The organism is Streptomyces sp. TLI_146, assembly GCF_002846415.1.
Classification (GTDB): domain Bacteria; phylum Actinomycetota; class Actinomycetes; order Streptomycetales; family Streptomycetaceae; genus Streptomyces.
Map to the genome: position 1 here is coordinate 4,334,185 of NZ_PJMX01000001.1, position 55,398 is coordinate 4,389,582.

The 55,398-nt window shown below is 72.3% G+C and carries 54 protein-coding genes (2 of these 54 cut by a window edge); 25 read left to right on the forward strand and 29 right to left on the reverse strand.

Going from position 1 to position 55,398, the window contains the following annotated elements:
- Window positions 1–484 carry the start of an acyl-CoA dehydrogenase family protein gene (locus BX283_RS19345; protein ID WP_101388824.1) on the reverse strand. The gene continues 650 nt to the left of window position 1, outside the view, so 484 of the gene's 1,134 nt are visible here — the first part of the coding sequence; the start codon lies at window positions 482–484; its stop codon lies beyond the left edge, outside the window.
- Window positions 485–626: 142 nt separating this feature from the next.
- Between BX283_RS19345 and BX283_RS19350 the strand changes: the two genes are divergently transcribed.
- The gene (locus BX283_RS19350; RefSeq protein ID WP_101392459.1) at window positions 627–2,135 is read left to right on the forward strand and encodes a class I adenylate-forming enzyme family protein; all 1,509 of its coding nucleotides are present in this window, start codon (window positions 627–629) and stop codon (window positions 2,133–2,135) included.
- A gap of 269 nt (window positions 2,136–2,404) precedes the next feature.
- Here the strand turns inward: BX283_RS19350 and BX283_RS19355 are convergent, their stop codons facing one another.
- Window positions 2,405–2,779 (reverse strand): STAS domain-containing protein, encoded by a 375-nt coding sequence (locus tag BX283_RS19355; RefSeq protein WP_101388825.1) that lies wholly within the window; start codon window positions 2,777–2,779, stop codon window positions 2,405–2,407.
- Window positions 2,780–3,019: 240 nt separating this feature from the next.
- Between BX283_RS19355 and BX283_RS19360 the strand changes: the two genes are divergently transcribed.
- The 3 genes from BX283_RS19360 (at window position 3,020) to BX283_RS19370 (ending at window position 6,462) form a co-directional block, all read left to right on the forward strand.
- A complete protein-coding gene (locus tag BX283_RS19360; RefSeq protein WP_101388826.1) occupies window positions 3,020–3,601 on the forward strand; it encodes a sigma-70 family RNA polymerase sigma factor in 582 nt (193 codons plus the stop codon).
- A complete protein-coding gene (locus BX283_RS19365; RefSeq protein ID WP_101388827.1) occupies window positions 3,598–4,827 on the forward strand; it encodes a zf-HC2 domain-containing protein in 1,230 nt (409 codons plus the stop codon). The genes BX283_RS19360 and BX283_RS19365 overlap by 4 nt, the downstream gene beginning before the upstream one ends.
- A 330-nt stretch (window positions 4,828–5,157) precedes the next feature.
- The gene (locus tag BX283_RS19370; protein ID WP_101388828.1) at window positions 5,158–6,462 is read left to right on the forward strand and encodes a hypothetical protein; all 1,305 of its coding nucleotides are present in this window, start codon (window positions 5,158–5,160) and stop codon (window positions 6,460–6,462) included.
- A 46-nt stretch (window positions 6,463–6,508) separates the two neighbouring features.
- Here the strand turns inward: BX283_RS19370 and BX283_RS19375 are convergent, their stop codons facing one another.
- Complete coding sequence (locus tag BX283_RS19375) at window positions 6,509–7,846, reverse strand: ABC transporter substrate-binding protein (protein ID WP_101388829.1); 1,338 nt, start codon at window positions 7,844–7,846, stop codon at window positions 6,509–6,511.
- A gap of 182 nt (window positions 7,847–8,028) precedes the next feature.
- On the opposite strand from BX283_RS19375, the gene BX283_RS19380 reads away from it, so the two are divergent.
- Window positions 8,029–8,466: a hypothetical protein gene (locus BX283_RS19380; RefSeq protein ID WP_257583140.1), complete on the forward strand. Its 438-nt coding sequence runs from the start codon at window positions 8,029–8,031 to the stop codon at window positions 8,464–8,466.
- A 57-nt stretch (window positions 8,467–8,523) separates the two neighbouring features.
- Window positions 8,524–9,375: a formyltetrahydrofolate deformylase gene (gene purU / locus BX283_RS19385; protein WP_101388831.1), complete on the forward strand. Its 852-nt coding sequence runs from the start codon at window positions 8,524–8,526 to the stop codon at window positions 9,373–9,375.
- A 233-nt stretch (window positions 9,376–9,608) separates the two neighbouring features.
- Here the strand turns inward: purU and BX283_RS19390 are convergent, their stop codons facing one another.
- Entirely contained in the window at window positions 9,609–10,991 is a 1,383-nt protein-coding gene (locus BX283_RS19390) for a transcriptional regulator (RefSeq protein ID WP_101388832.1), read from the reverse strand.
- A 329-nt stretch (window positions 10,992–11,320) separates the two neighbouring features.
- On the opposite strand from BX283_RS19390, the gene BX283_RS19395 reads away from it, so the two are divergent.
- The 4 genes from BX283_RS19395 (at window position 11,321) to BX283_RS19410 (ending at window position 15,774) form a co-directional block, all read left to right on the forward strand.
- A complete protein-coding gene (locus tag BX283_RS19395; protein ID WP_101388833.1) occupies window positions 11,321–12,019 on the forward strand; it encodes a bifunctional DNA primase/polymerase in 699 nt (232 codons plus the stop codon).
- A 53-nt stretch (window positions 12,020–12,072) separates the two neighbouring features.
- Entirely contained in the window at window positions 12,073–12,930 is an 858-nt protein-coding gene (locus BX283_RS19400; protein WP_101388834.1) for an ABC transporter ATP-binding protein, read from the forward strand.
- Window positions 12,927–14,552 carry a transporter gene (locus BX283_RS19405; protein WP_101388835.1) on the forward strand — a complete coding sequence of 542 codons (1,626 nt, stop codon included), beginning with the start codon at window positions 12,927–12,929 and terminating at the stop codon, window positions 14,550–14,552. The genes BX283_RS19400 and BX283_RS19405 overlap by 4 nt, the downstream gene beginning before the upstream one ends.
- A 373-nt stretch (window positions 14,553–14,925) precedes the next feature.
- Complete coding sequence (locus BX283_RS19410) at window positions 14,926–15,774, forward strand: polysaccharide deacetylase family protein (RefSeq protein ID WP_180357199.1); 849 nt, start codon at window positions 14,926–14,928, stop codon at window positions 15,772–15,774.
- A 29-nt stretch (window positions 15,775–15,803) separates the two neighbouring features.
- Here BX283_RS19410 and BX283_RS19415 read toward each other — a convergent pair whose 3' ends face one another.
- Window positions 15,804–16,685, reverse strand: a complete 882-nt coding sequence (locus tag BX283_RS19415; RefSeq protein ID WP_101388836.1) for an alpha/beta fold hydrolase — start codon at window positions 16,683–16,685, stop codon at window positions 15,804–15,806.
- Window positions 16,686–17,266: 581 nt separating this feature from the next.
- Window positions 17,267–17,959, reverse strand: a complete 693-nt coding sequence (locus BX283_RS19420; protein WP_101388837.1) for a metal-dependent transcriptional regulator — start codon at window positions 17,957–17,959, stop codon at window positions 17,267–17,269.
- 214 nt (window positions 17,960–18,173) lie between these two features.
- Here BX283_RS19420 and BX283_RS19425 point away from each other — a divergent pair, with 214 nt between their 5' ends.
- Complete coding sequence (locus BX283_RS19425) at window positions 18,174–18,929, forward strand: SIS domain-containing protein (RefSeq protein ID WP_101388838.1); 756 nt, start codon at window positions 18,174–18,176, stop codon at window positions 18,927–18,929.
- Window positions 18,930–19,174: 245 nt separating this feature from the next.
- On the opposite strand, the gene BX283_RS19430 is transcribed toward BX283_RS19425, so the two are convergent.
- A complete protein-coding gene (locus BX283_RS19430) occupies window positions 19,175–20,548 on the reverse strand; it encodes a PAS domain-containing protein (RefSeq protein ID WP_101388839.1) in 1,374 nt (457 codons plus the stop codon).
- 173 nt (window positions 20,549–20,721) lie between these two features.
- The gene (locus tag BX283_RS19435; protein ID WP_257583144.1) at window positions 20,722–21,246 is read right to left on the reverse strand and encodes a GNAT family N-acetyltransferase; all 525 of its coding nucleotides are present in this window, start codon (window positions 21,244–21,246) and stop codon (window positions 20,722–20,724) included.
- On the opposite strand from BX283_RS19435, the gene BX283_RS19440 reads away from it, so the two are divergent.
- Window positions 21,245–21,619, forward strand: a complete 375-nt coding sequence (locus BX283_RS19440) for a VOC family protein (RefSeq protein WP_101388841.1) — start codon at window positions 21,245–21,247, stop codon at window positions 21,617–21,619. The two genes, BX283_RS19435 and BX283_RS19440, sit on opposite strands and share 2 nt — an antisense overlap.
- Window positions 21,620–21,895: 276 nt before the next feature.
- Here BX283_RS19440 and pdxH read toward each other — a convergent pair whose 3' ends face one another.
- The gene (gene pdxH / locus BX283_RS19445; RefSeq protein WP_180357467.1) at window positions 21,896–22,522 is read right to left on the reverse strand and encodes a pyridoxamine 5'-phosphate oxidase; all 627 of its coding nucleotides are present in this window, start codon (window positions 22,520–22,522) and stop codon (window positions 21,896–21,898) included.
- Between the two features lie 316 nt (window positions 22,523–22,838).
- Between pdxH and BX283_RS19450 the strand changes: the two genes are divergently transcribed.
- Both BX283_RS19450 and BX283_RS19455 read left to right on the forward strand, forming a co-directional pair.
- Complete coding sequence (locus BX283_RS19450) at window positions 22,839–23,939, forward strand: citrate synthase 2 (RefSeq protein WP_067162695.1); 1,101 nt, start codon at window positions 22,839–22,841, stop codon at window positions 23,937–23,939.
- Between the two features lie 182 nt (window positions 23,940–24,121).
- Window positions 24,122–24,382, forward strand: coding sequence for a hypothetical protein (locus BX283_RS19455; RefSeq protein WP_101388842.1), 261 nt, complete (start codon window positions 24,122–24,124; stop codon window positions 24,380–24,382).
- Window positions 24,383–24,499: 117 nt separating this feature from the next.
- On the opposite strand, the gene BX283_RS19460 is transcribed toward BX283_RS19455, so the two are convergent.
- From BX283_RS19460 to BX283_RS19495, 8 genes are read right to left on the reverse strand one after another with little or no spacing between them, the layout of a single operon-like run.
- Window positions 24,500–25,108 (reverse strand): TetR/AcrR family transcriptional regulator, encoded by a 609-nt coding sequence (locus BX283_RS19460; protein ID WP_101388843.1) that lies wholly within the window; start codon window positions 25,106–25,108, stop codon window positions 24,500–24,502.
- Entirely contained in the window at window positions 25,096–25,830 is a 735-nt protein-coding gene (locus BX283_RS19465; RefSeq protein ID WP_101388844.1) for an enoyl-CoA hydratase family protein, read from the reverse strand. Before BX283_RS19465 ends, BX283_RS19460 begins: the two co-directional genes overlap by 13 nt.
- Complete coding sequence (locus BX283_RS19470; RefSeq protein WP_101388845.1) at window positions 25,827–27,437, reverse strand: 4-coumarate--CoA ligase family protein; 1,611 nt, start codon at window positions 27,435–27,437, stop codon at window positions 25,827–25,829. Before BX283_RS19470 ends, BX283_RS19465 begins: the two co-directional genes overlap by 4 nt.
- Window positions 27,438–27,457: 20 nt before the next feature.
- Window positions 27,458–28,639, reverse strand: coding sequence for an acyl-CoA dehydrogenase family protein (locus tag BX283_RS19475; RefSeq protein WP_101388846.1), 1,182 nt, complete (start codon window positions 28,637–28,639; stop codon window positions 27,458–27,460).
- Complete coding sequence (locus tag BX283_RS19480; protein WP_101388847.1) at window positions 28,636–30,543, reverse strand: biotin carboxylase N-terminal domain-containing protein; 1,908 nt, start codon at window positions 30,541–30,543, stop codon at window positions 28,636–28,638. The genes BX283_RS19475 and BX283_RS19480 overlap by 4 nt, the downstream gene beginning before the upstream one ends.
- A 7-nt stretch (window positions 30,544–30,550) precedes the next feature.
- Window positions 30,551–32,152, reverse strand: a complete 1,602-nt coding sequence (locus BX283_RS19485) for an acyl-CoA carboxylase subunit beta (protein WP_101388848.1) — start codon at window positions 32,150–32,152, stop codon at window positions 30,551–30,553.
- Window positions 32,149–33,831 (reverse strand): acyclic terpene utilization AtuA family protein, encoded by a 1,683-nt coding sequence (locus BX283_RS19490; protein WP_101388849.1) that lies wholly within the window; start codon window positions 33,829–33,831, stop codon window positions 32,149–32,151. Before BX283_RS19490 ends, BX283_RS19485 begins: the two co-directional genes overlap by 4 nt.
- The gene (locus BX283_RS19495; RefSeq protein WP_101388850.1) at window positions 33,831–34,619 is read right to left on the reverse strand and encodes a TIGR03084 family metal-binding protein; all 789 of its coding nucleotides are present in this window, start codon (window positions 34,617–34,619) and stop codon (window positions 33,831–33,833) included. The genes BX283_RS19490 and BX283_RS19495 overlap by 1 nt, the downstream gene beginning before the upstream one ends.
- 430 nt (window positions 34,620–35,049) lie before the next feature.
- Here BX283_RS19495 and BX283_RS19505 point away from each other — a divergent pair, with 430 nt between their 5' ends.
- The 3 genes from BX283_RS19505 (at window position 35,050) to BX283_RS19515 (ending at window position 36,836) form a co-directional block, all read left to right on the forward strand.
- Window positions 35,050–35,574 (forward strand): DUF6879 family protein, encoded by a 525-nt coding sequence (locus tag BX283_RS19505; protein WP_101388851.1) that lies wholly within the window; start codon window positions 35,050–35,052, stop codon window positions 35,572–35,574.
- 16 nt (window positions 35,575–35,590) lie between these two features.
- Complete coding sequence (locus BX283_RS19510; RefSeq protein WP_101388852.1) at window positions 35,591–36,439, forward strand: helix-turn-helix transcriptional regulator; 849 nt, start codon at window positions 35,591–35,593, stop codon at window positions 36,437–36,439.
- A gap of 61 nt (window positions 36,440–36,500) precedes the next feature.
- Window positions 36,501–36,836 carry a hypothetical protein gene (locus tag BX283_RS19515; protein ID WP_101388853.1) on the forward strand — a complete coding sequence of 112 codons (336 nt, stop codon included), beginning with the start codon at window positions 36,501–36,503 and terminating at the stop codon, window positions 36,834–36,836.
- Here the strand turns inward: BX283_RS19515 and BX283_RS19520 are convergent.
- Complete coding sequence (locus tag BX283_RS19520; protein WP_101388854.1) at window positions 36,784–37,737, reverse strand: DMT family transporter; 954 nt, start codon at window positions 37,735–37,737, stop codon at window positions 36,784–36,786. The genes BX283_RS19515 and BX283_RS19520 overlap by 53 nt on opposite strands.
- A gap of 135 nt (window positions 37,738–37,872) precedes the next feature.
- A complete protein-coding gene (locus BX283_RS19525) occupies window positions 37,873–40,728 on the reverse strand; it encodes an FAD-binding and (Fe-S)-binding domain-containing protein (RefSeq protein ID WP_373979202.1) in 2,856 nt (951 codons plus the stop codon).
- Between the two features lie 110 nt (window positions 40,729–40,838).
- Here BX283_RS19525 and serC point away from each other — a divergent pair, with 110 nt between their 5' ends.
- A complete protein-coding gene (serC, locus tag BX283_RS19530; protein WP_101388856.1) occupies window positions 40,839–41,957 on the forward strand; it encodes a phosphoserine transaminase in 1,119 nt (372 codons plus the stop codon).
- 267 nt (window positions 41,958–42,224) lie between these two features.
- Here the strand turns inward: serC and BX283_RS19535 are convergent, their stop codons facing one another.
- The gene (locus BX283_RS19535) at window positions 42,225–43,211 is read right to left on the reverse strand and encodes a hypothetical protein (protein WP_101388857.1); all 987 of its coding nucleotides are present in this window, start codon (window positions 43,209–43,211) and stop codon (window positions 42,225–42,227) included.
- Between the two features lie 68 nt (window positions 43,212–43,279).
- Here BX283_RS19535 and BX283_RS19540 point away from each other — a divergent pair, with 68 nt between their 5' ends.
- On the forward strand, window positions 43,280–43,960 hold the full coding sequence (locus BX283_RS19540) for a GDSL-type esterase/lipase family protein (protein ID WP_101392463.1): 681 nt from the start codon (window positions 43,280–43,282) through the stop codon (window positions 43,958–43,960).
- Between the two features lie 10 nt (window positions 43,961–43,970).
- Here BX283_RS19540 and BX283_RS19545 read toward each other — a convergent pair whose 3' ends face one another.
- From BX283_RS19545 to BX283_RS19560, 4 genes are all read right to left on the reverse strand, one after another.
- Window positions 43,971–44,969, reverse strand: a complete 999-nt coding sequence (locus tag BX283_RS19545; RefSeq protein WP_101388858.1) for an aldo/keto reductase — start codon at window positions 44,967–44,969, stop codon at window positions 43,971–43,973.
- 59 nt (window positions 44,970–45,028) lie between these two features.
- Window positions 45,029–46,039, reverse strand: a complete 1,011-nt coding sequence (locus tag BX283_RS19550; RefSeq protein ID WP_101388859.1) for an aldo/keto reductase — start codon at window positions 46,037–46,039, stop codon at window positions 45,029–45,031.
- 55 nt (window positions 46,040–46,094) lie between these two features.
- Complete coding sequence (locus BX283_RS19555) at window positions 46,095–46,694, reverse strand: Uma2 family endonuclease (protein ID WP_101388860.1); 600 nt, start codon at window positions 46,692–46,694, stop codon at window positions 46,095–46,097.
- Window positions 46,695–46,798: 104 nt separating this feature from the next.
- Window positions 46,799–47,323, reverse strand: a complete 525-nt coding sequence (locus tag BX283_RS19560; protein ID WP_218976521.1) for a MarR family transcriptional regulator — start codon at window positions 47,321–47,323, stop codon at window positions 46,799–46,801.
- An 84-nt stretch (window positions 47,324–47,407) separates the two neighbouring features.
- Between BX283_RS19560 and BX283_RS19565 the strand changes: the two genes are divergently transcribed.
- Window positions 47,408–47,866, forward strand: a complete 459-nt coding sequence (locus BX283_RS19565; protein ID WP_101392465.1) for a carboxymuconolactone decarboxylase family protein — start codon at window positions 47,408–47,410, stop codon at window positions 47,864–47,866.
- Window positions 47,867–47,875: 9 nt separating this feature from the next.
- On the opposite strand, the gene BX283_RS40670 is transcribed toward BX283_RS19565, so the two are convergent.
- Window positions 47,876–48,019, reverse strand: coding sequence for a hypothetical protein (locus BX283_RS40670; protein ID WP_180357200.1), 144 nt, complete (start codon window positions 48,017–48,019; stop codon window positions 47,876–47,878).
- Between the two features lie 37 nt (window positions 48,020–48,056).
- Between BX283_RS40670 and BX283_RS19570 the strand changes: the two genes are divergently transcribed.
- Together BX283_RS19570 and BX283_RS19575 are read left to right on the forward strand one after the other, a co-directional pair.
- Window positions 48,057–48,653, forward strand: a complete 597-nt coding sequence (locus BX283_RS19570; RefSeq protein ID WP_143676438.1) for a hypothetical protein — start codon at window positions 48,057–48,059, stop codon at window positions 48,651–48,653.
- Window positions 48,654–48,668: 15 nt separating this feature from the next.
- Window positions 48,669–49,604, forward strand: coding sequence for a hypothetical protein (locus tag BX283_RS19575; RefSeq protein ID WP_101388862.1), 936 nt, complete (start codon window positions 48,669–48,671; stop codon window positions 49,602–49,604).
- Here the strand turns inward: BX283_RS19575 and thpR are convergent.
- Genes thpR through BX283_RS19590 form a run of 3 tightly spaced genes read right to left on the reverse strand, consistent with a single transcriptional unit; the run spans window position 49,540 to window position 51,959 of the window.
- Window positions 49,540–50,103 carry an RNA 2',3'-cyclic phosphodiesterase gene (gene thpR, locus BX283_RS19580; protein ID WP_101388863.1) on the reverse strand — a complete coding sequence of 188 codons (564 nt, stop codon included), beginning with the start codon at window positions 50,101–50,103 and terminating at the stop codon, window positions 49,540–49,542. The two genes, BX283_RS19575 and thpR, sit on opposite strands and share 65 nt — an antisense overlap.
- A gap of 31 nt (window positions 50,104–50,134) precedes the next feature.
- Window positions 50,135–51,484: an MFS transporter gene (locus BX283_RS19585; protein ID WP_101388864.1), complete on the reverse strand. Its 1,350-nt coding sequence runs from the start codon at window positions 51,482–51,484 to the stop codon at window positions 50,135–50,137.
- A gap of 31 nt (window positions 51,485–51,515) precedes the next feature.
- On the reverse strand, window positions 51,516–51,959 hold the full coding sequence (locus BX283_RS19590) for a MarR family winged helix-turn-helix transcriptional regulator (protein ID WP_067162750.1): 444 nt from the start codon (window positions 51,957–51,959) through the stop codon (window positions 51,516–51,518).
- Between the two features lie 168 nt (window positions 51,960–52,127).
- Between BX283_RS19590 and BX283_RS19595 the strand changes: the two genes are divergently transcribed.
- Window positions 52,128–52,310: a ribbon-helix-helix protein, CopG family gene (locus tag BX283_RS19595; RefSeq protein WP_101388865.1), complete on the forward strand. Its 183-nt coding sequence runs from the start codon at window positions 52,128–52,130 to the stop codon at window positions 52,308–52,310.
- A gap of 10 nt (window positions 52,311–52,320) precedes the next feature.
- On the opposite strand, the gene BX283_RS19600 is transcribed toward BX283_RS19595, so the two are convergent.
- On the reverse strand, window positions 52,321–53,766 hold the full coding sequence (locus BX283_RS19600) for an NCS2 family permease (protein WP_101388866.1): 1,446 nt from the start codon (window positions 53,764–53,766) through the stop codon (window positions 52,321–52,323).
- A gap of 233 nt (window positions 53,767–53,999) precedes the next feature.
- Here BX283_RS19600 and BX283_RS19605 point away from each other — a divergent pair, with 233 nt between their 5' ends.
- Window positions 54,000–54,269 (forward strand): DUF2530 domain-containing protein, encoded by a 270-nt coding sequence (locus tag BX283_RS19605; protein WP_101388867.1) that lies wholly within the window; start codon window positions 54,000–54,002, stop codon window positions 54,267–54,269.
- Window positions 54,270–54,379: 110 nt separating this feature from the next.
- Window positions 54,380–55,398, forward strand: partial view of an HAD-IC family P-type ATPase gene (locus BX283_RS19610; protein WP_101388868.1) — the beginning only. 1,399 nt of this gene lie beyond the right edge of the window; 1,019 of the gene's 2,418 nt are visible here — the first part of the coding sequence; the start codon lies at window positions 54,380–54,382; its stop codon lies beyond the right edge, outside the window.

A 55,398-nucleotide genomic window follows, 5' to 3' on the forward strand; every position in this document is an offset into this window, starting at 1 on the left:
CGGCGACCTCCGCGTGCGAGGTCCAGATCTTGGCGCCGCTCACCACGTACGCGTCCCCGTCGCGCACCGCCCGGGTCCGCAGCGCCGCCAGGTCCGAGCCCGCGTCGGGCTCACTGAACCCCTGACACCACACCTCGTCCCCGCGCAGCACCGGCTCCAGCCACTGCGCGCGCTGCTCCTCGGTTCCCTCGGCCGCGATGGTGGGCCCGGCGTGCAGCAGCCCCACGAAGTTCGCGCCGACATAGGGCGCCCCCGCCCGCTCGGTCTCCTCCAGGAAGATCAGCCGCAGGGTGGCGGACGCGCCCCAGTGCACGCGCGCGTACCCGGCGTCGTAGAGCCTGCGCTGCCAGCCGGTGTCGTACGCGCGCCGCCCCGGCCAGTCCAGCGGGTCCGGCTTCGGCGGCAGCGTCGGCAGCACGGCCGCCAGCCACTCCCGCAGCCGCGCCCGGAAGTCTTCCTCCTCGTCGGTGTACGTGAGGTCCACTACGAGCGGTCCTTCCGGCTGGCATTTCTGATGGTCCGTCAGAAATAAGGCTAACCCCGAGCCCCTGGACCGACAAGGCGGTGCGGCCTACGCTCTGGCACGATCTGACACATCGTCAGTTGTCGTGTTCTTGGGGGTCGAAGTGAACGACACCGCACACGCACTGGGCGCCTCGCGCACCCTCTGGGAACTGGTCGCCCGGCGCGCCGCCCTCACCCCCGACCGGCCCGTCCTGCTCCAGGACGACCGCGCCCTGACCTTCGGCGAGCTGCGCGACCGCGCCGAGCGGGTGGCGGCGGGTCTGTACGGCATGGGCGTACGGCCCGGCACGGTGGTCGCCTGGCAGCTGCCGACCCGGATCGAGACCGCGCTCCTCTCGTTCGCCCTGGCCCGGCTCGGGGCCGTGCAGTCGCCCGTCATCCCCTTCTACCGGGACCGCGAAGTGGGCTTCGCGCTGCGGGAGTCGGGGGCGGAGTTCTTCGCGGTGCCCGGGCTCTGGCGCGGGTTCGACCACACCGCGATGGCGGCGCGGCTCGGCGCGCGCGGCGTCTTCGAGGCGTACGGGACGCTCCCCGACGGCGACCCGGCCGTCCTGCCGCCCCCGCCCGCCGACGGCACCACCGTCCGCTGGATCTACTGGACCTCGGGCACCACCTCCGACCCCAAGGGCGTGCTGCACACCGACCGCTCGCTGATCGCGGGCGGCTCGTGCCTGGCGCACGCGCTGCACCTGTCGGCGGACGACGTGGGCTCGATGGCGTTCCCGTACGCCCATATCGCGGGGCCCGACTACACGGTGATGCTGCTCCTGTACGGCTTCCCGGCGGTGATGTTCGAGCAGTTCGCGCTGCCGGACGCGCTGGAGGCGTACCGCAAGCACGGTGTGACGGTGGCGGGCGGGTCGACCGCGTTCTACTCGATGTTCCTGGCCGAGCAGCGCAAGCGGCCGGGCGAGAAGGTCATCCCGTCGCTGCGGCTGCTCGCGGGCGGCGGGGCGCCCAAGCCGCCGGAGGTCTACCGCGCCGTCGTACGGGACATGGGCGTCCAGCTCACCCACGGCTACGGCATGACCGAGGTCCCGATGATCACGATGGGCTCGCCGGACGACACGGAGGAGAACCTCGCGACGACGGAGGGGCGGCCGCCCGAGGGCATGGAGATACGGATCGTCGACGGCGAGGTGCGGCTGCGGGGCGAGGCGGTGTGCCAGGGGTATCTGGATCCGGCGCAGACCGCCGAGGCGTTCGACGCGGACGGGTTCCTGCGCACGGGCGATCTGGGGTTCGTGACACCGAGCGGCCATCTGGTGCTGACCGGGCGGCTCAAGGACGTGATCATCCGCAAGGGCGAGAACATCTCGGCGAAGGAGATCGAGGATCTACTCGCCGCGCATCCTGCGGTGGGGGATGTGGCGGTGATCGGGCTGCCCGACGCGGTGCGGGGGGAGTTGGTGTGCGCGGTGGTGGAACAGCCGCCGGGCGCTGATGAGTTGACCTTGGCCACGGTCACCTCCTACCTGCGGGAGCAGGGGCTGTCCGTGCACAAGCTGCCGGAGCGGGTGGAGGTGGTGGATGCGTTGCCGCGTAATGCCGCGTTGCGGAAGGTGCTGAAGTATCGGTTGCGGGAGAGGTTCGGGGGTGGTGGGGGCTGAGTGGTCGTCTGCGGGTGGTGGTGGGCTGGTCGCGCAGTTCCCCGCGCCCCTTCTTGGCCCGGAGTTCGTCTGCGGGTGTGTGGCGGGTTGCTCGCGCCGTTCCCCGCGCCCCTAACCCCTCCTTCGTCTGCGGGCCGTGGTCGGTTGCTCGCGCCGTTCCCCGCGCCCCTACAGGGCGCCCCGCAGGGGCGCATTTAAGGGGCGCGGGGAACTGCGCGCTCAGTTGGGGACGGCCCGCAGACGGACACCGGGCCAAAGAAGACGGGCGGTTAGGCCGAGAGGGGCTGTTCGTTTTCGCGGGCCGCCGTTGCCACGTCCCCGTAGACGTCGAACAGACGCCGCACCCCCAGCGCCGCCAGAACACGGTTCACGTGGGAGCCATCCACCGCACCCCGCGCCGGGAGGATCAGACGGAGGCGACCGCGACAGGAGCGGAGAAGGCGGCGGGAGGCGATCAGGACGCCCACGCCGCTGGAGTCGCAGAACAGCACCCCCGACAGATCGAGCACCAGATCGTGCCGGCCCGCCGCCACCACCTCATGGACCACCCGCCTGACCTGCGGCGCCGTCACCAGGTCCAGTTCCCCGCGGACGCACACCACGGCCCATCCGCCCTGCTCGGCCTCGTTCACGATCAGCGTCACGCGTCCGGTACCTCTCTGTGCCGTCGGCCCCCGCCCGTCCCCGGCGCGCCTTCCCGGGCCATGGCGCGCGAAACCACTTCGCCCCTACCACGACCTGCCGTTTCGGGGGCGCACTTGCCGTAAAGGAGCGCTCGTTCCCGGTCGCGCGCACTACATTCGAGGAGACACGAGTACACAGGGGCGCGGACAAAAGGCACAAAGCACGCACGACGGTACACGCGTAGACGGTTGGGGAACCGCATGGCGAAGGACGCACCACCTCGCTGGGACCGCAAGATGCAGCAGCGCCTGGCGCGCGGCGAGGCGGCAGCACTCGGTGAGCTCTACGACCGGTTCGCCTCGCTGGTGCACAGCCTGGCCCACCGCGTGCTCGGCGAGGACTCCGCCGCCGACCAGATCACCCGCGAGGTGTTCGGTTACGTGTGGGAGAACCCGGACGCGTACGACCCCAAGCAGGGCTCCATGCGCTCCTGGGTCGCCAAGCTCACCCAGCGCCAGGCCGTGCTGCGGCTGCGCCAGGCCGAGGCCGCGCAGTACGCGGAGCACGGCGGCGGCTCCGCCGAGGAGCTGGAGGCGAAGGTGCGGCGGGCCACCGCGGCCGCCCGCGCCGACTACATCGTGACGTCGATGCCCGCGCCGCTGCGCCAGGCCCTGGAGCTGGCGTACCACCAGCGCCGCGACTACCGGCAGGCCGCCGCCGACCTCGCCATCAGCGAGGACGAGGCCCGGCGCCGGCTGCGGCTCGGGCTCCAGCTGCTCTCCACGGCGAACACCCGCCCGCCGGAGGGCTCCTCGCCGCCCGGTTACGGACGTGCGCTGTGAACGGGCCCGCCGAGCAGGGTCCGGCGCTTCCCGACGACGAGAACGGCACGCCGCGCATACCGCCGCCGCGCCGGGCGGCGGACGACACCGAGCGGCTGCCGTCGCCCGAGCCCGTCCCGCAGCCGGTGGTCCGCTCGCACGCCGTACTGAAATCGCTGCTCGGGGCGTGGGCGCTGGCCGCGTGCTCGGCGGAGGAGACCGAGGCCGTGGAGGCACACCTCACCGCGTGCGCTCCCTGCGCGGACGAGGCGCTGCGGCTGCGGGACGCGGTGGGGCTGCTGCACACCGACCGCAGCCTCGACCTGGACCCGCTGCTGCGGTCCCGGGTCCTGGAGAACTGCCTGGGCCGGCGCCCGGCGCGCATCCCGGTGCCGGACTGGGCGTCCGCGTACGACGCGGAGGCCGCCCGGCTCGACGCGCTGCTCAACGACTTCGGCGACGCGGAGTGGCACGCGCCGGTGCGGCTGAAGTGGTTCGAGCGGGAGCGGCAGGTGAACCGCAAGACCACGGTGGCGGGCGTGATGGGCCATCTGATGGCGGTGGACGGGCTGGTGGCGGCGGCGCTGGGCCTGGACGACCCGGCGGGCTCCGGCCTGCCGTCCGGCCCCACGGCCCGTACCGAGGCCTTCTGGACCTCCACGCGGTTCCCGCTGACCCGGGCGGTACGGGAGCCGTGGCGCGAGCAGACGCACACGCTGATCCGCACGGTGTCGTTCGCGGGCCGGGGCGCGGCCGAACTCGCCGTGCCCTACGGCGACTTCGCACTGCCGCTCCAGGACGCGCTGCTCGACCGGGCCTTCGAGTGCTGGATCCACGCGGGGGACATCGCGGAGGCGGTGGACTACCCGTACGACGCGCCGTCCGGGGCGCATCTGCACCAGATGATCGACCTGGCGGCGCGGATCCTGCCGGACGCGCTGGCGGCCCGGCGCCGGGCGGGTCTGGCACCGCCGCCGCGCCACCTGGTGGCGGCGGGCGCCCCCGGCCGCTCCCTGCGCCTGGAGATCGAGGGCGCGGGAGGCGGTGTCTGGCACATCGCGCTCGACTCGCCCGCGGCGGTCGGCTCGCCCGACCACGAGGTGGCCCACATCGCCCTGGACGGCGTCGAGTTCTGCCGCCTTGCGGCGGGCCACGTGCCGCCGGAGGACGCGGCGGCGGGCCGCCTCGGCGACCGCGAGGCGATCAGGGACGTGATGCTGGCAACGGCGTCGTTGAGCCGGTTGTAGCCCCACCCCGCCCCGGCCCCCGTTCGTCTGCGGACCGTGCTGGGTTGCTCGCGCAGTTCGCCGCGCCCCCTAGGGGGTACGGCCGACGGCGATGGCGAAGCCGAGCCCTTCAGGGGCGCGGGGAACTGCGCGACCAGCCCCCACCGGCCCGCAGCCGAACGCACAACGGGGCCCGGGGGTGTAGCCCCCGGAAGACCGGCTTCACCCATCCCCACCCCGGAGGGTCAGGAAGAGGAGGTGCGGGGGCTGAAACCGGTGGGCGTGGCAACCCGCCCCGGGGACCCGGTAGCGTGGCTTGATGATTCCGTAGTCCCACGCGTAGGAGTCCCGGTGACGCAGAGCCGACAGGGTGACGAGCCGCAGCTGCCCGCTGTACGGCCCGCACACGAGGGCGTCGTGCTGCCCGCCGACGGATCCGCCCCCATACCCCCGGGCCCGCCCGGCGCCCAGCCCTGGGGGCAGCCCTGGGGCCCGCCCCAGCAGGACGCCTGGGCCCGGCCCCTGCCCCCGGAGAGCGGCGACGCCACCCAGTACATCGCCCCCGTCCCGGCGGGCGGCACCGGCGCCGAGCAGACGCAGTACCTGAACGCACCGGCACCGGGCGACTCGGACGCGACCCAGTACATCGCGCCCACCCCCGGCGCCTCCGACGCGACGCAGTACATCGCGCCCGTCCCCGGCGCATCCGACGCCACCCAGTTCATCGCGCCCGTGCCCCCGGCACCCCCGGGCGCCCTCCCGCCGGAGACCGGCGGCGGCGCCGAGGCCACCCAGTACCTGCCCCCGGTCCCGAGCGCCCCCGAAGAGCGGCAGCCGCCCGCCGAGTTCGACAGCCTCTTCCGCACGGACGGGCCCCCGCAGGGCCAACGCCCCGGTGAGAACCAGCAGTTGCCCCGGTTCGCCCCGGCCCCGCCGGTCCAGGTCCAGGTGCAGCCCCAGCAGCCGCCCCAGCCCCAGCAGTACGCGCCCGCGCCGTACGACTCGTACGACGACGAGCCCCCGCGCCGCTCCCGCCTCGGTCTGATCGCCGCCGTCGGCGTCGGTCTCGCCGTCGTCGGGCTCGGCGCCGGATATCTGATCAGCGGCACCGGCGGGGACGGCGGCGCGAAGAAGGACGACAACGCGCCCATCGCCGCGACCACCCCGACCACCGGCGGCGACGGCAAGGCCGAGGCCGACCCCGCCAAGGCGCAGGCCGTCGAGCTCGACAAGCTGCTCGCCGACAGCAACAACAGCCGGGACGCCGTGATCGGCGCGGTCGCCGACATCCGCGGCTGCGACAAGCTGGACGCGGCCGCCACGACCCTGCGCGACGCGGCCCGCCAGCGCGGCGAGCTGGTCACCCGGCTCCAGAAGGTCGCCGTCGACAAGCTGCCGAACAACGCCAAGCTCACCGCCGAGCTCACCAAGGCGTGGCAGGCGTCCGCGTCCGCCGACAACCACTACGCGGCCTGGGCCGACCAGTCCGGCAAGGACAAGGGCTGCAAGCACGGCCACGCCCGCCGTACGCCCGAGGCCGCCCAGGGCGACCGCTCCAGCGGCGAGGCGACCCTCGCCAAGAAGCAGGCGGCGGGGCTGTGGAACGCGATCGCGGGCAAGTACGGGCTGACCAAGCGGTCCTCCGCCCAGCTGTGACCCGTAAGCCAGCTCTGACCCGTAAGGGCTGACGCCGAACGGCGCGTCAGCCCAGGGCCGACGCGTCCTCCAGCGTGGCGCTCACGTCCGTGAAGCCGCGCTGCGCCGCCGTGAGCCGCCCCGCCTTCACCACCTGGAACGTCACCTCGCGGTTGACGATCCGGGGGAAGTCCGGCGCGGCCAGCATGTCCTCGAACTTCCATCGCAGCGTCGGCGTCAGCCCGCCCGTCTCCACGCTGACGCCCTTGTTGAGCGCGCGGACCAGGTCGTGCGCGGCCACGCCGTTCTTGTCCAGCGACTCGACGACCTTCTTCAGGACGGTGTACGCGATCCAGGTCGTCTGGACGCCCGCGTCCGCCGCGTCGATGTTCTCGTCCCGGAACGCCTGCTCCCGGATGACCTGCCGCATCGGCCCCCAGCGGGCGTCGCCCGCCTCCGGGTACCAGCCGGTGATGTACGCGCCCTCGAACGGGCCGTCCGCGCCGCCCGTGCGGTCGATCAGCGGCTGCCCGACCGAGCCGAGCACCGAGGCGATCTGCACCTTCTGCCCCTCGTCCTCGACGCGCCGGAACGAGTCGAAGAACGTCTCCGTGCGGGCCCCGAGGACCGCGGTGACGCACCCCTTGCGGGCCCGTTCCGCCGCCGCCTTCTTGCCGATCCTCCCCGGCAGCTCCGGATCCGCCCCGGCCCGTACGAGCGCCTCCTGGGCCTGCGGGGTGTAGTCGCCCGCGTCCTCGGTCGTACGGATGTCGGCGGACGGCTTGCGGTGGCCGGTGGTCAGGCCGGAGTTGAGGAGTAACGGCATGATGTCGCCGGAGACGGTGTCCGGCCGCACCAGCGAGACCTTCTCGCACCACACCGCGAGCTGTTTGCCGGTGCCGGCGAGCAGCGTGGCCTGGCCGCCGTTGACGGGGTAGGAGAGCGCGCTGGTGAACTCCTCGTCGGAGACGCCGTACCCGCCTATGTACGGGATCCCGGCGGCCTCCAGGGGCGCCATGAAGGCGCGGCCGTGCTGGCTGTAGGAGCCGACGACGGCGACCGCGTTCTCCTTGACCGCCCGGCGCGCGCACTCGGCGGCGCCGGTGGCGGTGTTGTGCTCGTTGCAGGTGAGGACCTGGAGCTTGTGCCCGTCGATGCCGCCGTGCGCGTTGACCCAGCGCGCGTACGCCTGCGCCATGGACGGCATTCCGGGCATATTGGTCGCGCGGGTGCTGTCGGGCGCCCAGGTCATCACGGTGACGGGCTCCCTGGAACCCCCCGTGGTTCCAGGGATCACGCCGCAGCCGGTCACCAGCGAGGCTCCGACCGCCGTACACACGGCGACCAGCGCGGTCGCCACGGAGTGGAAGGGGCGGGGGGAGGAGGAGCTGCGCCATCCGGTCATGTCCCTGCACAATTCCGCCTCATGGGTAACGGGAGAGTGAGCGCTTCCCAACACTGGGTGACACGCGGGTGAATTACGGGGGCGCCTGGGGCCGCGGAGAGTTTGAACGTACGATCGAATGTGTGCAGCAAGGTTCAGCCAGCTCTTCCCGTCGCGGCCGTCGCTCCTCCACCATGGGCGGCATGCCGTTGAATGACATGCCGTGGTGGCGCTGGCGCGCGAACGTGCGGTCCGCGCTGCACATGCTCTCCGACGAGACCTTCCAGCAGGAGGTGTGGCTGGCCGGGCAGGAGGGGTACGGGGACATCACCGACGCCGTGTACCGGCTGGTGGAGGACACCTGGCTGGACAACTGGTCGGCCGAGAAGTACGTGGGCACGGTCTTCCGCGACTCCGGCGAGGCCGCCCTAGTCGACGTGGCGGTGCTGCGGGTGCTGCGGATCATGCACCAGGTCGGCGCGGACGCCCCGGTGTCGGCGTTCCTGGCCCACCACGGGTGGCCGGAGGCGGTCCGGGCGGCGCGCGAGGCGCACGTACGGCTGGCGGCGAACGACGGGGACGACCCGGACGCGCAGCCGCGCTCCCTGGAGGTCCTGCGCATCCTGACGCGGGCTGCGTAGGGGTCCGCATCCTGAGCGGGGGCAGGTGAGGGGTGCCTCTTGTGGCATCCTGCCTGGATGACTGACCAGTACGTCCTCACGCTCTCCTGCCCGGACAAACAGGGCATCGTGCACGCCGTGTCGAGCTATCTCTTCATCACCGGCTGCAATATCGAGGACAGTCAGCAGTTCGGAGACCGCGACTCGGGTCTCTTCTTCATGCGGGTCCACTTCTCGGCCGAGGCGCCGGTGACGGTGGAGAAGCTGCGCGCCAGCTTCGCGGCCGTGGGCGACTCCTTCCAGATGGACTGGCAGATCCACCGCGCGGACGAGCGCATGCGGATCGTGCTGATGGTGTCGAAGTTCGGCCACTGCCTCAACGACCTGCTCTTCCGCTCGAAGATCGGCGCGCTGCCGGTGGAGATCGCGGCGGTCGTCTCCAACCACACGGACTTCGCCGAGCTCGTCTCCTCGTACGGCATCCCCTTCCGCCACATCCCGGTGACGAAGGAGACGAAGGCGGCGGCGGAGGCGGAGCTGCTCGCTCTGGTACGGGACGAGGGCGTCGAGCTCGTCGTGCTCGCCCGCTATATGCAGGTCCTCTCCGACGACCTCTGCAAGCAGCTCAGCGGCCGGATCATCAACATCCACCACTCGTTCCTGCCGAGCTTCAAGGGCGCGAAGCCGTATCACCAGGCGCACGCCCGGGGCGTGAAGCTGATCGGTGCGACGGCGCACTACGTCACGGCGGACCTGGACGAGGGCCCGATCATCGAGCAGGAGGTCGAACGGGTGGGCCATGAGGTCACCCCCGACCAGCTGGTGGCGGTCGGCCGCGACGTGGAGTGCCAGGCGCTGGCGCGGGCGGTGAAGTGGCATGCGGAGCATCGGATTCTGCTGAACGGCCGCCGCACGGTGGTCTTCGCGTAACCCCATCTGGTGCCTCGGCCCCAGACCCCCCTTTACGGTGCTGCGCCCCGGGGCACGCGTTCGTCTGCGGGCCGCCCCCAACTGGTCGCGCAGTTCCCCGCGCCCCTTAAGGCGCTCCCTTCGGGGCGCCCAGGGGATTGCCGCGCAGCGGCATTCAAGGGGCGCGGGGAACTGCGCGACCAGCCATCTACGGTCCGCAGACGAACGCGTGCCCGGAAAGCACCGTGGGGGGCTCAGGCCGCCTGGACCTCCAGGCGGGCTCCGAACTCGCGTACCGACGGCTCGTCCGCGTACGGCTCCAGGCGCTGCTGGAGGTCGTCGAGATAGTCCGCGCCGCGATTCGTACGCAGCGTGGACAGCAGCTCCACCGCCCGCGTACCGGTGGCGCACGCCAGCTCCACCTCCCGCTGCTGCACCTGCGCCGTGGCCAGCAGGATCAGCCCGATCGCCCGGCGCCGCGCCCGCGTCTCGGGGTGGGCCGCCAGGGACTCCTCGGCCCGGCGGGCCGCGGCCTCGGGCTGCCCCAGGTCCCGGTGGCAGTGGGCGAGTTCGTCCGCCAGATACCCGTGGTCGAAGTGCGCGATCCAGGACGGGTCGTCACCGGAGTCCGCCGACGCCGCCTCCATCGCCGCGAGGGCGCGCCCGGCCACCGTCTGGCACGTACGCGCGTCCCCCAGCAGCGCGTGCCCCCGCGCCTCCGCCGCGAAGAACATCGCCTCGGCGCGCGGCGTGACCCGCCCCCGCGAGCCCTCCTGCGCCGCGCGCGCCAGCTGCGCGATCTCGCGCGGGTTGCCCAGCTGCGCCGCGAGGTGACTCATGGAGGCGGCCAGCACATACCCCCCGTACCCCCGGTCCCCCGCCGCCTGGGCGAGCCGCAGCGCCTGGATGTAGTAGCGCTGGGCCAGGCCCGGCTGGCCGGTGTCGACGGCCATGTAGCCCGCCAGTTCCGTCAGCCGCGCCACCGCCGCGAACAGCTGGCGCCCGACCGTCTCCCGGTACGAGCCCGCCAGCAGCCCGGACACCACGCTGTTGAGGTAGTGCACGACGACGGGCCGCACATGCCCCGACCCGAACCGGTGGTCGAGCTCCACCAGCGCGTCCGTCATCGCCCGCACGGCGTCGACGTCCGCGACCCCGACCCGCTGCCCGGCGTTCCGCGCGACCTGCGCGTCCGCCCCGGTGATCAGCCAGTCGCGGCTCGGCTCGACCAGCGCCGAGGCGGCCACCGTGGAGCCGGTCAGGAAGTCGCGGCGGCCCACGTCGCTGCGCCACAGCTCGCAGACCTGCTCGATCGCGCCGAGGACGGTGGGCGAGAACTGGAGCCCCACCCCCGACGCCAGGTTCTTGCCGTTCGCCATGCCGATCTCGTCGATCGTCACGGTGCGCCCGAGCTTGCGCCCCAGCGCCTCCGCGATGATGCCCGGCGCCCGTCCCCTGGGCTGCTGGCCGCGGAGCCAGCGCGCCACCGATGTCTTGTCGTACCGAAGGTCGAGCCCGCGTTCGGCGCCGACCATGTTGACGCGCCGGGCGAGACCCGCGTTGGAGCACCCGGCTTCCTGGATGAGCGCCTGCAGCCGTTCATTGGGCTGGCGGGCGACTAGAGGCCTGGCTGCCATGTGAACCCCCTGATGCGGCAGTTGATCACTCCTGTGATCACTGCCCTGCGAAAAGGCAGAGAATGCGAAGGAACCGAAGGAACCGAAAGAAAGCGCGGGAAACAGAGATTGCGCCGTAAATCGGATGAATACCGGTCGTGGGTGAAGTCGGCGGTCTGGAACTGACGTCGGACGAACGGGCACGGTGCCTGTTTCCCCTGAGCCCCCCGCTTGTGGCTACCCGCCACGAGAGGCGCGGCCGCACGCGCGCCCCCGTCCATGCACCCATGCGCCCCGGATGCAGGATCGATGCTCCTGCCCCGCCCGCCGCGCGCCCGTAACCCGCGGTGATGCCGGGAGTTGAGTTCTGCGTGGAAGAGACCATCACAGGCACGGAAGCCGCACAGATTCCCAAGCAGCGCGGCGACCAGCTCCTCGACAGCGCGGTGCGGTACGCGGAAGAGCGGCACTGGGACGTGTTCCCCGGCACCTGGCTGGAGGCGGCCGAGGGCGTGGAGCACTGCTCGTGCGGCGACGCCGCCTGCCCGTCGCCGGGGGCGCACCCGTCCCGGCCGGACTGGGCGACCCAGGCCACGGGGAGCGCGGTAGCGGCCCGCCGTCTGTGGTCGAAACAGCCGAAGGCCTCGATCCTGCTGCCCACCGGCCGCACGTTCGACGCGATCGACGTCCCGGAGTCGGCCGGCTTCCTGGCGCTCGCCCGGATGGAGCGCATGGAGCTCACACTCGGCCCGGTCACCTGCACCCCGGACCGCCGGATGCTGTTCTTCGTGCTGCCCGGCGCCGGCGCGAAGGTCCCCGACCTGGTGCGCAAGCTGGGCTGGACGGCCGCCTCGATCGACCTGATCACCCGGGGCGAGGGGGATTACGTGGCGGCGCCGCCCACCCGCATCGGCGGCCACGGCGCGGTGCAGTGGGCCCGCCGCCCCACCCCCGCCAACCGCTGGCTGCCCGACGCCGAGGAGCTCATCAGCCCGCTCGCGTACGCCTGCGGACGCGAGGCCGCCGCCGCCCGGGCGCGCCGCTCGTAGGGTGGTCCCCGTAGACGTACAGACGTACGTACGGGGACGAAAGGCGCACCACCATGCCGGACCAGACATTCGACGGCGGTACCGACCCGACTGAACCGGAGGCCACCGGTCCGGCCACCGCGGGCGGAGTGCGGGAGCTGCCGCCCGCCGTCCGGGTCAGCGATCTGTGGAAGCGCTTCGGCGACCAGATCGCCGTCGCCGGGATCGATCTGGAGCTCCCGGCGGGCAAGTTCATCGGCCTGGTCGGGCCGAACGGGGCGGGCAAGACCACCACCCTGTCGATGGTGACCGGCCTGCTCCGCCCCGACCGCGGCACCGTCGAGGTCGGCGGGCACGACGTGTGGCGCGACCCGGTCGCCGTGAAGTCCCGGATCGGCGTGCTGCCCGAGGGGCTGCGGCTCTTCGAGCGCCTGACGGGGCGCGAACTGCTCGGCTACACCGGCCGGCTGCGCGGGCTGCCCGGCGCCGAGGTCGACAAGCGGGCCACCCAGCTCCTGGACGTGCTGGACCTGGCGGGCTCCCAGCACAAGCTCGTCGTGGACTACTCGACCGGTATGCGCAAGAAGATCGGGCTGGCGGCGGCGCTGCTGCACAACCCCGAAGTGCTGTTCCTTGACGAGCCGTTCGAGGGCGTCGACCCGGTCTCCGCCGCCACCATCCGGCGCGTCCTGGAGCGCTACACGACCTCCGGCGCGACCGTCGTCTTCTCCAGCCACGTCATGGAGCTCGTCGAGTCGCTGTGCGACTGGGTCGCGGTGATGGCCGCCGGGCGCATCCGCGCGCAGGGCACGCTCGCCGAGGTCCGGGGCAGCGCGAGCTCCCTCCAGAACGCCTTCCTCGAACTCGTCGGCGCCCACGGGCGCGACACCGGCGACACCCTCGACTGGCTCGGCGGCGGTGCGGCCCGATGAGCACCACCGCCCCGAAGGCCCCCGCGACGCCGGGCGCCCCCTCCCTGACCCCGCTCTTCGTACGGCTGAAGCTGTCGCTGCTCAGGAACGGGCTGCTCCAGTCCGGCGGGCGCAGGGCCGCCTACATCACCTCGGCCGTCCTCGCCCTGCTCTTCGCCGCCCTTCAGCTGCTCGGCCTGCTGGCGCTGCGCGGCGACGCCCACGCGGCCACCGTGGCCGTTCTGGCCACCGGCGTGCTCGCGCTCGCCTGGGCGGTGATGCCGCTGTTCTTCCCGAGCGGCGACGAGACCCTGGACGCGACCCGGCTGGTGATGCTGCCGCTGCGGCCGCGCTCGCTGGTCGTGGCGCTGCTGGCAGCCTCCCTGGTCGGCATCGGGCCCCTCTTCACGCTCTGCCTGGTGCTCGGCTCGGCGCTGGCGGTGGCCCACAGCGCGGCGTCGGCCGCTGTCGCGGTGGTCGCCGTACCGCTGACGATCCTGGTGTGCGTGGCGCTCGCGCGGACCGTGGCGACCGCCAACACCCGGCTGCTGACCTCCCGCAAGGGCCGCGACCTCGCCGTGCTCAGCGGTCTGGTGATCGCCATCGGCTTCCAGTTCGTCAACTTCGGGCTGCAGAAGCTCGGCGACTCGGGCGGCCTGTCCGCGCTCGACCCGGCCGGGGACGTGGTCCGCTGGCTGCCGCCCGCCGCCGCGATCGGCGCCGTGGACGCGACGAGCGAGGGCGCGTACGGGCGGGCGGCGCTGCAACTCCTGCTCACCGCCGTGGCCCTTGCGGCCCTGCTTTACGCCTGGCAGCGCTCGCTGGTACGGCTGATGACCAGCCCGGACGGCTCGACGCTGCGGCCCGCCGACACCGCCCGCAAGCAGGCGGACCGGCCGGGCCTCGCCGGGCTGCTGCCCGAGGGCCGCACCGGCACCGTCATGCTGCGCACCCTGCGGTACGCCTGGCGCGACCCCAAGACCAAGGCGGCGTGGATCACTTCGCTCGCCATCGGTCTGATCGTCCCGGTCGTCAACGCCCTCCAGGGCAACGGCACGGTGTACTTCGCCTCGTTCGGCGCGTTCATGCTGGGCGCCCAGATGTACAACCAGTTCGGGCAGGACACCTCGGCGTTCTGGATGGTCGTCCAGACGATCTCCACGCCCCGGGACGCCTTCCTGGAGCTGCGCGCCCGCGCGTACGCGATCGCGCTGGTGACGGCCCCGTACACCGTCCTGGTCGCGGTGGTCACGGCCTCGCTGGTCGGCAACTGGGCGGCGCTTCCCCAGGCGTTGGGGCTCTCGCTCGGGCTGCTCGGCGCGATGCTGGCGACGGGCGCGGTCGCCTCGGCGGTGTTCGCGTACTCGGTCCCGCAGGACAGCCGCAAGAACGTGGGGCCGGGCCAGGGCGGTATCGCGTCCCTGGCGATCTTCGGCGGGATGCTCACCAGCGGGCTGCTCAGCGCGCCGCTGATCGCCCTGACGATCTGGCTGCACGTCTCGGACCGGCATGGCGCGCTGTGGCTGGTGCTGCCGGTGGGGGCGGGGTACGGGGTGCTCGTCGCGTACGCGGGGCTACGCGTGGCCGCGCCGCGCACGGCCCGGCGACTGCCGGAGATCTTGACGGCGGTCAGCCGGGGGTAGGTTCTGCGCCCGGTCTTTGTCTGCGGGCCGGCGGTGGGCTGAGCGCGCCCACGCGGCGGAGCCGCACATGTCACAGCCCCGCGCCCCTAACCCCTCGTTCGTCTGCGGACCGTAGATGGCTGGTCGCGCAGTTCCCCGCGCCCCTTAACGGACCGTGGTCGGTTGCTCGCGCCGTTCCCCGCGCCCCTGAAGGGGCGCCCCGCAGGGGCGCATTTAAGGGGCGCGGGGAACTGCGCGACCAGCCCGCCACCGGCCCGCAGACGAACACCGGGCCAAGAAGGCCCATCACTCGGGCGGGTGACGCCCGCATGCGTGCCCAAGCAGGCGCGGGTAGATCTTTTGTGTGACCGCGTACCGCATATCCCTCAGGGCCGTGACCGCAGGTTTCGCCGCCTCGGTCCTGCTGTTCTGCGTCGGCTGCGCCACCGGCGCGCAGGTCTCGAACGCCCCCCGGGCCGCCCCCGTACGCCACGTGCACGAGGGCGACGAGAACCCCCCGGAGGACGGCCGCACGCGCGCCCTGCCGTACTCGCCCCTCTGCCGCACCACCAAGTGCATCGCGCTCACCTTCGACGACGGGCCGGGCCCGTACACCGCGCAACTGCTCGACATACTCGGCCGGGAAGGCGTGCGGGCGACGTTCTTCCTGGTCGGCGACAAGCCCGTGCACACCTATCCCGACCTCGTACGCCGGATCGCCGCGCAGGGCCACGCCATCGGCAACCACACCTGGACCCACCCGGTCCTGACCGGGCTGCCCGAGGCGGAGATACTGCGCCAGCTCACCCTCACCCAGTCGGCGCTCCAGCAGCTCACGGGCGTCAGGCCGACGCTGATGCGGCCGCCCAAGGGCCTCACGGACGCCCGGGTGACGGGCGCGGCCAAGGCGCTCGGGCTCGCCCAGATCCTGTGGAACGTGACCGCGACCGACTACCACAACACGACCACCGAGCTCGTACGCAAGCTGGTCCTGGAGCGGGCTCGGCCGGGCGGTGTGGTCCTGCTGCACGACGTCCTGAAGTGGACCGTGCCCGCCGTGCCCGGCATCATCACCGGGCTGCGCGCCGCGGGCTACACGCTGGTGACGGTCCCCCAGCTGTACGAGAACATGCAGCCGGGCGAGCAGTACCCGGTGTGGGCGACACCGGCGCCGACCCCGACTCCCACCCCGACTCCCACTCCCACCCCGACTCCGGCCGCCGCGAAGCCGGGGCACGGCTGAGCCCTGCCAGGTCCCGCCAGGGCTCCGGTTCAGGGGGACGACGGCACCGGGTGCTCGGCCGTCTCCCGCAGGAACGGTTCGACCGCGGCCCGGAAGCCCTCCGGCTGGTCGTGGTGGACGAGATGGCCGGCGTCGGCCACCTCCGCGTACTGCCCGCGGGGCAGCACCCGGACCATCTCCTGGGCCTCGGCGCGGCCGAGCTCGCCGTCGAGGCCGCGGACCACCAGCGCCGGGCAGCGGACCTGGGCCAGTTCCTCCCAGTGCGCCTCGTACACCCACGTCTCGCGGGCCCTGAGCATCTGCCGGCGGGAGAAGACCGGCCGCCAGCCGTCGGCGCGCTCGGCCATCACCTCGGCGAAGAACTCGCCGCGCGCGGGGCTGGGGCGCTCCACCCAGGGGTCGTCCTCGCCGAACCACTTCCGTACGTCCGCGAGCGTCGCGAACGGCACCGGCCAGGACTTGAACCAGTCCTCCCACTCGCGCTGGGAGGCCGCGCCGAGCGCCGAGGCGCGCATGTCGCAGATCACCAGGGCGCGGACGAGGTCGGGGCGGTGGGCGGCGACCTGCCAGGCGGTGAGGGCGCCCATGGAGTGGCCGACGAGGGTGACCGGGGCGAGGCCCAGCTGCTCGATCGCCGCCTCCGCGTCCGCCACATAGGCCTCGCGCGTGAAGGGGCCATCGGCGGGCTTGTCGCTGCGGCCGTGGCCGCGCTGGTCCAGGGCGACCGCGCGGTGCTGCTCGGCGAGCCAGCGGGCGGTGGGCGCCCAGTGCGCGGCGCGGCCCATCAGTCCGTGGAGCAGTAACACCCCGGGCGCCGGACCGGCCTCCCGGCGGTCCTTGGGCGGGTCCGCGAACTCCCAGGCAGCGAGGCGTACGCCATCGGATCCCGTCACGTCGCTGCGTCGCACCATGTGTCCTGGCACCCCCTTCAGCCCCCGAAGCCCTGAGGTCAGTTCACGGCAGGGTATCGAACCTCTATTCGAAAACTGGCGTCTCTCGCGCAACACCCCTCGTTCGAGTGACCGGACTCAAGGATTGACGGGCCGCCCCGAGGGGAGATCTTCTGCGGGAGGCGGGCGGCCACGGTGGGACCGATCGGCCGACCCGAGGGAGCTGACCCCGAGAGCTCGGGGCTCCGGGTCAGCACCGGGGAGGGCAGGCCCCGGCGCCGCAGGGCGTCGGGGCCCTCTGCGATCGCGCCGTCCGCGACTGCGCGGGGCCCGCCGGAGGCGGGAGGCGGTGGCAGCGGGGCTCTCCGCACGATCCCTCCCCTCCTCGGCCGTACGCTCCCCGGCCGTACACCCGTCCGCTCCTCAGGTCATATGCCTCACCCGACAGCGTGGCACGCGAACCGTCCGTCCGCTGCCGATCCGACCGGAAACAACGGCCGGGCACGGCGGACGGCCCACCCTCTCAACTCCCTTACGCCCCAAAGGAAACGGGGCGGTGCCGCGCGTCCGCGCGACACCGCCCCCACATCCCCTGCTCCCGGCTACCGCTTGGCGACGAAGACGTGCGAGGCCACGTCCGCGCCGAGCTCGGCGGCCTCGCCGCTGCTGCCGACCAGGACGCCGCCCGGGGACCGCGTCACGCTGACGACCGCGCCGGGCTGCACGCCCGCGCGACGCAGCGTGTACATCAGCTGGGCGTCCGTCTGGATCGGCTCGCCGATGCGGCGCACGACGACCGTCATGCCGTCGTCCGTCGTCTCCAGCTCGTTGAGGCTGATGATGCCGTCCTCCAGGAAGGCGTCGGCCTCGGCCTTCTCGCCCAGCTCCTCCAGGCCCGGGATCGGGTTCCCGTACGGCGACTCCGTCGGGTGGCGCAGCAGCTCCAGCACGCGCCGCTCGACCGCCTCGCTCATCACGTGCTCCCAGCGGCACGCCTCCGCGTGCACCTGCTCCCACTCCAGGCCGATCACGTCGACGAGCAGGCACTCGGCGAGCCGGTGCTTGCGCATGACGCGGGTGGCCAGGCGGCGGCCCTCGTCGGTGAGCTCCAGGTGCCGGTCGCCGGCGACCTGGACCAGGCCGTCGCGCTCCATGCGCGCGACCGTCTGGCTCACGGTCGGCCCGCTCTGGTCGAGTCGCTCCGCGATCCGGGCGCGCATGGGGACCACACCCTCTTCCTCAAGTTCGAGGATGGTGCGGAGATACATCTCCGTCGTGTCGATCAGTCCGGACATACGTGCCCCTCGATGCTGTGAATGTTGAAAGCACTCGTGCGCTGGCCCTGGCTCAATTCTGACGCATACCACTGACAACCGTGCCCCGGCCGGGGCACGGCCCGGGTGCGGGCGTATTGACAGGGCAATGGTCCAGACCGCAACGTGTGCGGCGGCACGGACATTCCCCACCCCGAGCATTCCCCCACGCACCCCTCCGGAAAGGGCCCAGGCGATGAGCGAGAGCAAATTGGCCGGTCAGTTCTTCGACGCCGCCATCGGGCTGCTCCAGCGGGTACGGGACGAGGAGGCCGGGAACGTCGCCGCCGCCGGGACCGCGATCGCGGACACCGTCGCCGCGGGCGGCCGCCTCTTCGCCTTCGGCGCCGGGCACTCCTCGCTGGCCGCGCAGGACGTCGTCTACCGGGCGGGGGGCCTCGCCCTGATGAACCTCCTCGCCGTCCCCGGCACGGTCGGGGTCGACGTGACGCCCGCGACGCTGGGCTCGGCCCTGGAGCGCGTGGACGGCCTGGCGGGCGCGGTCCTGGACTCCAGCCCCGCCAAGCCCGGCGACGTCCTCGTGATCGTCTCCCTGTCCGGCCGCAACTCGCTGCCGGTCGAGATGGCGATGAACGCACGCGCCCTGGGTCTGAAGGTCATCGGCGTCACGTCGCTCGCGTACACCTCGGGCACGAAGTCGCGGCATGTCTCCGGCACGTTTCTGCGCGACCACTGCGACATCGTCCTCGACAGCAAGATCGCGATCGGCGACGCGGAGCTGACGCATCCGGCGATCGAGGCGCCGTTCGCCCCCGCGTCGACGGTCGTCACGAGCGCGCTCATGCAGGCGATGATGGCGGCGGCCGCGGAGTCCCTGGCGGAACGGGGCATCGAGCCGCCGCTGCTGCGGTCGGGGAACGTGGATGGGGGCCATGAGTGGAACGGGCGGGTGCTGGAGGAGTACGGGGAGCGGATCTTTTTCCGGCGGTAGGGGGCGCTTGGCTGGTGCCCGGTCTTTGTCTGCGGGCCGGTGGCGGGCTGAGCGCGCAGTTCCCCGCGCCCCTAAAAGCGCCCCTCCGGGCCGCCCAGGGAGTTGCCGCGCAGCGGCATCTAAGGGGCGCGGGGAACTGCGCGAGCAACCGGCCACGGTCCGCAGACGAACGAGGGTTTTCAGGGGCGCGGGGAACTGCGCGACCAGCCATCCACGGTCCGCAGACGAACGAAGCCGCGTGGGGGTCACCCCACCGACGACGCCAAGTCCAGGGACGCCGCCACCCGTACCGCCACGCTCTCCGCGAACTCCGCGTCCGGGCGTTCGAAGGCCGGGCGGCCGGGGCCGCGCAGGAACGTGAGGACGCCGACCGTACGGCCCCGGCTGCGCAGGACCGTGCACAGCGCGTGCCGCGCGTCCGCGGGCCACTGCCGCTCCGCCGCCCAGCCCTCCGCACCCCCGCTGGCCCGCACCGACCCGACCCGGTCGACGGCCTGGAGCGCGGGGTGGCCCGGCGCGTAACGGACCGGGATGCCCCCGCCCGCCACCGGCGCGACCGGCCCCGGCGCGCTCGCCGGCGACGCCGCCGTACGCACCAGGCGCTCGCCCACCGCCACGTCCACCAGAGCGTGCTCCGCGAACCCGGCGAGCGCGAAGTCGAGGTACGCCAGCGCCGCCTCCGACGGGTCCTCGCACTCCGCCGCCGTACGCGCCGCCCGGTACAGCTGGTTCCAGCGGAACCGCAGCCGGTCCGCCTCCTGCTCGGCCAGCTTCGCGTCGGTCACGTCCTGGAACAGCCAGGCGACGCCCAGCGGCACCGGCTCCTCCGCCAGCGGCGAGGCCAGCCGCAGGAAGCCGCTGCGCCAGCAGCGCCGCCGCTCGCCCTCGGCGGTGCGCAGCGTCCCCCACAGCTCGGCGGGCGAGGCGGGCGCGCCCTCCGCGAGCACGTGGTGCAGCGCGCCCTCCAGCTCCTGGACGCCCTGCGTGATCAGCTCGCCGAGCGGCCGCCCGAGCAGCGTGACCCGCCCGGTCCCGAGCGCCCGCGCCGCGTACGCGTTGACGACCGTGGGACGCAGGTCCACATCGACGAGCACCACGCCCCACGACCCGTCCTCGAACAGCGCCTCGCTCAGCGCGATCGACCGCTCCAGGTCGATCTGCGCGTGCACCTCGCTGAACGCGCAGTACACGCCCGCCGGTTTGCCGTCCGCGCCCCGGACCCCGGCCGACTGCGTCCGTACGAGAACGCGCCCGCCGTCCTTCTTCAGCAGCGCGAACTCGTGCACCTGGCGGCCCGGCGCGTCCATCGCGGCCATCAGCCGGCCCTCGACCTCGCCCGCGTCGGCGGCCCGGACCGCCCATCCGGCGAAGCCCTGGCGGCCGACGGCCTCCTCGGCGCTCCAGCCGAGGATCCGCTCGGCCTCGCGGTTCCAGTGCGTGACCGCGCCGCCCGCGTCGAACGCGCAGAGCGCGGCGTCCATCCCGTCGAGCAGCGCGGCGAGCAGATCGCCGCCGTGCTCGGGCTCGGGCACCGGCGGACCGTCCGGGCCCTCGTCGTGTCCCCGGTCCGGCTCGTCGGGACCGAGGGCGTTGGTGGTCTCACTCCGGGAAGCACTCATCCTGGCACCCCCTGCAGGACGTGTCGCCGCGTCACACATACGCACCGACCCTCGTCGGATCATTCAACTGGAACGTGACGCATCCCACATCGACTTCCCCGAAATCCCTTCCCGGGAAGGGCCGTTTTGCGACGCCGGAGCGGGGCGCCCCGGCGGGAACTATCCGCGCGGGCTCACCCGTCGAGCTCCCCGCGCCAGCGCACCTCGCCGTCCTGCCGCTCGTCGGTCGGGGCGAGCCCGGCGGCGCGCGCGACGGCGGCGGACGCGGTGTGATCGGGGTGGATGTGCGCCACGACGCTCCGCACTCCGTACGCGCCGAGCCCGGCGACGAGCACCCGCGCGGCCTCCACGGCGATCCCCCGCCCCTGCCAGGGCGTCCCCACGACCCAGGCGATCTCCGCCGTACCACCTTGCACAGTGGCCTGGACCGTACCCACCGACCGGTGCTCTGCGCGCAGCCGGATGACCCAGTTGAGCCACTGGACGGCGGGGTCGGGCGACCCGGCCGTCATCCGCGCGTACCGCGCGCGCAGGGCCTCGGCGGTGTCCGGGGCGCCGCCGATGAACCGGTGCAGCGCGGAATCGCCGAGCACCTCCGCCATCTCCTCGGCGTGGCCGACCCGCAGGGGCTCCAGATCGACCCGCGCCCCCGAAAAGACCTTTTCCGCCCCGCTGTTGTCGAACATAGTGACGCCCATGACCTCACTTGTACGTCATACGACGTTCGACTGCACCGACGCCTACACGCTGGCCACCTTCTGGGCTGCGGTACTCGACGGCAAAGTCTCCGACGAGGACTCCCCCGGCGACCCGGAGGCCCTGGTGACCGCCGGGAGCAGCGCGCTCCTGTTCGTGTCGGTTCCCGACGCCAAGACGGTGAAGAACCGCGTCCACCTCGACCTCCAGCCGCAGGACCGCACCCGCGACGAGGAGGTGGACCGGCTGCTGGCCCTCGGCGCCACACTCGTCGGCGACCACCGGCTGCCCGACGGCAGGGGCTGGGTCACGCTCGCGGACGTGGAGGGCAACGAGTTCTGCGTCGAGCGGTCGGCCGGGGAGCGCGCCGAATAAATCGGTTGTCGCGTCCCGCGCGGCTTCCTAATGTGTGGTGCACACGAGAAGGGAGGTGGTTCGGCAGATGTATGAATACCGGACGCGTGAGGTGACTGCGGGCTAGCGCCTGCCAGTCGCACACTTTGTGTGGTGCCGGCTCGTCGCCGGCCGAAATTCCCAGCAGTCACCGACCCGCGGGCTCGCCGGTACGTCCGGCCGGCTCCTCTCCGGAGGAACCCGAGCCCGCGGGTTTCTGCATGTCCGAGCGGTGTGCCGGTCAGGGCGGTGTGCCGGTCAGGGCGCCAGGCGCTCGACCCGCCAGGCGTCCGGGCCCGCCGGGACATAGCGCAGCCGGTCGTGCAGCCGGTTCTCGTGGCCCTGCCAGAACTCCACCGTCTCCGGGACGATCCGGAAGCCGCCCCACTGCGGCGGGACCGGGATCTCGGCGCCCTCGGGATAGCGGGCCGCCAGCTCCTCGTAACGGCTCGTCAGTTCCGCGCGGGAGGCGATCGACGTCGACTGCGGGCTCGCCCACGCGCCGAGCCGGGAGCCGTGGGGGCGGGTGCGGAAGTACGCCTCGGTCTCCTCCTGCGGAACGCGCGCGGCTGTGCCCGTCACGATGACCTGGCGGGAGAGCTGGTGCCAGGGGAAGAGCAGGGAGACCTGCGGGTTCGCCGCCAGCTCGGCCGCCTTGCGCGAGGCGTAGTTCGTGTAGAAGACGAAGCCCCGGTCGTCGTAGGCCTTCAGCAGGACCGTGCGCGTCGAGGGGCGGCCGTCGGGGGTCGCCGTGGCGACGACCATGGCGTTCGGCTCGTGCAGGCCGCCGGTGACGGCCTCCTTGAACCAGCGCGCGAACTGGGCCATGGGCGTGGCGGCCAGGTCGGTCTCGTCCAGGAGGGTGGTGCGGTACTGGCGGCGCATGGCGGCGGGGTCGTGGTCGGTCACGGCGTCATCCTGCCGCAGGAGCGCGGGGCCGCGCCCGGGCACCTCAGATGGCACGGCGTGTCAGCTTTCCCGGCACGGAGGGTCGCCAACCCTCCGCGCGGCAAATGGGGCAGTGTGCCGGATGTCACGCTTCCCCGCACCCGTCGAACCCGCCAAACTCTCCGCTGGGCCACTGTGGCCCCCCTACGACCCGGTGGGTTGAATTTTCCACCACACGGGGCATCACGGGGGAAGGGGCGCCCCCTGCCCGACCCATCCCGCAGCTGTCGCAAGCATCACGAGGAGCCGCCTGATGTCCGACTTCGTACCCGGACTTGAAGGAGTCGTCGCGTTCGAGACCGAGATCGCCGAACCCGACAAGGAAGGCGGTGCTCTTCGGTACCGAGGCGTCGACATCGAGGATCTCGTCGGCCATGTGTCGTTCGGGAACGTCTGGGGGCTGCTGGTCGACGGGGCCTTCAATCCAGGGCTGCCGCCCGCCGAGCCCTTCCCCATCCCCGTCCACTCCGGGGACATCCGCGTCGACGTGCAGTCCGCGCTCGCGATGCTCGCGCCGGTCTGGGGGCTGAAGCCGCTGCTCGACATCGACGAGCGGACCGCCCGCGACGACCTGGCGCGCGCCGCCGTCATGGCACTGTCGTACGTCGCCCAGTCGGCGCGCGGCCAGGGGCTGCCGATGGTGCCGCAGCGCGAGATCGACAAGGCCGAGTCCGTCGTCGAGCGGTTCATGATCCGCTGGCGCGGCGAGCCGGACCCGCGGCATGTGAAGGCCGTCGACGCGTACTGGACGTCGGCCGCCGAGCACGGCATGAACGCCTCGACGTTCACCGCCCGCGTCATCGCCTCCACCGGCGCGGATGTCGCGGCCGCGCTGTCGGGCGCGGTCGGTGCCATGTCCGGTCCGCTGCACGGCGGCGCCCCCTCCCGCGTCCTCGGCATGATCGAGGAGATCGAGCGGACCGGCGACGCCACCGCGTACGTGAAGAAGGCCCTCGACAAGGGCGAGCGCCTGATGGGCTTCGGGCACCGCGTCTACCGCGCCGAGGACCCGCGGGCGCGCGTGCTGCGCCGCACCGCCAAGGAGCTGGCCGCGCCGCGCTTCGAGGTCGCGGAGGCGCTGGAGAAGGCCGCCCTCGAGGAGCTGCACGCCCGCCGCCCCGACCGTGTGCTCGCCACGAACGTCGAGTTCTGGGCGGCGATCATGCTGGACTTCGCGGAGGTCCCGGCGCACATGTTCACGTCGATGTTCACGTGTGCCCGTACGGCGGGCTGGTCGGCCCACATCCTGGAGCAGAAGCGGACGGGCCGCCTGGTGCGCCCCTCCGCCCGCTACATCGGGCCGGGCCCGCGCGACCCGCGCGAGGTGGAGGGGTACGGGGACATCCGGGCCTGAGCCCTTGGCCGACCCCGCCTCAGTTTGTACGTGTGGCGCCGCCCCGGGGACGGGGGCGGCGCCACACGCGTATCCACCCCAGTCCGGGCCCCCTTGATCAACCGCATGGCCGGATTCGATAGGGTTTTCGTGTACCAGTCCCCCACAACGGGCTCTTGGGGCCCGGGATTTGGAGTACTCGCATGCGTCGTACCGTGACCGCTGTCCTCTCCGCCGCGCTGCTCGCCGGCGGCCTCGCCGTGACCGTCGCGCCCGCCGCGCAGGCCGGCGTGATCATCTGCAAGCCGGCCGAGCTGCGCCAGGAGGCCGCCCAGCTCGACCGGAAGGCCGAGGAGCTGAAGCGCCTGGGCGAGCGCGAGGCCGCCGCGAAGGCGCACCAGCGGGCCAACGCGCTGCGCAACAAGGCGAAGGCGTGCGAGGACGCGGACGGCCGCGCGTCCTAGTCCGGTTGGACGGGCCGGGGCGATCGTGTGCGCGCCCCGGCCCGTCTTCCCTTCGTCTGCGGCCCGGTGGTCCGTTGTGCCCACCCGTTCCGCCCTGCGGAACGCCTGCCCACAACGTCAGCCGAGGGCGCCATCCACCAGCTCGGCCCACTGCGCCACCACCCGGCGCCGTCGCGCCCCGTCGTCCGTCAGGACGTTCGCCAGACCCAGGCCGCGGGCCATGTCCAGGAGGCCCTGGACCGTTTCCCGTACGCCGGGCACCGACTCGTCCGCGCCGAGCAGGGCTACCGCGATGCGGTGCGACTCCCGGCCGACCCGTGCCTCCAACTCCCTTACGCGCGCGTACAGTTGGGGTTCGTTCGCGGCGGCCACCCACAGGTGCAGGGCGGCCCGGAACAGGGGGCCCGTGTAGAGGTCGACGAGGCTGGCGACCACGGTGTGGCGGTCGGTGGGGCCCAGGGCGCGCAGGGCCGTGGAGCGCTCCTCGGCCACGTACTCGACGGCCGCCGTGAACAGGTCCTCCCGGGTGGGGAAGTGGTGCTGGGCCGCGCCGCGCGAGACACCGGCCCGTTCCGCGACGACCGAGACCGTGGAGCCCGCCCAGCCGTGTTCGGCCAGGCACGCCACCGCGGCCTCCAGGAGGCGCTGCCGGGTGGCCCGGCTGCGGTCCTGCTTCGGCGCGTTGGGGCCCTTGGCCGAGGCAGTCGCCGAGGTCACAACACCCATGGGGGCTCCCGTCGCTCCAGGAACGCCGTCACGCCCTCCTTCGCCTCCGCGGAGGCGAACAGGGCCGCCGAACGCGCGCTCAGGTCTTCTGTCCAGCGGTCGAAGGTCTCCACCACGGTAGCCGTGACCAGTGACTTCGATGCGGCCAGGCCCTGCGGGGAGGCCCGGCGCAGCCCGTCGAGTACGGGTGCGAGGGCCGTGTCCACGTCGTCGGCCGCCTCGGTGAGCAGTCCGGCCCGTACGGCCTCGGCCGCCCCGAACCGCTCCCCGGTGAGGTAGTAGCGCCCGGCGGCGCGCGGGTCCATGCGGGGCAGCAGGGGCATGGAGATCACGGCGGGGGCGAGGCCGAGCAGGGCCTCGGTGAAGGCGTACGAGGAGTCGGGCCCGGCGACCGCGATGTCGCAGGCGCCGAGCAGCCCGAGCCCGCCGGCCCGTACGTGTCCGGTGACCCGGGCCACGACCGGTTTGGGCAGCTCGACGACGGCCCGCATCAGGGCCACGAAGGCGGCCGGGTCGGGCGGCGACTTGAGGTCGGCGCCCGCGCAGAAGGTGGTGCCGGTGTGGGTGAGCAGGACGGCCCGTACGCCCGGGTCGGCGGCGCAGTCGGCGAGGGCCGCGCCGAGTTCGCCGACGAGGGCGGCCGACAGGGCGTTGCGGTTGGCGGGCGAGTCCAGCGTCAGCGTGGTGATGCCCCGGTCGTGCGAGCGGTGTACGACGGTCATGCGGTGCCCTTCCCACTGTTCTGGACCTGGTGGCGTTCGCGCAGTTCGCGGCGGAGGATCTTGCCGGTCGCCGCGCGCGGCACGCCGCCGATGAACTCCACGCGGCGGACCTTCTTGTACGGGGCGACGCGCTCGGCGACGTAGGCCATGACGTCCTCGGCGGTGAGGTCCGGGCTGCCCGGTGCCCGGACGACGTAAGCGCAGGGCACCTCGGTGCCGTCCTCGTCGTACACGCCGACGACCGCCGCGTCCGCGATGGCGTCGTGGGTGAGCAGGAGTGCCTCCAGTTCGGCGGGGGCGACCTGGAAGCCCTTGTACTTGATGAGTTCCTTGACGCGGTCGACGACGAAGAGCCAGCCGTCGGCGTCGACGTGTCCGATGTCGCCGGTGTGGACCCAGCCGTCGGCGTCGATCATCTCGGCGGTGGCCTCGGGGCGGCCGAGGTAGCCCTTCATGACCTGCGGGCCCCGGATGGCGATCTCGCCGGTCTCGCCGGGGGCGACGTCGCGACCCGGCTCGTCCAGGGAGAGGAGGCGCATCTCGGTGCCGGGCATGAGTTTGCCGACGGTGCCGGGCGGCGGGTTGGCGGCCGACAGGGGCACGGCGTGGGTGCCGGGCGAGAGCTCGGTCATGCCGTACGCCTGGCGCACCGGCGGAAGCCCCAGCCGGGCCGAGCAGGCGGCGGCGAGCCGGGCGTCCAGCGGGGCGGCGGCGCTGACGATGTACTCCAGGGAGGAGAGGTCGTACTGGGCGACCGCCGGGTGCTTGGCGAGGGCGAGGACGATCGGCGGGGCCACGTACAGGCCGGTGATGCGGTGGCGCTCGATGGTGGCGAGGAACTGGTCGAGGTCGAAGCGCGGCAGGACCACGACGGTGGCGCCGTGCCGCAGCGGGGCGTTGAGCAGCGCGGTGAGGCCGTAGATGTGGAAGAACGGCAGCACGGCGAGGATGCGGTCGCCGGGGCCCATGGGGGCCAGCGGGTGGATCTGGGCGAGGTTGGTGGCGATCGAGCGGTGGGTGAGCATCACGCCCTTGGGGACGCCGGTGGTGCCCGAGGAGTAGGGCAGGACGGCGATGTCCTCGCCGGGGTCGATGTGCACGGCGGGTTCGGGGGCGGTGGAGGCGAACATGTCGAGGACCGAGCGGTGGCCGTCCGCCCGGTCGCAGACGAATATCTCCGCGATGCAGCCGCTGAGTTCGGCCGCGCGGCGGGCCGTCTCCAGAAGTGGCGCGATCGTGACGATCCAGCGGGCCGAGGAGTCGGCGATCTGCTTGGCGAACTCCTCGGCCGTGGCGAGCGGATGGACGGTGGTCACCGAGGCCCCGGCGCGGGTCGCCCCGTAGAACACGGCGGGGAAGAGCACCGAGTTGGGGCTGTGCAGGGCGAGGACGTCGCCCTTGCGCAGCCCGGCCTCGGCGAGCGCGGCGGCGACCCGGCGGTGCCGCACGTCGAGCAGGGCGTACGAGACGGAGGTGGCGCCCGTCGGGTCCGTGCCGTCGATCAGGGCGGTGGCGGCGCCGTACCGGGACGCCGCGTGCCCGAGGACCGCCTGGTGGATGGGTTCGTCGACGACCGGGACGGCCGCGTACTCGCTGTGGAAGACCATGGGGGCACGTCCTAGTACGGCTAGTACGACTTGGGAAGCCCCAGCGTCTGATGCGAGACATAGTTGAGGATCATCTCGCGGCTGACCGGCGCGATCCGGGCCACGCGCGCCGCCGTGATCAGGGCCGCGAGCCCGTACTCGCGGGTGAGGCCGTTGCCGCCGAGGGTGTGCACGGCCTGGTCGACGGCCTTCACGCAGGCTTCGGCGGCCGCGTACTTGGCCATGTTGGCGGCCTCGCCCGCGCCCATGTCGTCGCCGGCGTCGTAGAGCGCGGCGGCCTTCTGCATCATCAGCCGGGCCAGCTCCAGTTCGATGTGGGCCTGGGCGAGCGGGTGGGCGATGGCCTGGTGGGCGCCGATGGGCGCCTTCCACACCTGCCGCTCGCGCGCGTACGTGAGCGCCCTGGCCAGCGCGTACCGGCCCATGCCGATCGCGAAGGCGGCCGTCATGATCCGCTCGGGGTTGAGCCCGGCGAAGAGCTGGAGCAGCCCGGCGTCCTCTCCCCCACTGCCGAAAGCGTGGGAGGTGCCCCCACCGACGAGCGACGCGGCGGGCAGCCGCACCTCGTCGAGTACGAGCTCGAACTGCTTCTCCTGGGCCTGGAGTTCCATGTCGATCTGCGAGCGCTGGAAGCCGGGGGTGTCGCGCGGGACGATGAACAGGCACGGCTTGAGGCTGCCGGTGCGGGCGTCTTCCGTACGGCCGACGATCAGGGTGGCGTCGGCGATGTCCACGCCGGAGATGAAGACCTTGCGGCCGGTGAGGATCCAGCCGCCGCTCTCCTCGTCGCGGCGGGCGGTGGTGGTGATGCGGTGCGAGTTGGAGCCCGCGTCGGGCTCGGTGATGCCGAACGCCATGGTCTTCGAGCCGTCGGCGAGCCCCGGCAGCCAGGTGCGCTTCTGCTCCTCGGTGCCGAAGCGGGCGATGACCGTGCCGCAGATGGCGGGCGAGACGACCATCATCAGCAGGGGACACCCGGCGGCCCCCAACTCCTCCAGGACGATGGAGAGTTCGGCCATGCCGCCGCCCCCGCCGCCGTACTCCTCGGGCAGGTTCACCCCCAGGTAGCCGAGCTTGGCGGCCTCCGCCCACAGCACCTCGCGGTCGTGTCCCCGGCCGTGCCGCTGCCCGAGGGCCGCGACGGCGGCCCGCAGGTCCTTGAGTTCCTGGCTCTCGATGGCGCTGCTGCGTACTGCGGTCATGACGGCTGGTCCTCCTGGGCTGCGGGTGCGTCCTGTACGACGGCGAGCAGGGCGCCGACCTCGACCTGGCGGCCGGGGGCGGCGTGGAGCGCGGTGAGGGTGCCGGAGGCGGGGGCGGTGATGGGGTGGGTCATCTTCATCGCCTCCAGCCAGATCAGCGGCTGCCCCGCCGTGACCCGGACCCCTTCGGCGAGCCCCTCCGCGACCCGGACGACCACGCCCGGCATGGGGGCGAGCAGCGAGCCGGGGGCGAGGAGTTCGCTGGGGTCGGTGAAGCGGGGGTGTGCGGTGAGGGCGTACGAGCCGGTGGCGGTGTCGACGTACACCTGGTCGCGATAGCGCGCGATCCGGAAGTCCCGGGCGACTCCGTCGACTTCCAGGCGTACGAGACCGGGCTCGGCGGCCTCCAGGCGTACGTCCGGGAAGCCGTCGGCGGTCAGGCCCTCGCGGGTGAGGCGGTAGCGGATCTCGTGGTCGCCGTACCGCTTGGCCTGCGGCTGGGACGGCAGGTTGCGCCAGCCACCGAAGCGGGAGGGGCGGCCCGCCGCGTCCGCGAGCGCGGCGGCGAGGGCCGCGTGCGCCTCGCCCGCGCGCGGCTCGGTGAGGGCGGGCAGGTGCCGGTCGTAGAAGCCGGTGTCGACGCGGCCGGAGGTGAAGTCCGGGTGGCGCAGGGAGCGTACGAGCAGGTCGCGGTTGGTCTTCGGCCCGTGGATACGGGCGCGTTCGAGCGCGCGGGCGAGGGTGCGGACGGCCGCTGCGCGGGTGGGGGCGTGGACGACGGCCTTGGCGAGCATGGCGTCGTAGTGGACGCCGATGGTGTCGCCGTCGCCGTAGCCCCGGTCCAGGCGGACGCCGGGGACGTCGAGGAGGTGCAGGACACCGGTCTGCGGGGTCCAGCCGCCCGCCGGGTCCTCGGCGTACAGCCGCGCCTCGACGGCGTGCCCGGTCGGCTCGGGCGGTTCGGCGGGCAGGGCGGCGCCTTCGGCGACCTGGAGCTGGAGCGCGACGAGATCGATGCCGAACACGGCCTCCGTCACGGGGTGTTCGACCTGGAGGCGGGTGTTCATCTCCAGGAAGTACGCCCGGCCCCGGCCGTCGACGAGGAACTCGACCGTGCCCGCGCCCCGGTAGGAGACGGCCCGGGCGGCGGCCACGGCGGCGGTGCGCAGCCGGGTGCGCAGGGCCTCGGGCAGGCCGGGCGCCGGTGCCTCCTCGACGACCTTCTGGTGACGGCGCTGGAGAGAGCAGTCGCGGGTGCCGAGCGCCCAGACCGTGCCGTGCGCGTCGGCCATGATCTGCACCTCGACGTGGCGCCCGCGCTCCACGTACGGCTCGGCGAACACCTCGCCGTCCCCGAAGGCGGACCGGGCCTCGGCGGCGGCCGCCTCCCACTCCCCTGGCAGCTCGCGCAGGTCCCGGACGACCCGCATGCCCCGGCCGCCCCCGCCTGCCGCCGCCTTCAGGAGCAGCGGCAGATCGGCGGTGGTGGCCTTCGCCGGGTCGACGGGGGCGAGCAGCGGCACCCCGGCCGCCGCCATCAGCTGTTTGGCGCGGGTCTTGGAGGCCATCGCCTCGATGGCGGCGGGCGGCGGCCCGATCCAGGTCAGCCCGGCGTCGACGACCGCCTGGGCGAAGCCGGCGCTCTCGGAGAGGAACCCGTACCCGGGGTGCACGGCTTCGGCGCCCGCCGCGAGCGCCGCCTTCACGACGAGGTCGCCGCGCAGATACGTCTCGGCGGGCGAGGACCCGGGCAGCCGTACGGCCGCGTCGGCCTCGTGGACGTACGGCAGCGACGCGTCCGGGTCGGAGTGCACGGCGACCGTGGAGATGCCCAGGTCACGGCAGGTGCGAAAGACCCGGGAGGCTATCTCGGCCCGGTTGGCGACGAGTACGGACTGGATCATCAGCGCCTCACATCCTGAAGATGCCGAAGCCGCCGCGCGCGCCTTCGACCGGGGCCGTGTGGACGGCGGACAGACATATGCCGAGGACCGTGCGGGTGTCGCGGGGGTCGATGACCCCGTCGTCGTACAGCCGCCCGGACAGGAACGTGGGCAGGGACTCCGCCTCGATCTGCTGCTCGACCATGGCGCGCAGCCCGGCGTCGGCCTCGTCGTCGTACGGCTGCCCCTTGGCGAGCGCGGAGGCGCGGGCGACGATCGAGAGGACCCCGGCGAGCTGCTGCGGCCCCATGACGGCGGACTTGGCGCCGGGCCAGGCGAAGAGGAAGCGCGGGTCGTAGGCGCGCCCGCACATGCCGTAGTGCCCGGCGCCGTACGAGGCCCCCATCAGCACCGACAGATGCGGCACCTTGGAGTTGCTGACCGCGTTGATCATCATCGCGCCGTGCTTGATGATGCCGCCCTGCTCGTACTCCTTGCCGACCATGTAGCCGGTGGTGTTGTGCAGGAAGAGGAGCGGGATGTCGCGCTGGTTGGCGAGCTGGATGAACTGGGCGGCCTTCTGCGACTCGGCGGAGAACAGCACGCCCTGGGCGTTGGCGAGGATGCCGACGGGGTAGCCGTGCAGCCGCGCCCAGCCGGTGACCAGGCTCGGCCCGTACAGCGGCTTGAACTCGTCGAAGTCGGAGCCGTCGACGATCCGGGCGATGACCTCGCGCGGGTCGAAGGGCGTCTTGAGGTCCCCCGGCACGATCCCGAGCAGCTCGTCCTCGTCGTACTCGGGCGGTTCGTACGGGACGGCCGGGTCCGGGTGCGCCTTGCGGTGGTTGAGGCGGGCGACGATGCGCCGGGCCTGGCGCAGGGCGTCCTGCTCGTCCACGGCGTAGTGGTCGGCGAGGCCGGAGGTGCGGGCGTGCATCTCGGCGCCGCCGAGCGACTCGTCGTCGCTCTCCTCGCCGGTGGCCATCTTGACCAGCGGCGGCCCGCCGAGGAAGACCTTCGACCGCTCCTTGATCATGACGGTGTGGTCGGACATCCCGGGTACGTACGCGCCGCCGGCGGTCGAGTTGCCGAACACCACCGCGATGGTGGGGATCCCGGCGGCGGAGAGCCGTGTGATGTCGCGGAACAGGGCCCCGCCCGGGATGAAGATCTCCTTCTGGGAGGGCAGATCGGCGCCGCCGGACTCGACGAGGCTGATGCAGGGCAGCCGGTTGGCGTACGCGATCTCGTTGGCCCGCAGCGCCTTCTTCAGCGTCCATGGGTTGGAGGCGCCGCCGCGTACGGTCGGGTCGTTGGCCGTGATCAGGCACTCCACCCCCTCGACGACGCCGATCCCGGTGACCATCGAGGCGCCGACGGGGTAGTCGCTCCCCCAGGCGGCGAGCGGCGACAGCTCCAGGAACGGGGTGTCGGGGTCGATCAGCAGCTCGATGCGTTCACGGGCGAGCAGCTTGCCGCGCCCCCGGTGGCGTTCGACGTACTTGGGGCCGCCGCCCGCGAGCGCCTTGGCGTGCTCGGCGTCGAGCTCGGCCAGCTTGGCGAGCATGGCCTCGCGGTGGGCGGCGTACTCGGGCCCGGCCGTATCGAGCGCGGTGGGCAGGACGGTCACAGCAGCACCTCCGGGATGTCCAGGTGGCGCGAGCGCAGCCACTCGCCGAGCGCCTTGGCCTGGGGGTCGAAGCGGGCCTGCGAGGCGACGCCCTCGCCGAGGAGGCCGTGGACGGTGAAGTTGAGGGCGCGCAGGAGGGGGAGCTGATGCCTGACGACTTTCAACTGACGGCTTTCAGGTATCAGTTCCTGAAATCGCTCAACTGTCAGTTCATGCGCCAGCCACCGCCAGGCGTCATCGGATGTCACCCACACACCGACATTGGCGTCTCCACCTTTGTCACCACTGCGGGCTCCGGCGACGAGGCCGAGGGGCGCGCGGCGGGTGGGCCCGTCGGGCAGGGGCGCGGGCGGCACCGGCTCTCCGACATCCTCAAGGACCCGAGTCCGTACGGGATGGGGCATCGACTGCCGTACGCCATCGGGCAGCACGGCGATATGCGCGACCTCGCCCGCCTCGACGTACTCCGCCTCGAAGACGCCGTAGGGGGCGCCCTTCCCGGGCGGGGCGGTCACATGGAACCCCGGGTAGCTGCCGAGGGCGAGCTCGATGGCGGCGCCGCTGACGGTACGGCCGACGGCGTCCGGGTCGGGGTCGCGGACGACGAGACGCAGGAGGGCGCTGGAGGTCTCCTCGGTGGGGGCGTCGGGGCGGTCGGTGCGGGAGAGTTCCCAACGGATGTCGGCGGGCCGGGACTTGGCGCGCCGGAACGATTCCTCGATCTGTGCCCGCACGAGGTCGGCCTTGGCCTCGATGTCGAGCCCGCTGAGCACGAAGACGACTTCGTTGCGCCAGCCGCCGATGCGGCAAAGCCCGACCTTGAGGGTGGGCGGGGGCTCCTCGCCGCGTACGCCGGTGATCCGCACCCGGTCGGGCCCGTCCGCCGCGAGCCGTACGGTGTCGAGCCGGGCGGTGACGTCGGGCCCGGCGTACCGGGCGCCCCCGGTCTCGTACAGGAGCTGCGCGGTGACGGTGCCGATGTCGACGACACCGCCGGTGCCGGGGTGTTTGCCGATGACGCTGGTGCCGTCGGAGTGGATCTCGGCGAGGGGGAAGCCGGGGCGGCGGACGTCGTGGTCGCGGAAGAAGGCGTAGTTGCCGCCGGTGGCCTGGGTGCCGCACTCCAGTACGTGCCCGGCGACGACGGCCCCGGCGAGGGCGTCGTACTCCTCGGGCCCCCACCCGTGCCACCACGCGGCGGGCCCGGTGACGAGGGCGGCGTCCGTCACCCGCCCGGTGACGACGACGTCGGCCCCGGCGGCGAGGCAGGCGGTGATGCCGGTGCCGCCGAGGTATGCGTGGGCGGTGAGGCCACCGGGGCGCGGGGGAAGGGAGTCGCCCTCGACATGGGCGACGCGGACGGGAAGGCCGAGCCTGCCCGCCAACTCCCGTATCTCCTCGGCGAGTCCGGCGGGGTTGAGTCCCCCCGCGTTGGTGACGATCCGCACCCCGCGTTCATGGGCGAGCCCGAGGGACTCCTCCAGCTGGCGCAGGAACGTCTTGGCGTAGCCGAGGCGGGGGTCCTTGAGGCGGTCGCGGCCGAGGATGAGCAGGGTGAGCTCGGCGAGGTAGTCCCCGGTGAGCACGTCGAGCGGCCCGCCGGTGAGCATCTCGCGCAGGGCGTCGAAGCGGTCGCCGTAGAACCCGGAGGCGTTGGCGATGCGCAGCGGCCGCCGCATCAGGCCCCCTTGGGCGCGCGTCCGGGCCCGGCCGGGCCCGCGAAGGCCTGGGCGATGTCGAGCCAGCGGTCGGCGTCGGGGCCGTGGGCGCGGACGGCGGTGTCGGAGCGGTGGATGCGCTGGGTGACGAGGAGGCAGAAGTCCAGGGCGGGGCCGGTGACGCGCTGGGCGGCGTCTTCGGGTCCGTACGTCCACAGGCCGCCGCCCGGCCCGGTCAGCTCGACCCGGAACTCCTCGGCGGGCGCGGCCAGCCCCCGTACGGCGAAGGCGAAGTCACGCGCCCGTACGCCGATCCGGGCGACGTGGCGCAGCCGGTCGGTGGGCTCGCGGGTGCGGCCGAGGGCGTCCCAGACGTCCTGGCCGTGCGCCCAGGTCTCCATCAGACGGCCGGTGGCCATGGAGGCGGCGGACATGGGCGGGCCGTACCAGGGGAAGCGGGCGCGGGGTGGGGCGGCGCTGAGGGCGTCTCGCAGCCGGGCGCGCCCGTCCCGCCAGCGCCGCAGGAGCTCGTCGGGTTCGAGCCGGGCGCCCGCCTCGGCCCCCTCGTCGACGAAGGTGTCAGGCGAGGCGGCGGCCTTCTCCACCTCCGCCGCGAACGCCTCGGCGTCGGTGACGGCGAGCAGGGCGGCCCGGTCGGTCCAGGCCAGATGCGCGATCTGGTGCGCGATGCGCCACCCCGGCGCGGCGGTCTCCCGCGCCCAGTCGCCCGGACTCAACGCCCCGACGAGCCGGTCGAGTTCCTCCCCTTCGGCGCGCAGATCGTCGAGCACGGCGTTCGCATCGGACACGGGGGTGGTCCCTTCGGGTGGGGATGCGGGGTGCGTGTCCGGGAGCATGGCAGCGACCCGCAAAACAAGCAAGCGTGCTTGCATTGTTTTTTGGCGGGGGCGTGGGGTGGTGCGGGGGCGCTCAAGTGCTGGGCGGGGATGCGCCCTTGCCGGTGCGGGCGGGTCGGCGAGATGGTGGTGCAACCAGACGCAACAGGACCGATGGCGGAGGTCGTCATGGCATTACGGTTCGTCGGGAAAGATCCGGAGTCCGGAGATCACGGTTCTCCCGCAGTGTGGGTGGACGAGGAGACGAAGGATCTGGTCGTCCAGGGGTGGAAGGTGGACGCTCGGACAGCGGACGAGAGCTCGAAGGACGTCCCGCTCCCCGGGCACGAGGCAGTGATCCGGTTACCGAAGCGGATGGTCCCGCTTCTCAAGGAGGCACTTGATGTCGCAGACCTTGGATAGCTTCGCGGAACGCATCAGGTCGGCACGGCGATCGGCCGTCCACCTGGAAATGCGGGACGTGTACGGGGTGGAGAACGAGATCGAGGAGTTCGCGGCCTGGAGGAAAGGCCACCGGCTCGACCCCGAGGACCGTGCGTCGTGGTGGCGCCCGTGGCACGACCTCGTACAGGAGGTCACCGCGAAGGGCGTGGTCATGCGGCGCGCCCGCATCGTCTCGGAGCCGGTGAGCGACTACATCCGCTTCGAACACCACGGGACGTTCACCAACATCGCCGCCGGCGAACAGGTCCGTTGGCTGGCCCGGCGCAGTGCGTCGGACCTGAGCCTGCCCGGCAATGACTTCTGGCTCTTCGACGACCAGCTGGTCCAGTTCAACATCTTCGACGGGGACGGTCGTTGGGTCCACACGGACCACACCGACGAGCCCGCTGTGGCCCAGCTGTGCGCCTCGGCGTTCGAAGCCGTCTGGGACCGAGCCGTCCCGCACGAGAAGTACGGCGTCTGACGCAGGCAACTGGTTCATGCCCTCATCACCGCTCTCCAGCGCCGAGGCGGCTCGGGCGGCCGTAGCGGCCCGGCTGCACGGCATCATGCAGGATGCCGGACTGACAGGGCATGAACTGGCCGCCCTCTGCGGCTGGCACAAATCGAAGTCGTCGCGAATCGCCAGAGGCAAGACGCCGCCCTCGGACGCGGACATCCGCGCCTGGTGCACCGCCTGCGACGCCGCCGATCAGATCAAGGACCTCATCGCGGCCGCCCGCAACGCCCAGTCGATGTACATGACGTGGCGCCAGCTCCACCGCGACGGGATGCGTCGTGTCCATGAGCAGACGAAACCGCTGTACCAGCGCACCCGCCATTTCCGCATCTACTCGTCGAGCGTCGTCCCCGGCATTCTCCAGACGGCCGAGTACGCGACAGGGCTGCTGCGCTCGATCACTGACTTCCAGGGCACCCCTGACGACGTGGCGGACGCCGTACAGGCACGCTTGGACCGGTCCCGTGTCATACAGGAGGGCGCCCACCGGTTCGCGCTGCTCCTCGAAGAGACGGTTCTCTACCACTGCGTGAGCGACGACGCGGCGATGGCGGGCCAACTCGGCCATCTGCTCTCCGTGATGGCACAGTCGAACGTATCTCTCGGCGTCATCCCTTTTGGGGCGCGTCGCGCCATCTGGCCACTGGAGGCGTTCTACGCCTTCGACGATGCCCAGGTGGCTGTCGAGACGCTGACGGCGGAGATCAACGTGTCCGCCCCGGACGAGATCCGCACCTACCTCAAGGCGTTCGCCGGATTATCCCGGATCGCCGTGTACGGCGTCGACGCCCGTGCACGGATCGCGCGAGCCATCGCCTCGCTGGGGTGATCCGATGCAACCTGATGCAACAACCTGGCGCCCCACCCACCGCCGGGCGAACCATTCCCCCATGCCCAAAAAAAACCACACCCCCGACCCCACCCCCACCCCCCGCGGCTGGCGCATCGACCCCATCCCCAGTCGCCCCGCCCGCCGCGACACCGACGGCAACGTGCGCGTCGCCCTCTGGCTCGCCCGGGACGGGCGGCACGTGGCCGATGCCGACATGGTGCTGCTGCCGTCCGAGGCCGCGCTGCTCCACGACCGGCTCGGGGAGGCCCTGCGCGGGGCCGCCCGGGAAGCCGTGCGGGAGGCGGGGCGCGGCGGCGTGACCGTGGTCGGGCCGCCCTGGGCTACCGCCCCCGGCCCACCTGCGACCGCACCGCCCCCACGCTTGCCCCGATGACCAGCGCGATCGCCAGCGCGTCCGTGGCCGACAGGGCCTGGTGGAGGACCAGGAAGCCCGCCGTCGCCGCGATGGCCGGTTCCAGGCTCATCAGCACCGCGAACGTGGAGGCGGGGAGGCGGCGCAGGGCGAGGAGTTCGAGGGTGTACGGGAGTACGGAGGAGAGGATCGCCACCGCCGCGCCCAGGCCGATCGTCGACGGGTCCAGGAGTTTCGAGCCCGACTGGATCGCGCCCAGGGGGAGTGACAGGACCGCCGCCACCGCCATCGCCAGGGCCAGGCCGTCCGCCTGCGGGAAGCGGCGGCCCGTACGGGCGCTGAACAGGATGTACACCGCCCAGCACGCGCCCGCCCCGACCGCGTACGCCGCCCCGGCCGCGTCCAGCGACCCGAACCCGTCGCCCCCGCCGCTGCCGAGCAGCGCCACGCCCGCGAGCGCCAGCCCGGCCCAGACGAAGTTGACCAGGCGGCGGGAGGCCAGGACCGAGAGGGCGAGCGGGCCCAGGACCTCCAGGGTCACCGCGGTGCCGAGCGGGATGCGGTCGACCGCCTGGTAGAAGAGGCCGTTCATGCCCGCCATCGCGACGCCGAAGGCCACCACCGTTCCCCAGTCGGCGCGCCGGTAGCCGCGTACCTTCGGGCGGCAGATCACCAGGAGCACCAGCGCGGCCGCCAGCAGGCGGAGCGTCACCACTCCCGCCGCCCCGGCCCGAGGCATCAGCATGACCGCGACCGCCGAGCCGAACTGGACCGAAATCCCGCCCGCCACCACCAGCGCGACCGGCGCAAGGGCCGCCCGGCGGCCCCGGCCCCCGCCGAGTCCGCCCGCCGCCTCCGGGGTCGCGACGGTCGCCGCCGCGGTGGCGGTCGTCGGCTCTGCGGCCGCGTGCGGAGTGGTCACCGGGGTTCCCCTAGCTGGTTCGTTAGTTCAGTACATTGGACTTCGTAATCAAAATATTGCACCCTTCCGGCCGCTCGGTCCAGCGATTTCCGCCCGTGAAACGGAATGGTGCCCTCCCATCAATGTAAGCGGCGCTCAGTCCCGCTGCCCACTACCCTCGTCCGGCAGCCCCTCCGCCAGCACCTCCGCCAGATGCCTCGCCCGCCGCCCCGCCAGCTGCTCCAGTTGCGTACGGCACGAGAAGCCGTCCGCCAGGACCTCCGTGCCGGGGCGCGCCGCCCGTACCGCCGGCAGCAGCTCGTCCTCCGCGCAGGCCACCGACACCTCCCAGTGGCCCCGCTCGAACCCGAAGTTCCCGGCCAGACCGCAGCAGCCGCCGCTCAGCGCACCCGTCAGCCCGGCCCGCTCCCGCAGCCGGCGCTCGGCCGCGTCCCCGAGCACCGCGTGCTGGTGGCAGTGGGTCTGCCCGACGACCGCCCGCCCCACGTACGGCGGGGTCCACCGCGGCGCGCACTCCTCCAGCGCCTGCGCGAACGTACGCACCGACGCCGCGAGCCGCGCCGCCCTCGGGTCGTCGGGCAGCAGCTCCGGCAGATCGGTGCGCAGCGCCGCCGCACAGCTCGGCTCCAGCACGACGATCGGCAGACCGCGGTCGAGCAGCGGCTCCACCGCGTCCAGCGTGCGGCGCAGGACCGCCCGGGCGCGGGTCAGCTGGCCGGTGGAGACGTAGGTGAGGCCGCAGCAGACCCGGCCCGGGGGCACCACGACCCCCACCCCGGCCGCCTCCAGGACCCGCACCGCCGCCCGGCCGACCTGGGGGGAGAGGTGGTTCGTGAACGTGTCCGGCCACAGCACCGCCCCGGCGGGCACGGCAGTCCGTCCCCGCCACCACCTCCGGAACGTCTCCCCCGCCAGCACCGGCAGCCCCCGTTCCGGCGCGATCCCCGCCAGCCGCTTCACCAGGGCCGCCAGCGGGCGCACCCGGGCCAGCGCGTTGAGCCCGCGCGCCCAGGGCGCGGCCAGCCGCAGCCAGCGGGGCAGCCGGCCCATCGCGTAGTGGGAGGCGGGCCGCAGCCGCCCCCGGTAGTGGTGGTGCAGGAACTCCGCCTTGTACGTGGCCATGTCCACCCCGACCGGGCAGTCGCTGCGGCAGCCCTTGCAGGACAGGCACAGGTCGAGCGCGTCGCGCACCTCCGGCGAGCGCCAGCCGCCGGTGACGACCTCGCCCGCCAGCATCTCGTGCAGCAGCCGCGCCCGGCCCCGCGTCGAGTGCGCCTCCTCGCCGGTGGCCCGGAAGGACGGGCACATCACCCCGCCGCCCGAACCGGCGTCCGCCGTACGGCACTTGGCCACGCCCACACACCGCCGCACCGCCGCCGAGAAGTCCCCGCCGTCCTGCGGATAGCCGAACTCGACCTCCACCGGCCGCCTCGGCAGCACTTCGAAGCGCAGGTTCTCGTCCAGCCGGGCGGGCCGGGCCAGCACCCCGGGGTTCAGCAGCCCCGCCGGGTCCCACACGTCCTTGAACCGGCCGAACAGCGCGACCAGTTCGGCCCCGTACATCTTCGGCAGCAGCTCCGCCCGCGCCTGCCCGTCGCCGTGCTCGCCCGAGAGCGAGCCGCCGTGCGCGGCCACCAGACCGGCCAGCTCCTCGGAGAAGCGGCGGAAGCGCGCCACGCCCGCCGCGCTCATGAGGTCGAAGTCGATCCGGACGTGGACACAGCCGTCACCGAAGTGCCCGTACGGCGTGCCGCGCAGGCCGTGCTCCCGCAACAGGGCCCGGAACTCCCGCAGATACGGGCCCAGGCGCGCGGGCGGCACCGCGCAGTCCTCCCACCCGGGCCAGGCCTCCGTGCCGTCCGGCATCCGCGTCGCCGTCCCGGCCGCGTCCTCGCGCACCCGCCACAGCGACCGCTGCCCGGCCGGGTCGGTGACCACGGCCGCGTCCAGCGGGGCGGCCGTCCGCACCAGCTCGCGGGCGCGGGCCTGCGCCTCGGCCGGGGTGGCGCCGCCCGTCTCCACGAAGAGCCAGGCGCCGCCGCGCGGCAGCCCGGCCCCGTCGCGCACCAGGTCGGCGGCCATCCCCTCGACGGTGAGCGGCCCGTACGCCAGCAGGGCGGGCGCCGCCTCGGCCGCCGCGCTCTCGTCCGGATAGCCGAGCACCGCGAGCGCCCGGGCTACGGGCATCTCCACCAGCCGTACGGTCGCCTCGGTCAGCACGCCGAGCGTGCCCTCGCTGCCGCAGAACGCCCGCGCCAGATCCGTCCCGCGCTCGGGCAGCAGCGCGTCCATCGCGTACCCGGAGATCCGGCGCGGCAGGTCCTGCGGATAGCCGGTGCGCAGGGCGGCGAGGTGGCGTTCGGTGAAGTCGCGCAGACCCGCCGGGGCGCCGGCCCAGCCCTGCCCGAGCCGGAGCGCCTCGCCCGCGCCGCTCACCACCGCCAGAGCGTGGACGTTGTCGGCGGTCGTCCCGTACGCCACCGAGTGCGACCCGCACGCGTTGTTGCCGATCATCCCGCCGAGCGTGCACCGGCTGTGCGTCGAGGGATCGGGCCCGAACGTCAGCCCGTACGGCCGGACCGCCTCCCGCAGCACATCCAGGACGAGGCCCGGCTGCACCACCGCCGTCCGCGCCGCCGCGTCCACCGACAGCAGGGCCCGCATGTGCCGGGTGAAGTCCAGGACGACCCCGGTGCCGGTGGCCTGGCCCGCGATCGAGGTGCCGCCGCCGCGCGGCACCACCGGCACCCCGTGCTCCCGGCAGACGGCGAGCGCCGCCGCCACGTCCTCGGCGTCCCGGGGCGCGACCACTCCGTACGGCACACGCCGGTAGTTGGACGCGTCCATCGTCGTCAGCGCCCGCGCGCCCGCCGAGAAGTCGACCTCCCCGCGCACGACCGCCCGCAGTTCCCGCTCCAACGCGCCGGAAGCCTCCGTGCGCCCCGGTCCGCCCGCACCACCCGTGCCGCCCACGTCGCCCATGTCTCCCATGGGAAACAGCCTGCCCTTCGCGGGCCCGAGTACGGCGGGCCGCGCCCGCGGCGCGTCTCGCGGGGTGGACCGGAGCCGCGCGCTCCACGGTGTGCCGATACCCTGCGCTCGTGGCTGAGATCCAGATTCCCGCTGACATGAAGCCCGCCGACGGCCGTTTCGGCGCGGGCCCCTCCAAGGTGCGTACGGAGGCGCTGGACGCCCTGGCCGCCACCGGTACCTCGCTCCTCGGCACCTCCCACCGCCAGGCCCCGGTCAAGAACCTGGTCGGCGAGGTCCGCCAGGGCGTACGGGACCTGTTCTCGCTGCCCGAGGGGTACGAGGTGATCCTGGGCAACGGCGGCTCGACCGCGTTCTGGGACGTCGCGACCCACGGGCTGATCGAGAACAAGTCGCAGCACCTGAACTTCGGCGAGTTCTCGTCCAAGTTCGCCAAGGCCGCGAAGCTCGCGCCGTGGCTGGCCGAGCCGTCGGTGATCGCCTCCGAGCCCGGCACGCACCCCGAGCCGGCCGCCGAGGCGGGCGTCGACGTCTACGCCTTCACCCACAACGAGACCTCCACCGGTGTCGCCGCCCCCGTCAAGCGGGTCGCGGGCGCCGACGAGGGCGCGCTCGTCCTGGTCGACGCGACCTCGGGCGCGGGCGGCCTGCCGGTCGACATCGCCGAGAGCGACGTCTACTACTTCGCCCCGCAGAAGTCCTTCGCCTCCGACGGCGGTCTGTGGATCGCGGCGTTCTCCCCGGCCGCGCTGGAGCGCGCCGCGCGGATCCACGCGTCCGGCCGCCACATCCCGGAGTTCTTCAGCCTCCCGACGGCGATCGACAACTCCCTCAAGAACCAGACGTACAACACCCCGGCGCTCGCCACGCTCTTCCTCCTCAACGAGCAGCTGAAGTGGATCAACGGCCAGGGCGGTCTCGCCTGGTCCACTGCCCGTACGAAGGACTCCTCGACCCGCCTCTACAGCTGGGCGGAGGAGTCCAAGCACGCGAACCCGTTCGTCACCGACCCGGCGAAGCGCTCGCAGGTCATCGGCACGATCGACTTCGCGGAGGACGTCGACGCGGCGGCGGTCGCCAAGGTGCTGCGCGCCAACGGGATCGTCGACACCGAGCCGTACCGCAAGCTCGGCCGCAACCAGCTCCGCGTGGCGATGTTCCCGGCGATCGACCCGTCGGACGTCGAGGCGCTGACGGCGTGCGTCGATTACGTGATCGAGCAGCTCTGAGTCTCGGCCCGGTGTTTGTCTGCGGCTGAGTGGCGGGTTGTTCGCGCAGTTCCCCGCGCCCCTGGGGGGTACGGCTTCTCCGGCAGGTTGCTGTGCCCCGCGACACCCTCGTTCGTCTGCGGGCCGGTGGCCGCTTCTCGCGCAGTTCCCCGCGCCCCTAAATACCTGTGGCTGAGGCCAGCACTCCGGCTGCGGCCTACTACCTAAGGGGCGCGGGGAACTGCGCGACCAGCCACCCACACAGCCGCAGACGAAGGCCGGGCCCGATCATCCCCGCCGGAAGCGCCGTTTCAGCCCCACCCACGCGGCCCCGGCACCCACCACCGCCAGCGCCCCGTACACCAGGTTCCGGTTGTCGCCGCCGCCCGAGTCGGCGCCGCCCTTGCTCGCGCCGCCGCCCGAGGGTGAACCCCCCTTGTCGGAGGGGGACTTGCCGGACTCCACCGCAACCCGCTTCACCGGGCTCCCCTCCCCCTCCGTCCCGAAGAGTAGCGCCTTCCCGTCCGGGGTGTACGTGACGGACTCGGCCTGGCGCATCAGCGGGGCGGACACCCCGTGCCGCGCGCCGAGCTTCCCGTTCTTCCAGTCGTACTCCGCCGCCCAGAAGTACCCCCGCAGCGCCAGCTTCGACCCGTCCGGGGAGAACGCGCCGTCGGTGACCCACGGCACGTCGTCGATCCGCCGGAAGATGTTCGTCCCGGCCGCCGAGAGCCGCTCGGGGCCCTCGTACAGCCCGCCGCCGCCCTCCTTCTTGGAGGCGATGTAGAGGCGGCCGGTCTTGGGGTGGACCATCAGCGCCTCGGCGTTGCGCGGCCCGTCGGCGTACTTCACGACGTACTGGGTCGCCTTGACGGTCGCGTCCTTGAGCCGCGCGGGCTCGGGGAACTTGTAGATCCAGACGTTCTTCCAGGTGCCGCCCAGGTTGTCCCCGATGTCCCCGACGTACACGTTCCCGTCCGAGCCGACCGAGATCGCCTCGACGTCGCGCGGGCGCCCGACGCCGGTCAGGGTGATCCTGGCGACGGTCTCGCCGGTCTTCGAGTCGACCGCGTACACATACGGCCCGTCGTCGCTGTCGTTGTGCGTCCAGTAGATCCCCGGGTGCGCCCGGCTGGCGGCGAGGCCGCTGGACTCCTTGATCCGGGGGTCCTTGATCGTGAAGTCACCGTCGTCGGCGGCGGCCGCGGCGGCCCCCAGCACGACGAGCCCGGCGGCCGTGGCGGCGGACAGAAGCGAACGCATCGGGAAACGCATGGGACCAAGTGTCCATCGTCACGTGGCAGCCCGTCGAAGCCGTCCAGGTGATCCGCCATCATGGCCCCATGCGTTTCATGTTCGTCGGCGACTCCATGACCATCGGACGCGCCGGCGACATCACCTGGCGCTACCGCATGTGGCAGCACCTCAGCACGTCCTTCGACGGCCCCTTCGAGATCGTGGGGCCGCGCACCGAGCTGTACGACACGGAGGCGGGCGCCCCGCTGTCGTACGCGTACGGCGCACCGGACTTCCCGGCTGCGGCCCGCCGCCACCTCTCCGGCTGGGGCGAGGGCTGGCTGCACATGGCCCCGCTGATCCGCGAGGCGGCGGCCGGGGCGGGCGCCGACGTCCTCCTGGTCTCCCTCGGCCTGATAGACCTCGGCTTCTACACGGACAGCGACCAGACGGCGGCCAACGTCCGCGCCTTCGTGACCCAGGCGCGCGCCGCGAACCCGGCCGTCCGCATGGTCCTGCTCCCGGTCATCCCGAACATCCGCGCCGAGTCGGACGCTCCCTTCGCGGCCGAGGTGACCCGCTTCAACGAACTCCTGGCGAAGGCGGTGGCGGACCTGGACCAGCCGTCCTCCCCGCTGCTCCTCGCCTCCCACCCGCCGACGTACGACATCCACCAGGACACGTACGACGGCACCCACCCCTCGGCCTCGGGCGAACACAAGCTGGCGGCGGCGTTCGCCGAGGCGATGCATCAGGGGTGGGGGCTGGGCGGGGCGTACACGGGCTGACGCCCGGGGCCTACCAGGCGAACGCCTCCGGCGACGGCCCCGGACCCGGGAAGATCTCCTCCAGGGACGCCAGCAGCTCGTCGTCCAGCTTCAGCGCGACCGCGCGCAGGGCCGATTCGAGCTGGTCCGCCGTGCGCGGGCCGACGATCGGGCCCGTCACGCCCGGCCGGGTGAGCAGCCAGGCCAGCCCGACCTCGCCCGGCTCCAGGCCGCGCTCGGCGAGCAGGTCCTCGTACGCCTGCACCTTCGCCCGGACCGCCGGGTCCTTCAGCAAGTCCGCCGCCCGGCCGCCGGTCGACCGCGAGCCCCCGCCCTCACGCTCCTTGCGCAGCGCACCGCCGAGCAGGCCCCCGTACAGCGGGGACCAGGGGATGATCCCGACGCCGTACTCCTGGGCGGCGGGAATCACCTCCATCTCGGCGCGGCGCTCGGCGAGGTTGTAGAGGCACTGCTCACTGACCAGCCCCAACCGCCCGGTGCACGCGGCGACTTCATTACCCTGCGCAATCTTGTAGCCGGGGAAGTTCGACGTACCGACGTACAGCACCTTCCCCTCCCGTACGAGGACGTCCATGGCCTGCCAGATCTCCTCGAAGGGAGTGGCGCGGTCCACGTGGTGGAACTGGTAGACGTCGATGTAGTCCGTGCCGAGCCGCTTCAGGCTGCCCTCGACCGCCCGGCGGATGTTGAGCGCCGACAGCTTGTCGTGGTTCGGCCAGACGGGGGCGCCGTCGGCGGACATGTTCCCGTACGCCTTCGTGGCCAGGACCGTCTTGTCGCGGCGCCCGCCGCCCTTGGCGAACCAGCTGCCGATGATCTCCTCGGTGCGGCCCTTGCCGGCGCTCTGGCCATAGACATTGGCGGTGTCGAAGAAGTTGACGCCCGCGTCGTGGGCGGCGTCCATGAGCGCATGGCTGCCGGCCTCGTCCGTCTGCGGGCCGAAGTTCATGGTGCCGAGGACGAGACGGCTGACCTTGAGACCTGTGCGTCCGAGCTGCGTGTACTCCATGAGGTACCAGCGAACCTCTTGAAGTGCGCTTCAAGCAAGCACCACGCGCCCCACGGCTGCTACCAGGCGAAGGCCTCCGGCGAGGGGCCCGGTCCGGGGAAGATCTCGTCGAGCCCGGCCAGCACTTCGTCGCTCAGCTCCAGCTCGACCGCGCGCAGAGCCGATTCGAGCTGGTCCGCCGTGCGCGGGCCGACGATCGGACCCGTCACGCCCGGCCGCGTCAGCAGCCACGCCAACGCCACTTCGCCCGGCTCCAGTTCGTGCTTGGCGAGCAGGTCCTCGTACGCCTGCACCTTCGCCCGGACCGCCGGATCGGCGAGCCCGGCGGCGGACCGGCCGCCCTTGGTACGCGACCCGTCGCCCGCCTGCTCCTTTCGCAGGGCGCCGCCGAGCAGGCCCTGGTGGAGCGGGGACCAGGGGATGATCCCGACGCCGTACTCCTGGGCGGCCGGGATGACCTCCATCTCGGCGCGGCGCTCGGCGAGGTTGTAGAGGCACTGCTCACTGACCAGCCCCAACCGCCCGGTGCGGGCGGCGACTTCATTACCCTGAGCGATCTTGTACCCGGGGAAGTTCGACGTACCGACGTACAGCACCTTCCCCTCCCGTACGAGGACGTCCATGGCCTGCCAGATCTCCTCGAAGGGAGTGGCGCGGTCCACGTGGTGGAACTGGTAGACGTCGATGTAGTCCGTGCCGAGCCGCTTCAGGCTGGCCTCCACCGAACGGCGGATGTTGAGCGCGGAGAGCCGGTCGTGGTTGGGCCAGGAGGTGACGTTCCAGGGGGTGCCGTCCTGGGTCATGTTCCCGTAGCCCTTGGTCGCCAGGACCGTCTTGTCGCGGCGCCCGCCGCCCCGCGCGAACCAGGACCCGACGATCTCCTCGGTGAGCCCCTTGTGTTCGGCTATGCCGTAGATGTTCGCGGTGTCGAAGAAGTTGACGCCCGCGTCCTGCGCGGCGTCCATGAGCGCGTGGCTGTCGGCCTCGTCCGTGAGGGGGCCGAAGTTCATGGTGCCGAGGACGAGACGGCTGACCTTGAGACCTGTGCGTCCGAGCTGCGTGTACTCCATGGGGCACCAGCGAACCTGTTGAAGTGCGCTCCAAGCAAGGGCCGTTCCCCAGGGTTCAGTCGCGGGGGAACTCGTCGGTGGTGAGGGTGAGTCCGACGGGGGTCTGGGTGAGATCGATCTCGTCACCGAAGTCGAGGGTGACCGTGCCGTGGTATTCGTCGTCCTTCGGCAGGGTGTGGAGGTGCCACTTGCCGGTGTACGGGTCGACGATCAGGTACGCCGGGACGTCGGCGGCGGCGAACGCGGCCTTCTTGGGGCCGTAGTCGTTCGAGGCCGTGCCCTTGGAAATCACCTCGGCGACGAAGTCGATGTCCTCATAGCGCCAGCGCCCCTTGTCGCCCTTGACCGCGCCGTCCTTCAGCGCCACGACGTCGCAGGCGAAGCCGTTGAGATGGCCGGGGAAGTCGATGCGGACATCGGAGGCCAGGCGCTTCAGCGGGTATTTGGTGCGCAACTGCTCGATGAGGCCAAGGATGATCTCCCAGTGGACTTGCCGTTGTGGCGCCATGGCGATGTTCCCCCCGACGATCTCGGTCTTGTAACCCTCGGGGATAGGCATCTTCTCGATCCACTCGAACATCATGTCCAGAGTGAGCTCGTCGTCGCTCGCGGCCATCTCGATCCTGTCGGTGTCTACGACGTCTACGACGGTCATCGTGGCGCTCCTCCCCGGCTGTCGCTCCCCGGCAGCCAGCCACCCGGTACAACGATACGCACGGCGCCAAGGACACGGGCTGTCGAACCCCAGTGCGTACGCGACTAGGACCCCGCAAACCAGCTCGACGCGTCGAGGCGGAACGCCTCGGGCGGGACCACCGTGCGCAGCGACGCCTCCATCTCCCGCACGGGGCCGACTCCCAGCGTACGGACCCAGTCGGCGCGCAGTTCGTCGAACACGGCCGCCGACCGGGCCAGCGCGTCGAGGCCGCGCGGGGTGATGCGGACGACCTTGCGGCGGGCGTCGGCGGGGTCGTCGGCGCGTTCGGCGTAGCCCAGGGCCTCCAGGCGGTCGACGGTCTTCCCGGCGGCCTGCTTGGAGACGCCGAGCCGCCGCCCGATCTCGCTCGCGGTCGCCCCGCCGGGCCCGACGGCCTGGAGGGCGAAGCCGTGGGCGGGCCGGAGGTCCGGGTGCCCCTGGCGGGCGAGCTCGGCGTGGAGGCGGTCGATGAGGGAGCGGAACCCGCCGAGGAGGAGCAGGGGCAGCTCATAGCCGGGGGTGGGCACCTCCTCGCTTTCCCCGTTGCGAGAACCGACAACCTGGTTTACCTTCTTATCGTCAACCACGTTGTCTATCTTACGGGGAGCAGGTACGCCGTGACATTCGTCGAGCACACCCTGGAGTCCGCGCCGGCCGAGTCGCGCCGCGCGATGGAGCAAACGATCAAGAGCCTGGGGCACCTCTCCCCGGCCGTGGCCCGGCTGGCCACCTCACCGCACACCCTGGAGGGCTTCCTCGGGATGAGTGCCCTCTTCGAGCGGACAACGCTCGAACCGGTCGCCCGCGAAGTCGTGATCATGACGGTCGCCACCCGCAACGCGTGCGACCTGTGCGTGAACATGCACACGGGCAAGCTGCGCGGGCTCGGCGCGCCGGAGGGGCTGATCGCCGAGCTGCGCGAAGGGAAGCCGCTGACGGACGAACGCCTGGAAGCGGTACGGGAGTTCACGCTCGCGGTGTACGCGACGGCGGGCGCGGTCCCCGACGACGCCCTGAACGCGTTCCTGTCCCACGGCCACACCCGCCAGAACGCCCTGGAGGTCGTCCTCGGCATCGGCGCGTACACAGTGTCGACGTTCGCCAACCGTCTGACGCGGGCGTCGCACTGAGTCCGGGCCTCAGCCCCGCGCGGCCGCCACCGCCACCACGACGAACATCAGCACGAGCACACCGGCCATGATCCGGTTCCTGGTCTTCGGGTTCACGCGTACGAGCGTAACGAACGCCCTCCCCGCCGCGTTCGGCCACCCCGGGCGCGCCACCGTACCCGGGCGATGACTCAGTGTTACCGTCCCGAAGGTGGATCACGTACGGCGTCGGCGACACCGCCTAGTTCCGGTCACCCTCCTCACGGTGGGCCTGCTGCTCGCGGGCTGCTCGTCGGGCAAGGACGAGAATCCCACCCCGCCCGGCGACACCTCGCAGACCGAGGAGTCCACCACCGGGCCGCCGCCCGCGGAGCCGACCGGGCAGCCGAGCGAGGACACGAGCGGTCAGCAGACCAACGGCGGCGAGGACGGCGGCACCAGCGGCGGCTTCAAGGCGGCGGGGCGGGTCTCGACCGACTTCGACGGGGTGTGGCCCAGCGTCAAGGTGACCTTCACCAACTCCGGCAAGGACACGTACAGCGGCACCGCGACCGTCTCCGACTGCAGCCCCACGGGCCGCTGGACGACCGGGACGGGCCCTCAGCCGGTCAACCTCTCACCCGATGAATCCGTGACGCTTGAGTGGGTGTTCGAGAACACCTCCCACGCGCCCCTCATCCCCGCCCACACCGCGTGCGTCAAGCTGACCGGCAAGCCCGAGGCGCAGAGCAGCCCCTTCCCGGCCGACACCGTGCCGCCGGACGAGGAGGAGGAGCCCGATCCCGCCTCCTCCGCCGACGCCGCCTGACCCAGGAGGCCGTACATGGAGGAGCAGCCCGCCCCGGCCCGGCCCCCGTGGGGCAACTGGCTCAAGGCCGTCGCCGGGTTCGTCGCGCCCACGACCCTGCTCACCGGGCTCCTCTTCTACTTCGGCTACGCCTACACCTCTTCCCTCTACTCGTACTTCGGCGTCGATGTCGCCACCCTCGGCCTGTCCACCCAGGACCTGCTGCTGCGCAGCCCGGCAAGCCTGTACATGCCCTTGGCCGTGGCGCTCGCCGCCGGGCTCGCGGGAGCGCTCGGGCTCGCGTGGGTCTCCTCCCTCGGTGACGCACGACCGGGCCTCGTGCGCCGTCTGGGGCACGTGGGCGTAGGGCTTGCCCTGTGCGGCGGCGCGCTCTTCGTCCTCGGGCTGCTCGGCGGTCTCCAGGTGTGGCCCGCCGGGCCGCTCGACACCCCCCTGCTCCTCGGCGGCGGCCTGCTGCTCGTGGTGTACGGGCGCACACTGCACCTCAAGACCACCGGGCACCCCTTCCCCGGCGAGCTGAAGACCCTCGCCATCGTGGCGGCGCTGATCGCCGTGAGCTTGTTCTGGGCCGTACAGGCCTACGCCCAGATCCATGGCAGGGACGACGGGCGGGAGCTGGCCCGGAATCTGTGGCACCGGCCGATGGTGGTCGTCGACACCCCCGAGCAGCTCTACTTCGGGGCCGCGCCGGTGCAGGAGACCTCGCTGCCTGCGGGCGGCCCGGGACAGAAGTACAAGTACCGCTACCGAGGCGTGCGTCTTCTCGCCCAGTCCGGCAACCGCATGTTCCTCATCCCGGACGGCTGGACCCGTACCCGCGGGTTCGTGGTCATGGTCCCGGCCGACGGGACCGTCCGCGTCGCCTTCCGCCGAGAGCTGGGGCTCGTCACTTCCCCAACCCCCACCGCCCCACCACCTCGTACCGCGGCACCTCCCCCGGCACCCCGCTGACCGGCAGCCGGCTGCGGACCAGGACCAGTTCCTCCGTCTGCCACGCCGTGCCCTCGAAGGGCGTGAGCGCGTCGACGTACGGGTGCAGGTCGGCCCCCGTCCGGCTGCGGGCCAGGGTGAGGTGGGGGTGGTAGCGGCGGTGCTCCTCCATCGCCACGCCCGCGCGGCGGGCCGCCGCGTCCGAGCGTTCGGCCAGCAGCCGCAGGGCGTCGATCGCGCCCGCGACGCCCGCCCACAGCACCTTGTCCCCGAACCGGCCGCCCCCGTGGAGGCGGAGCTCGAAGGGCGGGGTGCGGTGGGCGGCCCGGGCCAGACGGGCGTGCAGGTCCGGCAGGAGTGCCTCGTCCACCTCGCCCAGGAACGCCAGCGTGAGGTGCCAGTCGTCGCGGCCCGCCCAGCGCAGCCGGTCCGCGCCGGGCAGGGCGCGCAACTCGTCCACCGCCACGCCGAGTTCGGCCAGCCGGGGCGGCGGGGGCAGCACGGCCACGAAGAGTCTCATGGGACCAGTTTTGCCCCCGGGGACGGGCTCGTCACGCCGCCGTGGCCAGTTGCTCCCTCGGGACGAACTCCACGTGCCTGCGGCCGCGCCGCAGATCCACCTTGAGCTTCAGGTTCGCCGCCCGCGCCAGCATCAGGCCGACGCCGACCGCCGCGAGGGCGCAGATCAGTCCGCCCAGGGCGAGGCTGACCCGTACGCCGTACTCGTCCGTGAGCCAGCCGAAGAGCGGGCCGCCCAGCGGGGTGCCGCCGGTGAAGACCATCATGAACAGGCTCATCACCCGGCCGCGCATCTCCGGGTCGGTGGCCATCTGGACGGAGGCGTTGGCCGTGACGTTCACCGTCAGGCCGAGGACGCCGATCGGGAGCAGGAGCGCGACGAAGAGCGCCATGCCGGGCGCCATCGCCGCCGCGACCTCGATGACCGCGAACAGCCCCGCCGCCCCGGCCAGCAGGCGCAGCCGCGTGGTGCCCCGGCGGGCGGCGAGCAGTGCGCCGATCAGGGAGCCGATCGCCATCAGGCTGTTGAACAGGCCGTACATCCCGGAGCCGCCGTGGAAGACGTCGTGGGCGAAGGCGCTCAGCCAGATCGGGAAGTTGAAGCCGAAGGTGCCGACGAAGCCGACCAGGACGATCGGCCAGATCAGCTCCGGGCGCTTGGAGACGTAGTCCAGGCCCTCGCGGAGCTGGCCCTTGCCGCGCGGCGCGAGCTTGGTGGGCCGCAGGTCGGCCGTGCGCATCAGGGCGAGGCCCGCCAGCGGGGCGAGGAAGGAGAGGCCGTTGGCGAGGAACGCCCAGCCGGGTCCCACCGCCGCCATCACCGCGCCCGCGACCGCCGGGCCCACCAGACGCGCCGACTGGAAGTTGGCCGAGTTGAGGCTGACCGCGTTGCGGACCTGGTCGGGGCCGACCATCTCGGAGACGAAGGACTGCCGGGTCGGGTTGTCGACCACGGTGACCAGGCCGGTGAAGAACGCGGTCACGTAGACGTGCCAGACCTGGACGTTTCCGGAGAGCGTCATGGCCGCCAGGAACAGACCGCCGAGGCCCATCGCGCTCTGGGTGACGAAGAGGATGCTCCGCTTGGCGAAGCGGTCGGCGATGACGCCGCCGTACAGCCCGAAGAGCAGCATCGGCAGGAACTGCATGGCGGTGGTGATGCCCACCGCCACCGAGGAACCGGTGATCTGGAGGACCAGCCAGTCCTGGGTGATCCGCGCCATCCACGTACCGATGTTGGAGACGATGGCGCCGGAGAAGAACAGCCGGTAGTTGCGGATCGCGAGGGAGGAGAAGGTCCCCCGCCTGCCGCCGTCGCCGGCAGCGGTGTCGTGGGTGGATTTGTGTGCGGGGGCGGAGTCTGCTCCGGATCCCGTACTCAAAGGGGTTCGCCTCCTTTTATGCGCGGTCAGTTCACAGGTGTGCGAGCTTCTCCAGTACGGGTGCGGCGGCGCGCAGCTTCGCCCACTCGTCCTCGTCCAGGCCTTCCGCGAGGGAAGCCAGCCAGGCGTTGCGCTTGCGGCGGCTCTCTTCGAGCATCGCCTCGGCCTCTTCGGTCTGGCTGACCACCTTCTGGCGGCGGTCATCGGGGTGCGGCTCCAGCCTGACCAGGCCCTTCGCCTCCAGCAGCGCGACGATGCGGGTCATCGACGGCGGCTGGACATGCTCCTTGCGGGCCAGCTCACCGGGGGTGGCCGAGCCGCAGCGGAAGAGGGTGCCGAGCACCGACATCTCGGTCGGGCTCAGCGACTCGTCGACGCGCTGGTGCTTCAGGCGCCTGCTCAGGCGCATGACCGCCGAGCGGAGGGAGTTCACGGCGGCGACGTCGGCGTCGCTGTCGTGGGGCAGGTCAGACATGTTCGTTAGAATAACTCATTACTCTGGCTAAATACCAGCCCGGGTACCCCTCGGGTACCACCGGCGCGCCGCCACAGCGGGCGCGCACGACCACACACATCACCCGAATGAGTGAGAGCTATCGGAAAAGTGACGCACCGGGGCGGGGCCTGCGGCGACCCTCGTCCCATGGGGACCAGCGTGCTCAGCCTGCGGATAGACGGTGAGCTGCTCGAACGGCTCCGGCAGCATGCCGCAAAACGCGGAATGAGCGTCCAGGACTATGTGGTCCGGACGCTCATTCGCGACGACTTCGACGAGCGGCTCCAGGCCGCGGCCGCCGAGACGGAGAAGTTCTACGGGGCGGCCTAGCGCCCCCCGACTACGTAAGACCCAGCGCCGGCATCAGGTAGTAGAAGCCGAACACCGCCGCCACGACGTACATCGCCACCGGCACGTCACGGCCGCGCCCTGCCACCAGGCGCAGCACCGTGAAGGTGATGAAGCCCATGCCGATGCCGTTGGTGATCGAGTACGTGAACGGCATCATCACCATCGTCACGAACGCCGGGATCGCGATCGTCCAGTCGTCCCAGTCGATCTGCCGGATCGAGCCGGACAGGATCAGGAAGCCCACCGCGAGCAGCGCCGGGGTGGCGGCCTGGGACGGGACCATGGTGGCGAGCGGGGTCAGGAACAGCGCGACCGTGAAGAGGCCGCCGGTGACCACGTTCGCGAAGCCGGTGCGGGCACCCTCGCCGACTCCCGCCGTGGACTCCACGAAGCAGGTGGTGGCCGAGGAGGACGACGCGCCGCCCGCCGCGACCGCGATGCCGTCCACGAACAGCACCCGGTTGATGCCGGGCATGTTGCCCTCGGCGTCCGTCAGCTTGGCCTCGTCGCTGATGCCCATGATCGTGCCCATGGCGTCGAAGAAGCACGACAGCAGCACGGTGAAGACGAACAGGACGCCGGTCAGGACGCCGACCTTGTCGAAGCCGCCGAACAGGCTGACCTTGCCGAGCAGGCCGAAGTCCGGGCTGGCGACCGGGTTGCCGGGCCAGGTCGGAGTGGTCAGGCCCCAGGACGGGACGGTCGCCACCGCGTTGATGATCATCGCGAGGCCGGTCATCACGACGATCGAGATGAGGATCGCGCCGGGCACCTTGCGTACGAGCAGCGCGAGCGTGAGCAGGACGCCGAGGATGAAGACCAGGACCGGCCAGCCGAGCAGATGGCCGTTGCCGCCGAGCTGGAGCGGGACGGTGGTGTGGGCGGCGTCCGGGATGCGGGAGACGAAGCCCGAGTCGACCAGGCCGATCAGCATGATGAACAGGCCGATGCCGATCGCGATGCCCTTGCGCAGCCCCAGCGGCACCGCGTTCATCACGCGCTCGCGCAGCCCGGTGGCGACCAGGAGCATCACCACGAAGCCCGCCAGGACGACCATGCCCATCGCGTCGGGCCAGCTCATCCGGGGCGCCAGCTGGAGGGCGACCACGGTGTTCACACCGAGACCGGCGGCCAGCGCGATCGGCACATTGCCGATGACGCCCATCAGGAGCGTGGTGAAGGCGGCGGTCAGCACGGTGGCGGTGACCAGCTGGCCGCCGTCGAGCTGGTGCCCGTACATGTCCTTCGCGCTGCCCAGGATGATCGGGTTCAGCACGATGATGTAGGCCATCGCGAAGAAGGTGGCGAAGCCGCCGCGGACCTCCCGGGCGAGGGTGGAGCCCCGCTCGGAGATCTTGAAGTAACGGTCCAGTGCGTTGACCGGCGGCTTCGGGGCCGGCGGTGCGTCGACCTTGGCGGTGGCCGAGGGGGACATGCGGAACCTCAGTCGTGAGACGGGGCGGGGGGGCAAGGAAATGCGGAAACACGGAAATGCGGCCTCAACCCGAACTTCTTTGGACGTTTCAACGAACAAAACGAGTCAGCCGTAAGCCGTTTCAGTATGAATACATAAGGCAAAGATCGCTATCTCCGCGCGTAGACCCAAGGGGCGCCTGGGCCGCGAGCGGCCCGATGGGGGCCCCGGACCCCTCCCCCTACACTGATCGCATGGCGAAGTGGACACCCAAGCACGAGGCGCCGGAGCCCCTGGAAGGGCCCGTCGTCGCCACCATCACCGGCGGCACGATCCTCTGGTTCGTCCTCTTCCTCGTCCAGCTGCCGTTCTACGGCTGGTTCGACGACCACGGACACCTGTGGTGGGTGTGGACCTGCCTGGCCGGCGCCGGTCTCGGCCTGATCGGCATCTGGTACGTACGGGGGCGCGACGCGGCCCTGAAGCGGCACGCGGCGGAGCGGGAAGCGCTCGACAACCGGTAGGAGACGTTCCCTCGCGGCATACCGCCGCAGGACCATTCGCCTCCTCCCCTGGTCGGATGTTCGACCTTCCCGGCAGGTGAAGCGGGAATTCCCCCCGTACCGTCGAAATCATGACGCAGCGCGCCAATATCGACGCCGGGGCGGAACTCGACCCCGTCCACCCCGTGCCGCCGCCCGTGGCGTCCGGCCGGGCCACCGGTCTGACCGCCGCCGAAGTCGCCGAACGCGTCGCCCGGGGCGAGGTCAACGACGTACCGGTGCGCAGCAGCCGCTCCACCGCCGAGATCGTCCGCGCCAACGTCTTCACCCGCTTCAACGCGATCATCGGCGTCCTGTGGCTGATCATGCTCTTCGTGGCGCCGCTCCAGGACAGCCTCTTCGGCTTCGTGATCATCGCCAACACGGGCATCGGCATCATCCAGGAGCTGCGCGCCAAGAAGACCCTGGACGGGCTCGCGGTCATCGGCGAGGCCAAACCGACGGTCCGGCGCGACGGGGTCGCCGCCGAGATCTCCACGTCCGAGATCGTCCTCGGGGACCTGGTGGAGCTCGGCCCCGGCGACAAGGTGGTGGTCGACGGCGAGGTGGTCGAGACGGACGGCCTCGAAGTGGACGAATCGCTGCTCACCGGTGAGGCCGACCCCGTACTGAAGAAGCCCGGCGAGCGGATGATGTCCGGGTCGTTCGTGGTCGCGGGCGGCGGCGCCTTCACCGCGACGAAGGTGGGGCGCGAGGCGTACGCGGCGCAGCTCGCGGAGGAGGCCAGCCGCTTCACACTGGTCCACTCCGAGCTGCGCTCGGGCATCTCGATGATCCTCAAGTACGTGACGTGGCTGATGGTCCCGACCTCGATAGGCCTGGTGATCAGCCAACTCGTGGTGAAGGACGACAACTTCAAGCAGTCGGTGGCGTACACGGTGGGCGGAATCGTCCCGATGATTCCCGAGGGTCTGGTCCTCCTGACCTCGGTGGCGTTCGCGATCGGGGTGATCCGGCTCGGCCGCAAGCAGTGCCTGGTGCAGGAGCTCCCGGCGATCGAGGGCCTCGCGCGCGTGGACGTCGTCTGCCTCGACAAGACGGGCACGCTCACCGAGGGCGGCATGGACGTCACCGAGCTGCGGCCGCTGGG

What these genes read in the sequence shown, in the direction of transcription:
- BX283_RS19360 (WP_101388826.1), top strand. Translation starts at nt 3,020, where the DNA reads ATGGCGAAGGACGCACCACCTCGCTGGGACCGCAAGATGCAGCAGCGC.
- purU (WP_101388831.1), top strand. Translation starts at nt 8,524, where the DNA reads ATGACTGACCAGTACGTCCTCACGCTCTCCTGCCCGGACAAACAGGGC.
- thpR (WP_101388863.1), bottom strand. Translation starts at nt 50,103, where the DNA reads ATGAGACTCTTCGTGGCCGTGCTGCCCCCGCCGCCCCGGCTGGCCGAA.
- BX283_RS19415 (WP_101388836.1), bottom strand. Translation starts at nt 16,685, where the DNA reads ATGGTGCGACGCAGCGACGTGACGGGATCCGATGGCGTACGCCTCGCT.
- BX283_RS19555 (WP_101388860.1), bottom strand. Translation starts at nt 46,694, where the DNA reads ATGACCGTCGTAGACGTCGTAGACACCGACAGGATCGAGATGGCCGCG.
- BX283_RS19390 (WP_101388832.1), bottom strand. Translation starts at nt 10,991, where the DNA reads ATGGCAGCCAGGCCTCTAGTCGCCCGCCAGCCCAATGAACGGCTGCAG.
- BX283_RS19455 (WP_101388842.1), top strand. Translation starts at nt 24,122, where the DNA reads ATGCGTCGTACCGTGACCGCTGTCCTCTCCGCCGCGCTGCTCGCCGGC.
- BX283_RS19525 (WP_373979202.1), bottom strand. Translation starts at nt 40,728, where the DNA reads ATGGGAGACATGGGCGACGTGGGCGGCACGGGTGGTGCGGGCGGACCG.
- BX283_RS19605 (WP_101388867.1), top strand. Translation starts at nt 54,000, where the DNA reads ATGGCGAAGTGGACACCCAAGCACGAGGCGCCGGAGCCCCTGGAAGGG.
- BX283_RS19405 (WP_101388835.1), top strand. Translation starts at nt 12,927, where the DNA reads ATGAGCACCACCGCCCCGAAGGCCCCCGCGACGCCGGGCGCCCCCTCC.
- BX283_RS19540 (WP_101392463.1), top strand. Translation starts at nt 43,280, where the DNA reads ATGCGTTTCATGTTCGTCGGCGACTCCATGACCATCGGACGCGCCGGC.
- BX283_RS19550 (WP_101388859.1), bottom strand. Translation starts at nt 46,039, where the DNA reads ATGGAGTACACGCAGCTCGGACGCACAGGTCTCAAGGTCAGCCGTCTC.
- BX283_RS19565 (WP_101392465.1), top strand. Translation starts at nt 47,408, where the DNA reads ATGGAGCAAACGATCAAGAGCCTGGGGCACCTCTCCCCGGCCGTGGCC.
- BX283_RS19510 (WP_101388852.1), top strand. Translation starts at nt 35,591, where the DNA reads ATGCCCTCATCACCGCTCTCCAGCGCCGAGGCGGCTCGGGCGGCCGTA.
- BX283_RS19465 (WP_101388844.1), bottom strand. Translation starts at nt 25,830, where the DNA reads ATGACCGTCGTACACCGCTCGCACGACCGGGGCATCACCACGCTGACG.
- BX283_RS19460 (WP_101388843.1), bottom strand. Translation starts at nt 25,108, where the DNA reads ATGGGTGTTGTGACCTCGGCGACTGCCTCGGCCAAGGGCCCCAACGCG.
- BX283_RS19600 (WP_101388866.1), bottom strand. Translation starts at nt 53,766, where the DNA reads ATGTCCCCCTCGGCCACCGCCAAGGTCGACGCACCGCCGGCCCCGAAG.
- BX283_RS19395 (WP_101388833.1), top strand. Translation starts at nt 11,321, where the DNA reads ATGCCGGGAGTTGAGTTCTGCGTGGAAGAGACCATCACAGGCACGGAA.
- pdxH (WP_180357467.1), bottom strand. Translation starts at nt 22,522, where the DNA reads ATGCGCCGCCAGTACCGCACCACCCTCCTGGACGAGACCGACCTGGCC.
- BX283_RS19400 (WP_101388834.1), top strand. Translation starts at nt 12,073, where the DNA reads ATGCCGGACCAGACATTCGACGGCGGTACCGACCCGACTGAACCGGAG.
- BX283_RS19380 (WP_257583140.1), top strand. Translation starts at nt 8,029, where the DNA reads ATGCCGTTGAATGACATGCCGTGGTGGCGCTGGCGCGCGAACGTGCGG.
- BX283_RS19450 (WP_067162695.1), top strand. Translation starts at nt 22,839, where the DNA reads ATGTCCGACTTCGTACCCGGACTTGAAGGAGTCGTCGCGTTCGAGACC.
- BX283_RS19590 (WP_067162750.1), bottom strand. Translation starts at nt 51,959, where the DNA reads ATGTCTGACCTGCCCCACGACAGCGACGCCGACGTCGCCGCCGTGAAC.
- BX283_RS19515 (WP_101388853.1), top strand. Translation starts at nt 36,501, where the DNA reads ATGCCCAAAAAAAACCACACCCCCGACCCCACCCCCACCCCCCGCGGC.
- BX283_RS19425 (WP_101388838.1), top strand. Translation starts at nt 18,174, where the DNA reads ATGAGCGAGAGCAAATTGGCCGGTCAGTTCTTCGACGCCGCCATCGGG.
- BX283_RS19475 (WP_101388846.1), bottom strand. Translation starts at nt 28,639, where the DNA reads ATGACCGCAGTACGCAGCAGCGCCATCGAGAGCCAGGAACTCAAGGAC.
- BX283_RS19480 (WP_101388847.1), bottom strand. Translation starts at nt 30,543, where the DNA reads ATGATCCAGTCCGTACTCGTCGCCAACCGGGCCGAGATAGCCTCCCGG.
- BX283_RS19430 (WP_101388839.1), bottom strand. Translation starts at nt 20,548, where the DNA reads ATGAGTGCTTCCCGGAGTGAGACCACCAACGCCCTCGGTCCCGACGAG.
- BX283_RS19440 (WP_101388841.1), top strand. Translation starts at nt 21,245, where the DNA reads ATGACCTCACTTGTACGTCATACGACGTTCGACTGCACCGACGCCTAC.
- BX283_RS19420 (WP_101388837.1), bottom strand. Translation starts at nt 17,959, where the DNA reads ATGTCCGGACTGATCGACACGACGGAGATGTATCTCCGCACCATCCTC.
- BX283_RS19505 (WP_101388851.1), top strand. Translation starts at nt 35,050, where the DNA reads ATGTCGCAGACCTTGGATAGCTTCGCGGAACGCATCAGGTCGGCACGG.
- BX283_RS19490 (WP_101388849.1), bottom strand. Translation starts at nt 33,831, where the DNA reads ATGCGGCGGCCGCTGCGCATCGCCAACGCCTCCGGGTTCTACGGCGAC.
- BX283_RS19535 (WP_101388857.1), bottom strand. Translation starts at nt 43,211, where the DNA reads ATGCGTTTCCCGATGCGTTCGCTTCTGTCCGCCGCCACGGCCGCCGGG.
- BX283_RS19575 (WP_101388862.1), top strand. Translation starts at nt 48,669, where the DNA reads ATGGAGGAGCAGCCCGCCCCGGCCCGGCCCCCGTGGGGCAACTGGCTC.
- BX283_RS19435 (WP_257583144.1), bottom strand. Translation starts at nt 21,246, where the DNA reads ATGGGCGTCACTATGTTCGACAACAGCGGGGCGGAAAAGGTCTTTTCG.
- BX283_RS19375 (WP_101388829.1), bottom strand. Translation starts at nt 7,846, where the DNA reads ATGACCGGATGGCGCAGCTCCTCCTCCCCCCGCCCCTTCCACTCCGTG.
- BX283_RS19470 (WP_101388845.1), bottom strand. Translation starts at nt 27,437, where the DNA reads ATGGTCTTCCACAGCGAGTACGCGGCCGTCCCGGTCGTCGACGAACCC.
- BX283_RS19545 (WP_101388858.1), bottom strand. Translation starts at nt 44,969, where the DNA reads ATGGAGTACACGCAGCTCGGACGCACAGGTCTCAAGGTCAGCCGTCTC.
- BX283_RS19595 (WP_101388865.1), top strand. Translation starts at nt 52,128, where the DNA reads ATGGGGACCAGCGTGCTCAGCCTGCGGATAGACGGTGAGCTGCTCGAA.